This is a genomic window from Streptomyces sp. NPDC097595, assembly GCF_044761525.1.
Lineage (GTDB): Bacteria > Actinomycetota > Actinomycetes > Streptomycetales > Streptomycetaceae > Streptomyces > Streptomyces drozdowiczii_A.
Genome location: NZ_JBIWCN010000029.1, coordinates 1 through 57,671 on the forward strand (window position 1 = coordinate 1; position 57,671 = coordinate 57,671).

Consider the following 57,671-nt stretch of genomic DNA (forward strand, 5'->3'; position numbering starts at 1 on the left):
AACGCATCCCCTTCGCCTGGAACAACATCACCCTCCACGCCACCCACGCCACCACCCTCCACGCCCACCTCACCCCCACCACCCCCGACACCGTCCGCATCAGCGCGACCGATGAGACCGGGCAGCCGGTGGCGACCATCGGTGAGCTGGTGCTCCGGCCGATCGGCACCGAGCCGCAGGCCGCCGACGAGGGAATCCTGCTGGGCGTCGACTGGACCCCGGTCCGGGCCGACGAGACCGGGACCCCGGACGCGCCGGTCGCGGCCGTGATCGGCACGCCCGGTCCGGAGCTCGCCGCCGGACTCGGCGGGGAGACCGTGCGCCACCCGGACCTGGCGGCCCTGTTCGCCGCCGAAGGCCCGGTGCCGCAGACGGTTTTCCTGCCGGTTCCGGCCGGCCAGGAGACCCGTGGCGCTCTCGCGTACGTCCTGGAGGCCGCGCAGCAGTGGCTGGCCGATGGCCGGGCCGGGGGTTCGCGGCTCGTCGTCGTCACCACCGGTGCCGTCGCCACCCATCGCGGCGACCTGCTGCACGATCTGGCCGGCGCCGCCGTGTGGGGATTCGTGCGGGCCACGCAGACGGAGAACCCGGACGCGTTCGTCCTGCTGGACCTCGCTCCGGCCGAGCCGGCCGACGCCGCCGCACTGGCCGTCGCCGTGTCCGCCACCGACGACGAAACCCAACTCGCCCTCCGCCAGGGCACGGTGTACGTCAACCGGCTCACCCGAGGGGCCGCTGCCGATGGCGTACTGACCCCGCCCGTCGACACCGGCGCATGGCGCCTGGGCAGCACCGGCAAGGGCACCCTGGAGAACATCGCCCTGGTCCCGTCACCGGACGCCACCGGGCCGCTCGCCGCAGGCCAGGTCCGGGTCGCCGTACGGGCCGTGGGCGCCAACTTCCGCGACGTCCTCATCGCCCTCGGCAGCTACCCCGGTGAGGCGCCGATGGGCAGCGAGGGCGCGGGCGTCGTCCTGGAGACCGGTCCCGGAGTCACCTCCCTCGCCGTGGGCGACCGGGTGATGGGCCTGTTCTCCGACGGCGCCGGACCCGTCGCCGTCACCGACCACCGCACGCTCGGCCACGTACCGTCCGGCTGGACGTTCACCGAGGCGGCGGCGACCCCGATCGTCTTCCTGACGGCGTATTACGGTCTGACGGATCTGGCGGGGCTGCGGGCGGGTGAGCGGCTGCTGGTGCATTCCGCGGCGGGTGGGGTCGGTATGGCCGCCACCCAGATCGCCCGGCACCTGGGTGCCGAGGTGTTCGGCACGGCCAGCACCGGCAAGTGGGACACCCTGCGCGGTCTCGGCTTCGACGACGCGCACCTGGCCAGCTCCCGCACCCTCGACTTCGAGCAGCAGTTCACCGCCGCCACCGAAGGCCACGGCTTCGACGTCGTACTCGACTCCCTCGCCAAGGAGTTCGTCGACGCCACCCTGCGCCTCCAGCCTCACGGCGGCCGCTTCCTGGAGATGGGCAAGGCCGACGTCCGCGACCCGGAGCAGGTGGCCCAGGAGCACCCGGGCGTCGCCTACCGGGCCTTCGACCTCATGGAAGCCGGCCCGGAGCGCATCCAGGAGATGCTGGGCGAGCTGAAGAGCCTGTTCGAGGCGGGCGCCCTGCACCCCCTGCCGGTCCGGTCGTGGGACATCCGCTACGCACGTGACGCCTTCCGCTTCCTGGGCCAGGCCCGGCATGTCGGCAAGGTCGCCCTCTCGCTGCCGCGTGAGCTGGATCCGGCGGGAACGGTCCTGATCACCGGGGCCACCGGCACCCTGGGCACTCTCCTCGCCCGCCACCTCGTCACCCACCACGACGTCCGCCACCTCCTCCTGACCAGCCGCCGGGGTGCCGACGCCCCCGGGGCCGACGCCCTGCGGGCCGAACTCGAAGCCCTCGGCGCGACCGTCACCCTGACCGCCTGCGACACGGCCGACCGCGACGCCCTCGCCGCCGTCCTGAACACCGTCCCGACCGACCACCCCCTCACCGCGGTCGTCCACACCGCGGGCGTCCTCGACGACGGCACCATCGACACCCTCACCCCCGAACGTCTCGACACCGTCCTGCGCCCCAAGGCCGACACCGCCTGGCACCTGCACGAACTCACCCGCGACACCGACCTCGCCGCGTTCGTCCTCTACTCCTCCGCCGCCGGCGTCCTCGGCAACGCCGGACAAGCCAACTACGCCGCCGCCAACACCTTCCTCGACGCCCTCGCCGCACACCGCCACACCCAAGGACTCCCCGCCACCTCCCTCGCCTGGGGACTCTGGGACCAGGCCGGCGGCATGGGTGGCACCCTCGCCCAGGCCGACCTGGACCGGCTCGCCGACACCGGCACCGCCGCCATCACCGCCCAGCAGGGCCTGGCCGCCTTCGACGCCGCGCTCGGCCACCACCGGCCCGCGCTCCTCGCCGTACCGATGAACACCACCGCCCTCCGGGCCCGCGCCAAGAGCGGCTCACTCGCTCCGCTCCTGCGCGGCCTGGTCCGTACACCGGTACGCCGAGCCGCGGCCGCCCGGGCCGGGGCGGCCGGTGCCACCTCGCTCGCCCAGCGGCTCGCCGCGCTGCCGGCCCCCGAGCAGGACCGGCTGCTGCTGGACCTGGTCCGGGAGGAGGTGGCCGCCGTGCTCGGCCGGTCCGACGCCGCCGTGCTGGACCCGAGCAGGACCTTCACCACCCTCGGCTTCGACTCGCTGTCCGCCGTCGAGCTGCGCAACCGGCTCGGCGCCGCCACCGGCCGGCGCCTCACCCCGACCCTGATCTTCGACCACCCCACCCCCGCCGCGCTCGCCACCCACCTGCGCGACACGCTGCTCGGCACACAGGCCGCGGCCCCGGCCCCCGCCGCCACGGCCGCAGCGGGTGCCGGTGCCGACGACGCCATCGCCATCGTCTCCATGGGCTGCCGCTTCCCCGGCGGGATCACCACACCGGAAGACCTCTGGCAGCTCGTGAAGAGCGGCGTGGACACCGTCGGCGGCTTCCCGGAGAACCGCGGCTGGGACCTCGACGGCCTCTACGACCCCGACCCGGAGGCCACCGGCACCTCGTACACCCGGCAGGGCGCCTTCCTGCGCGACGCCGACACCTTCGACGCCGACTTCTTCGGCATCAACCCGCGTGAGGCGCTCGCCATGGACCCGCAGCAGCGCCTGCTGCTTGAGACGGCCTGGGAGACGCTCGAACGCGCCGGGATCGACCCGGACCGGCTGCGTGGCAGCGACACCGGAGTCTTCGCGGGCGTCATCACGGGTGACTACGTGACCCGGCTGGACCGGCTCCCCGAGGGCCTGGAGGGTTACGTCTCCACCGGCACCACCACCAGCGTCGCCTCCGGCCGGGTCTCCTACACCCTCGGCCTGGAAGGGCCGGCGCTGACCGTGGACACGGCCTGTTCCTCCTCCCTGGTCGCCCTTCACCTCGCGGCGCAGGCGCTGCGACGGGGCGAGTGCTCGCTCGCCCTGGCGGGCGGTGCGACGGTGATGGCGGGACCCATCAACTTCGTGGAGTTCTCGCGGCAACGCGCCCTGTCGCCTGACGGCCGCTGCAAGGCGTTCTCCTCCACGGCCGACGGCACCGGATGGGGCGAGGGCGTGGGCCTGGTCCTGCTGGAGCGGCTTTCCGACGCACAGGCCAACGGGCATCAGGTGCTGGCCGTCCTCCGGGGTTCGGCGACGAACCAGGACGGTGCCAGCAACGGTCTGACCGCGCCGAGCGGCCCCTCGCAGCAGCGGGTGATCCGGCAGGCCCTCGCCGACGCGGGCCTGACCGGCGCGGACGTCGACGTCGTGGACGCGCACGGTACGGGGACCAAGCTCGGCGACCCGATCGAGGCGCAGGCCCTGATCGCCACGTACGGGCAGGAGCGCACCCCCGAACAGCCCCTGTGGCTCGGCTCGTTGAAGTCCAACATCGGGCACACCCTGGCCGCCGCCGGTGTCGCCGGCGTCATCAAGATGGTGCAGGCCATGCGGCACGGGGTGCTGCCCCGCACCCTGCACGTGGACGAGCCGACCCCGCACGTCGACTGGGAGGCCGGCGCGGTCGCGCTGCTGACCCGGGAACAGCCGTGGCCCGAGCTGGACCGCCCTCGCCGCGCGGCCGTCTCGTCCTTCGGCTTCAGCGGTACGAACGCCCACCTGATCCTGGAACAGGCTCCCGAGGTTCCGGCGGCGGACGAGCCCGCTGTGCCCATGGCCGAAGGGGTCGCGCCGTGGGTGATCGCGGCGAAGAGCCCGGCCGCTCTGCGGGAGCAGGCCGCGCGGCTCGCGGCGTTCGCCGACAGTCACCCGGAGGCGGCGGCGTCCGAGGTGGGCTCCGCACTGGTGGCCACGCGTACGCCCTTCGCGCACCGGGCGGTCGCCATCGGCAAGGACCGCGAGGAACTGCTCCGGTCGGTACGCGAACTGGCCGCCGGCGACCAGTCCGCCGGCGCCGTGACCGGTGAGGTCGCAGGGGGCAAGACCGTGTTCGTCTTCCCCGGTCAGGGTTCGCAGTGGATCGGCATGGCGGCGGGTCTGTTTGAGGCGTCGCCGGCGTTCCGGGAGCGTCTTGAGGACTGTGCGCGTGCGCTGTCCGTGCACACGGAATGGGATCTGCTGCCGGTCCTCCTGGAAGGCGATCCTGAAGGTCTGCTGGAGCGGGTGGACGTGATCCAGCCCGCGCTGTGGGCGGTCATGGTTTCCCTCGCCGAGGTATGGCGCTCCTATGGAGTCGTGCCGGACGCGGTGGTCGGGCACTCGCAGGGCGAGATCGCGGCGGCTGTGGTGTCCGGTGCGCTGTCCTTGGAGGACGGCGCCTTGGTGGTGGCGCTGAGGAGCCGGGCGATCAAGGCCCTGGCGGGCCGGGGCGGGATGCTCTCGGTCGCGCTGCCCGCTGATGCGGTGCGCCCGTATCTGACGCGGTGGGCGGACGATCTGGGTGTGGCCACGGTCAACGGCCCGTCGTCCACGGTCGTGTCGGGCACGGGCAGTGCCCTGGACGAGCTGGTCGCGGTGCTTCGCGCGGACGGGGTGCGCTCGCGCCGTATCGCGGTGGATTACGCCTCGCACTCCCCGCACGTGGAGTCCATCCAGGCCGAGCTGGCGCAGCTCCTGGCCCCGGTTGCTCCTCGGGTGCCCGAGATCCCGTTCTACTCCACCGTCACGAACGAGGTGGTCGACAGCGCGGCCCTGGACGCGGAGTACTGGTACCAGAACCTGCGCCGGACGGTCGAGTTCGAGAAGACGACTCGGGCTCTGCTCGCGGACGGTTTCACGACGTTCATCGAGTCGAGCGCCCACCCGGTCCTGACGATCGGTCTCCAGGAGACCTTCGAGGCCGCCGAAGCGGTCGCGGCGCTCGCGGTGCCGTCGCTCCGCCGGGACGAAGGCGGCCTGGACCGGTTCCTCCTGTCCGCCGGTCAGGCGTGGGCCCACGGCGTCCCCGTCGACTGGACGACAGCCCTCCCCGAACCCCGGAACTCGCTCGACCTGCCCACGTACCCCTTCCAGCGCACCCGCTACTGGCTGGAGTCCACCCCCGCCAACGGCCACGTGTCCACCGCCGGTCTCGCCGCCACCACACACCCCCTTCTCGGAGCGGCCGTGGCCGTGGCCGGGTCGGAGACGGTGCTGTTCACCGGCCGGCTGTCCCTGGCCACCCACCCGTGGCTCGCCGACCACACGGTCGCTGGCACGGTCCTGCTGCCCGGCGCGGCCTATGCCGACCTCGCCCTGTTCGCCGCGGCCCAGTTCGACGCGGGCGTCGTCAACGACCTGGTGCTGCACGCCCCGCTCGCCCTCCCGGCGACCGGAGCCGCGCAGATCCAGCTCACCGTCCACGGCCCGGACTCCTCCGGCCGCCGCGAACTCTCCGTCCACGCCCGCCCGGAGACCGACGCCGACGCCGCCGAATGGACCCTGCACGCCCAAGGCCTCCTCGTCGCCGAGGCGCCCGACCGCCCGGCACCGGCAGGCTCCGACTGGCCTCCGGCCGGCGCCACTCCGGTGGACCTCGCCGACGCCTACGGGCACCTCGCCGACCAGGGATACGAGTACGGTCCCGCCTTCCAGGGCCTGACCGCTCTCTGGCAGAGCGGCGGAACGCTGTACGCCGAGGTCGAACTCGCCCCCGGCACCGCCACCGCCGGGCACGCCCTGCACCCGGCGCTCCTCGACTCGGCCCTGCACCCGCTGGTCGTGACCGCCCTGGCCGAGGCCGGCGACGACGGCCTGCGGCTGCGCGTCCCGTACTCCTGGACCGGGCTGACGGCACCCGCCACGGCGCCGTCGGCGCTGCGGGTGACGCTCGACCCGACCGGCGACGACACCGTCCGGCTGCTCTTCACCGACACCTCGGGCGCTCCTCTCGGCGGTGTCGACACGCTCACCGTGCGGGCCACCGACCAGGCCGCCATCGCCGCGCTGCGCACCGACCGGCTGCCGCTGCACCACGTGCGCTGGGAGCCCGTCGAGCTGCCCGTCGCCGAGAGCGCCCCCGACCGGGCCGTGTGGCTCGGCGCCGACCCGGCGGGGCTTCGCGGCGCGCTCGGCATCGCCCAGGAACCGTACGACGACATACGGGTCCTCGCGGCGGCCGTAGCCGGGGGTGGGACCGCACCCCAACACATCCTGATGGCCCCGCCCGCCGACGCCGATCCGGGCACGGCCGTGCACCGGCTGCTGGAACTCGTCCAGTACTGGCTCGCCGAGGACGGCCTGGGCGGGAGCACACTCGTCCTCCTCAGCCGCGGGGCCACCGACGGAACGGACCCGGTGGCGGCGGCCATGTGGGGCCTGCTCAGGGTCGTCGGCTCCGAGAACCCGGGCCGCGTCGTCCTGATCGACCCGGGCACCGGCACCGAAACGGCCACCGACACCGCACGCGGCACGCTGTCCGCCCTGGCCGCGGGGGAGCCCGAACTGCTCCTGAGCGGCGGTGCGGCGGCCCGCCCGCGGATCGCCCCGGCCCGTCCGGAGCAGGCTGACGCGGCCATCCGGTTCACCCCGGAGGGCACGGTCCTGATCACCGGCGGCACCGGTGCCCTTGGCGCGCTCTTCGCCCGCCACCTGGTCACCGCGTACGGAGTCCGCCACCTGCTGCTCGCCGGCCGACGCGGAGCACAGGCCCCCGGCGCCGACACGCTGCGCGCCGAACTCGAAGCCCTCGGCGCGACCGTCACCCTGGCCGCCTGCGACACCGCCGACCGGGACGCGCTCGCCGCACTCCTGGCCGCCGTACCCACCGACCACCCCCTCACCGCGGTGGTGCACAGCGCGGGCGTCCTCGACGACGGCATCGTGCAGGGGCTGACCCGCGAACGCTTCGCGGCGGTGTGGCGGCCCAAGGCCGACGCCGCGCGCCACTTGCACGAGCTGACCGCCGGCCTGGAACTGGACGCCTTCGTCCTCTTCTCCTCGCTCGCCGGCCAGGCGGGCAACGCCGGTCAGGCCAACTACGCGGCCGCCAACGCCTACCTCGACGCCCTCGCCGAACAGCGCCGCACCCAGGGGCTGCCCGCGGTCTCCCTGGTGTGGGGCCTCTGGGGCGAGACCTCGGGCGAAGGCACCGGGCTGGCCACCCGCCTCGACGCGGCCGGCCTCGCCCGGGCCGGACGCGGCGGCCTGCTGCCGCTGTCGGCCGCCGAAGGGCTCGGACTGTTCGACGCGGCACTCGCCGCCCCGGCCCCGGTGCCGGTCGTGGCCCGCTTCGACGCGGCGGCACTCCGCGCCCAGGCCGAGGCGGACACCCTGCCGGACCGGCTGCGCGGCCTGGTCCGTACACCCGTCCGCCGCACCGGCGGTGCGCCGACCTCGGCCGAGACCAGGCTCACCGACCGGCTGGCCGGCCTGGCCCGCCCCGCACAGGAGGACATCGTCCGGGAGCTGGTCCGTACGACCATCGCAGTCGTGCTCGGCCACGCCGACACGGCCCGGATCGAGGACGACCTGCCCTTCAAGTCCCTCGGCTTCGACTCACTCACCGCCGTCGAACTGCGCAACCGGCTCGGCGCGGCCACCGGCCTCGCCCTGCCCTCCACCCTCGTCTTCGACCACCCGAACCCCCGCGAACTCACCGAGTACATCCACAAGCTGGCCGAACCCGCCGTCGACCGGCAGCCCGTACTCGCCGACCTCGACCGGCTCGAAGCCTCACTCGTGGGCCTGGCCGCCGATGCCGGTGGCGACGAGCTGCGCCGCACCGTCGCGGCCCGGATGGAAGAGCTGCTCGCCGGCTGGGCGGCGGCGGACGGCGCGGCGGCCCGGGACGGCGCCGCCGACATCGAGTCCGCCTCCGCGACCGAGCTCCTCGACCTCATCGACCAGGAGTTCGGCGGGAGCTTCTAGCCCCCGAGATCCCGAGCCCCGTGTCCGGCCGCAGCACCCGAACCGACCGCCCCTTCACCACAGAACGGAACCGGAACCCCATGACCAGCCTCAGCACCTGGAAAGAGCTCATCGCCGGCGACACCGACGAGGTCGTCCTCGCCGTCGACTTCGACGCGACCGGCCGCGGCGAGGCCCGTTTCAGCGACTTCGTCCCGCTCCTCGGAACCGGCTTCACCGTCTGGGAGACCCTTCCCGCGGCCGTGGCCTCCCGCCCCGACCTGCCCGCCGACGCGTACGTCAAGCAGTGGGTCGACGAGGTCCGCACCAGCGGCAAGCGGGTCAAGGCCGTCCTGGCGTTCTGCGCGGGCAGCGTCTACGCGGCCGCCATCGCCGAAGAGGTCGAGAAGTGGCAGGGCTCCTTCCCGCAGACGATCCTCTTCGACCCGGAGCGGGCCGCGGCCGCCAGCATGTACTGGCAGTTCCACAAGGCCGTCGGCCAGATGGAACCCGCCGTCGGCGCCGCCGAGGTCGGCCGCGTCCAGGACTCGGCACAGCGCGCCCAGGAGACCTGCGTGAGCCTCGGCGACCTCGCCCGCCGGCTCCTCCTGCTCTACCACGGCCTCGCCCAGACGGCCTGCGACAAGCTCGGCCTGGACGACCGGCGCCGCGCGGAGATGACGGAGACCGCGGGCGCGTTCCTCACCTACCTCTCGACCGCCGAGCAGATCGAACCGGCGGCCGCCTGGCTGCGCTCCACGGCCATCACCTCCGCCACCGCGACCAGCGGACTCAACGGGTTCCGCCTGCTCAACCCGGACCACGACGCCGCCCTCGTCGCGGACGAGCTCCGCTTCGACACCCCGCACGTGGAACTGCTCAGCAGCCCCGTGGTCGCCCAGGCCGTCACCGAGCTCCTGCTCGCTTCCTGACCCCGCGCGCACGGCCGGCCGTACTCCCTCTCCCAGGTCACAGACAGGAATCCGGAATGCTCACCTCAGCCCAGACCCCGGGGAACGGCCCGGCCCACGCCGTGCTCACGGCGGCCAGCCGCAAGGAGCAGGCGCTGTGGCTGCTCGAAAAGCTCGTCCCCTCCGGTGCCGTCAACAACCTCTCGGTCGTCTTCACCACCGAGGAGCCGCTCGGGGAGTGGGAGCTGCAGCAGACCCTGGACGCCCTCGTACGGAGGCACCCGGCGCTGCGCACGGTCTTCCACGGCACGGACGGCGGACTCGTCAAGCAGACCGTCCCGGCCGACCGGTTCGCCGCCACCGTCAGCACCATGACGGTCGCGGCCGGCGGCACCGACGCGGCGGTGGCCGCGCTCGTCGCCCGGCCCTTCACGTTCGACGGGCAGCCGCTGCTGCGCGCCGGGCACCTCCAGGGCCCGGAGGGGGACGTCTTCTGCCTGGTCGTCCACCACATCGTCTTCGACACCGTCTCCGCCGCGATCCTGCTCGACGAGTTCACCCGCGTCTACGAGGCCGTCGCCGCCGGCCTCGACGTGCCCGAGGACCTCGCCGCCCCCCAGCCGGCCCTCGCCACCGCCGCCCCCACCGACGAGAGCCTCGCCTACTGGCGCGAGCACCTGAGGGGCTTCGACCCGTCCGCCCTCGGACTGGACTGCGGCACCGAGGACCGGCCCGACCCCACGCTGACCGGCGACTCGGTCCTGCACACCCTGTCCGCCGAGGCCCACGAGGCCGTCCGCCGCCTCCAGCGGGAGGTACGGGCCCCCGAAGCCGTCGTCCTCCTCGCCGCCTACTACCTGCTGCTCGCACGGCACGGCGCCGGACCCGACCTCGTGGTCGGCTCGCCCGCCAACGTCCGCCCCGCCGACGCCGCCGGAACCGTCGGCTACCACGTCAACACCCTCCCCCTGCGCGCCCGGGTCGACATGGGCGCCGGCTTCCGCACCCTCGCCGCCGAGTCCCGGGAAGCCTTCTTCGGCGCCATCACCCACGCCGACGTGCCGGTGGACATCCTGCTCCCGGAGATCGAGCACACCGGCGCGACCTGGCGCAACACCGTCTTCCGGCACCTGTTCAACTACGTGCCCAACGCCGGCCAGACCAGCTTCGACATCGACGGCGTCCCCGCCAGGCGACTGCTCGTCGAGAACGGCTACAGCAAGTTCGACCTGGAGTTCTTCTTCCTCGCCTCGCCCGAGGAGATCCGCATCCGCGGCGTCTTCTACACCGAGGTCCTCTCCCGCGACGACACCGAATTCCTGCTGGAACGCTACGACGCCCTGCTCATCGCCCTGGGACAGGATCCCGACCGCCCCCTCGGCGAACTGCCCCTGCACGGCCCCCGGGACCGGGCCGCCATCGAGGCCGCCAACGCCACCGGCACCGAGGTCACCCCCGCCACCCTGCTGGAGGCCGTCGCCGCCACGGTCGCCGCCAGTCCCGGCGCCGTCGCCGTCGAGGACGGCGAACACACCACGACCTACCAGCAGCTGTGGGACACCGCGCTCGCCGACCGGGACCTCCTGCGCGCCGCCGGAGCCCGCCCCGGCGACATCGTCGCGCTCGCCGCCCGGCGCGGCCCGCAACTCGCCGCCGCCGTCCTCGGAGCCTGGCTGGCGGGCACCGCCTACCTCGCCCTGGACCCCGACCACCCGGCCCAGCGCACCGCCTACCTGCTGGAGGACTCCGGCGCCGCCGTGGTCCTCGCCGCGCCCGGCATCGACGTGGCCGCCGGGCCCGCCGTGAGCGTGCGCCCCATGGCGGCCGTGGCCTCCGCCACGCCACCGCAGGGCACGGACCCGACCGTTGAGGAACCGGTGGACCTCCCCGGCCCCGACGCCACCGCCTTCCTCATCTACACCTCGGGCTCCACCGGCAAGCCCAAGGGCACCGTCATCACCCACCGGGGCGCCGCCAACGTCATCCACCACTTCCGCCACGAACTGGGCGCCGGTGCCGCCGACGTGACGCTGTGGCTGACCACCTTCACCTTCGACATCTCCGCCCTGGAACTCTTCCTCCCCCTCGTCACCGGCGGCCGGATCGCCGTCGCCCCCGAAGCGGCCCGCAGCGACGGCCAGGCCCTCCTGGAGGTCCTCGAACGCCACGACGTCGGCATCATCCAGGCCACCCCCACCACCTGGCGGCTCATCGCGGACAAGGCCGGCCACCGGCTGGCCGGCCGGCGCGGCGTCACCGGCGGCGAACCGATGCCGCCCGCGCTCGCCCGCCGTATCACCGCCGCCGGCTGCACCCTGCGCAACGCCTACGCCCCCTCCGAGACCACCATCTACTCCACCTGCGGCACCGTCCCCGAAGGCGCCACCGCCATCGACATCGGCCGCCCCATGAACAACACCCGGGCCTTCATCACCGACCCGGACGGGCGCGAACTGCCCATCGGAGTCCGCGGCGAACTGTGCATCGCCGGCACCGGGGTCGCCCTCGGCTACCACGGCCGCCCCGACCTGACCGCCGAACGCTTCGCCACCCACCCCGAACACGGCCGCTACTACCGCACCGGCGACCTCGCCTGCTGGCTCCTAGACGGGCGCCTCGCCCTGCACGGCCGGGCCGACCGCCAGGTCAAGCTGCGCGGCAACCGCATCGAACTCGGCGAGGTGGAAGCCGTACTCCTGGAGCACCCGCAGGTGCGCGGAGCGGCCGTCGTCGTCGACGAGGACGCCCCCGGCGGTCCGCTGCTCGTCGCCTTCGTGGAGCCCGCCCAGGACACCGGCCCGGCGCCCCTCGCCGACCTGCTGTGGGAACACGCCCGGGCCGGCCTGCCCGGCGCCGCCGTCCCCCAGGAATTCCTGGCCGTCGACACGTTCCCGACCACCGTCAGTCAGAAGACCGACTACCTGGCCCTCAAGAGCCTCGCCGGCCGGCTCCGCGGCGAACGCGGCACGGACACCGGCGGCACCACCCACCAGGGCGACGAGCTCACCGTCGCGCTCATCGCCCTCTGGCAGCAGCTCCTGGAACGCACCGACGTCGACGCCGACGCCAACTTCTTCGCGCACGGCGGCCACTCGCTGCTCGGCGCCCAGCTCGTCCAACGGGTCGAGGACACCACCGGAACGACCCTCGCCATGGCCGACCTGTACGCCGACCCGACACCCGCCCGGCTCGCGGCCCGCATCCGCAAGACGAACAACCAGTGACGCACCACCCACAAGGGAAGGGGGAGACATGACGACCGCGACCGGCGAAGACGCCAGGCTGCTCGACTACCTCAAGCGGATGACGATCGATCTGCGCGAGGCCCGGCAGCACATCAGGGACCTGGAGGACCGGCATCACGAGCCGATCGCCGTCGTCGGCATGGCCTGCGCCTACCCGGGAGGCGTCGCCGGGCCCGACGACCTGTGGGAGCTGGTCGCCTCCGGCACCGACGCCGTCGGAGACTTCCCGGCCGACCGGGGCTGGGACCTCGACGCCCTCTACGACCCCGACCCCGAGGCCCCCGGCACCTGCTACACGCGCCACGGCGGCTTCCTGCCCGAAGCCGCCTCCTTCGACGCCGGGCTCTTCGGGATCACCCCCAAAGAAGCCCTCACCATCGACCCCCAGCAGCGACTGCTGCTCGAACACGCCTGGGCGGCCGTCGAACAGGCCGGCATCGACCCCCGGACCCTGCGCGGCAGCCGCACCGGGGTCTTCGTCGGCGTCATGTACAACGACTACGGCGCACGCCTGAACCCCGCCCCCGAGGGCTTCGAGGGCTACATCGGCAGCGGCAGCGCCGCCAGCGTCGCCTCCGGCCGCATCTCGTACACCCTCGGCCTGCACGGTCCCGCCCTCACCGTGGACACGGCCTGCTCCTCCTCCCTGGTCTCCCTGCACCTCGCCGTCCAGTCGCTGCGCCGCGGCGAATGCGCCTTCGCCCTCGCGGGCGGCGTCACGGTCATGGCCACCCCCACCGTCTTCACCGAGTTCGCCCGCCAGCGCGGGCTGAGCACGGACGGCCGCTGCCGGTCCTTCGCCGCCGAGGCCGACGGCACCGGCTGGGCCGAGGGCGTCGGCGTCCTCTACCTCGAACGCCTCTCCGACGCCCGGAAGGCCGGGCACCCCGTCCTCGCCGTCATCCGGGGCAGCGCCGTCAACCAGGACGGCGCCAGCAACGGCCTGACCGCCCCCAACGGCCCCGCCCAGGAGCGGGTCATCCAGGAGGCCCTGGCCGACGCCCGGCTCACCCCGGGCGAGGTCGACGCCGTCGAGGCCCACGGCACCGCCACCACCCTCGGCGACCCCGTCGAGGGCCAGGCCATCCAGGCCGCCTACGGCCCCGGACGCGAGCCGGGCCGCCCGCTGCGCCTGGGCTCCCTCAAGTCCAACATCGGGCACAGTCAGGCCGCCGCGGGCGTCGGCGGCGTCATCAAGACCGTCATGGCCCTGCGCAACCAGCTCCTGCCGCGCACGCTGCACGCCGAGAACCCGACCCCCCACATCGACTGGAGCTCCGGCAGCGTCGCCCTGCTCCAGGAACCCGTCGCCTGGCCGCGCGACCCGGCGCGTCCGCGCCGCGCCGGAGTCTCCTCCTTCGGCATCAGCGGCACCAACGCCCACGTGATCGTGGAGGAGGCCCCGCAGGAAGACGTACGCCCCGCCGTGAGCGGCACCGCCGTCGCCTGGCCGCTCGCCGCCCGGACCCCCAAGGCCCTGCGCGACCAGGCCGCCCGCCTCGCCGCGCACCTGCACCGCACCCCCACCGCCCCCGTCGACGTCGCCCACACCCTGGCCACCGGCCGCACCCCCTTCTCCCACCGAGCCGTCCTCGTCGGCAGCGAGCCCGCCCAGCTGATCCAGGGCCTGGAGAAGCTCGCCCGAGGCGCCGGTGCGCCCGGCCTCACCAAGGGCGCCCCCGACCCGGCCGCGAAGGCACCGCTGGCCGTGGTGTTCTCCGGGCAGGGCTCCCAACGGCCCGGCATGGGAAGCGAGTTGTACGCCCGCTTCCCCGCGTTCGCCCAGGCCTTCGACAAGGTCTGCGCGGAGCTCGACCGCCACCTCGACATCCCCCTGCGTACGGTGCTCCTCGGCGAGGACCCGGCGGTCGACGGCGACCTCGTCCACCAGACCGCGTACACCCAGGCGGGCATCTTCGCCGTCGAGGTGGCCCTGTACCGCCTGCTCGAACACTTCGGCGTCACCCCGGACTTCGTCTCCGGCCACTCCGTCGGCGAGCTCGCGGCCGCCCATGTCGCAGGTGTCTGGTCGCTGTCTGACGCGGCGGCCCTCGTCGCCGCCCGCGGCCGCCTCATGCAGGCCCAGCCCGGCGGCGGCGCCATGCTGGCCGTCGAGGCGACCGCCGCCGAGGCGGAACCGCTCCTCGCAGGCCGGGAGCACGAGGTCTCCCTCGCCGCCGAGAACGGCCCCTCCTCCGTGGTGCTCTCCGGTGACCCCGAAGCCGTACGGGAGATCGGCGCCGTCTTCACCGCGCAGGGCCGCCGCACCAAGCTGCTCAAGGTCAGCCACGCCTTCCACTCCCCGCACATGGAGGGGATGCTCGCCGAGTTCGAGACCGTGGCCCAGCAGCTCATCTACCAGCGGCCCAGCATTCCCGTCGTCTCCAACCTCACCGGGGACGTCGCCGGGGACGAACTCCTCACCCCCGGCTACTGGGCCGACCACGTCCGCCGCCCCGTCCGCTTCGCCTCCGGCATCCGCCGGCAGGCCGAACTGGGCGTCGCCACCTTCCTGGAGGCCGGCCCGGACAGCGTCCTGACCTCGATGATCACCGAGATCCTCGCGGACACCCCCGACGGCACCCGGGCCGGTGTCATCGCGCTGGCCCGCCGCGACCAGGAGGAGCCCCTCGCCTTCCTGGCCGCCCTGGCCCGCCTGCACGTCGGCGGCCGCTCCGTGCACTGGCCGGCCGCGACGGCCGGCTCCGCCCCCCGTACGGTCGCCCTCCCCCCGTACGCCTTCCAGCACCGCCGGTACTGGCTCGACGAGGTCGCTCCCCGGGCCACCGCCGACCCCGGGCGCGCCCGCACCGACACCGCAGTGCGGGTGCCTGCGGACGAGGCCCCCGAGGACAGCGCACCGTCCACCGCGGCCCGCCTGGCGGCGGCCCCGGCGGCGGACCGCCCCGCGCTCATCCTGGCCGCCGTGCTGGAGGTCGCGGCCGAGGTGATGGGCCTCGACTCACCGTCCGAGGTGAACGTCGAAACCCCGCTGCTGGAACTGGGCTTCACCTCCCTGATGGCGGTCGACCTGCGGAACAAGGTCATGGAGTCGACCGGCGTCGCGCTGCCCGCCACGGTCGTCTACGACCACCCCACTTTCGAAGCGCTGGCGAGCTATGTGGACTCGCTCATGAACACGGATCGAGGCTGAACCAGATGAACGAGTCCATGGCCATTGCCGTTGTCGGAATGTCGTGCCGTTTCCCGGGTGCTGAGGGTGGGCCGGGGGAGTTTTGGGAGGGGCTGGTCGGTGGGCTCGATGCGGTGGGCGAGGTGCCTTCGGATCGTTGGGACGGTGAGGGGTTTTATGATCCGGATCCGTCGGTGGCGGGGAAGTCGGTTGCTCGGCGTGCGGGGTTTTTGAGTCGGGTTGATGGTTTTGACGCGCGGTTTTTTGGTATTTCGCCGCGTGAGGCTGTGGCGATGGATCCGCAGCAGCGGTTGGTTTTGGAGTTGGCGTGGGAGGCGTTCGAGGACGCCGGTGTGGTGGCGGGTTCGGTGCGGGGGTCTGCCGCTGGTGTGTTCGTGGGGTCGATGGCGGATGATTACGCGGTTCTGGCGCGGCGGGGTGGTGTGGAGGGGATTGGTGCCTTCACGTCGACGGGTCTCGCGCGGAGTGTGATCGCGAATCGGGTGTCGTTTCTGTTGGGTTTGACGGGTCCGTCGTTGGTGGTGGATTCGGGTCAGTCGTCGGCGTTGGTGGCGGTGTATCAGGCGTGTGAGGCGTTGCGTCGTGGTGAGGTGTCGTTGGCGTTGGCGGGTGGGGTGAATTTGATGCTGGCGCCGGAGTCTTCGGTGGCGGTGTCGAAGTTCGGTGGGTTGTCGCCGGATGGGCGTGCGTTTGTTTTCGATGGTCGGGCGAATGGTTATGTGCGGGGTGAGGGTGGGGGTCTTGTTGTTCTGAAGCGGCTGGAGGATGCGGTCGCTGAGGGTGATGATGTGGTGTGTGTGATCGCGGGGGGTGCGGTCAACAATGATGGCGGCGGTGATGGTCTGACGGCTCCGCGCGTGGAGGGTCAGGCCGGGGTGTTGCGGCTTGCGTGTGAGCGTGCGGGTGTGGCGCCGGGCGAGGTCGGTTACGTGGAACTGCACGGGACCGGAACGGCGTTGGGTGACCCGGTCGAGGCCACGGCTTTGGGGATGGTGCTGGGGAATGCGCCGGGGCGTTCCGAGCCGTTGGTGGTGGGCTCGGCGAAGACGAATGTCGGGCATTTGGAGGGTGCGGCGGGGATCGTCGGTCTGATCAAGGCCGCGATGTCGGTGCGGTATGGGGTGGTGCCGGCGAGTCTGAACTTTGAGTCGGCTAATCCTGCGATTGATCTCGATGCGTTGAATCTGCGGGTGCAGACCCAGACAGGGGTGTGGGAGGGGTCCTCCCGTGTTGCGGGTGTGTCGTCGTTCGGGATGGGCGGGACGAACTGCCATCTGATTCTGCGGCCGGCACCCGAGCGGGCTCCTGTGGTGCAGGGTGCGGAGCCGGTCCTGGTGCCGTGGGTGCTCTCGGGGCGCAGCGCTGAGGCGTTGCGTGCGCAGGCGGACAAGCTCGCTGAGTTCGTAAGTGGATCCGAGTCTTCGCTGCTCGATATCGGATACTCACTCGCCTCCTCGCGGACGGTTTTCGAACACCGTGCCGTGGTGGTGGGCACGGACCGCGAAGAGCTTATTGCCGGCCTGGAGAAGGTTCGTACTGCGGGCGCTGTCGGTGCTGCGGGGACGGCGTTCTTGTTCACCGGGCAGGGGTGCCAGCGGGCGGGAATGGGCCGGGAGCTGTACGAGGCATTCCCGGTGTTCGCCGAAGCGTTCGACGCGGCATGTGCGCATCTGGACGGGCATCTCGGCCGGTCGCTGAAGGACGTGGTGTTCGACGGCGATCCGGTACTGGACCAGACCCGGTTCACGCAGGCCGCGCTGTTCGCGCTGGAGTCGTCCCTGTTCACGCTGGTGTCCTCGTTCGGGGCGCGTCCTGACGCGCTGATCGGTCACTCGATCGGCGAGGTGAGTGCCGCATACGCAGCCGGAGTGTTCTCCCTTGAGGACGCGTGTGCTCTGGTCGCGGTACGGGGCCGGCTGATGCAAGCCGCCCGCGCGGGCGGGGCCATGCTCGCGATCGCCGCCCCCGAGGCGGAGGTGGTCCCGGAGCTGGTTGACGGCGTGTCCCTCGCGGCGGTGAACGGCCCCGCAGCGGTCGTCGTCTCCGGCGACGCGGACGCGGTCGGGGGCCTGGAAGACCTGTTCCGAGGGCGTGGAGTCAAGGTCAAGCGGCTTACCGTGTCCCACGCGTTCCACTCCGCGCACATGGACACGGCCCTGACGGAGTTCGAGGAGACGATCGGCTCCCTGACCTTCCACGAGCCGCAGATCACCGTCATATCGAATATCACCGGCCAGGTCGCCGACGAGCTGACCAGCCCCGCCTACTGGACCCGTCAGATCCGTGCGGCGGTCCGCTTCCACGACGGCATCCGCACCCTGGACGCCCAGGGCATCACCACGTACCTCGAACTCGGGCCGGACCCGGTCCTGACGTCTCTCGTCCAGAACACCCTCGACACCCCCACCGCCGCCTCCGCGCTCAAGAGCGAGCGTGACGAGGCCAAAACACTGCTGCGAGCCCTGGGCACCGCGTACTCCAGCGGGACCGATGTCGACTGGACCGCTTTCCTGCCCGGCGGGAACCGGGTCAAGCTCCCCACCTACGCCTTCCAGCGCAAGCGCTACTGGATCGACGCCCCCGACGCGCCCCAGGCGTTCTCCACCTCCGCCTCCGCTCCCGCCCCGCAGCAGGAGGCCGACGAGGCCGAGGCGGTCGGGACGACCTGGGCCGGCAGGCTGCGCGGGCTGAACGAGAAGCAGCGGGAGTCGCTGATCGCCGACCTCATCTGCCGCCACACCGCAGAGGTGCTGGAGTACGACGCGACCGACGTGCTCGACCCCGCCCTGCCCTTCAAGGAACTGGGCCACAACTCCCTGTCGTCCGTCGAGCTGCGCAGCCGGCTGGCCGCCGACCTCGGCATCGCTCTGCCGTCCTCGCTCGTCTACGACTACCCGACACCCGCCGTTCTCGCCCGCCACATCGTGACGGCGCTGCTCGGCACCACCGATGCGCTCGACCTCCCCGACGCCGCTTCCGTCTCCGGTTCCGACGAGCCGCTGGCGATTGTGGGCATGGCGTGCCGGTATCCGGGTGGGGTGGTCTCGCCGGAGGGGCTGTGGGGCCTGGTCGCTGAAGGCCGGGATGCGATCGGGGACTGGCCGGAGGATCGCGGCTGGGACGCCGAGGGGCTGTACGACGCCGAGCGTGGAGTGTCGGGGAAGTCGTACCTGCGTTATGGCGGGTTCCTTCAGGGGGCGGACGGGTTCGACGCGGAGTTCTTCGGGATCTCGCCGCGTGAGGCGCTCGCGATGGACCCGCAGCAGCGCTTGCTGCTGGAGACGGCGTGGGAGGCGTTGGAGCGGTCGGGGATTGTTCCGCAGTCGCTCAAGGGCAGTCGGACGGGTGTGTTCGTCGGTGCGATGACCGGGGAGTACGGTCCGCGCCTGGCGGAGCCGGTTGCGGGGACGGAGGGGTACCTCCTGACAGGCAACACGGCGAGTGTTGCTTCGGGCCGTATTTCCTACACCCTCGGCCTGGAAGGCCCGGCCGTCACCGTGGATACGGCGTGCTCGGCTTCCCTGGTGGCTTTGCACCTGGCGGCCCAGTCGTTGCGTAGTGGCGAGTGCTCGCTCGCCCTGGCCGGTGGTGCGACGGTGATGTCGTCGCCGGGGATGTTCGTGGAGTTCTCGCGGCAGCAGGGGTTGTCGCAGGACGGCCGCTGCAAGGCGTTCTCCGCGAGCGCGGACGGCACGGCGTGGGGCGAAGGGACAGGCGTTCTCCTCTTGGAGCGGCTGTCCGATGCCCAGGCCAACGGCCACCCGGTCCTCGCTCTCATCAAGGGTTCGGCGGTCAACCAGGACGGCGCGAGCAACGGGCTCAGCGCACCCAACGGCCCCTCTCAGCAGCGGGTGATTCGCCAGGCGCTGGCCAACGCCGGCCTGACGGGTACGGACGTCGATGCCGTGGAGGCGCACGGCACCGGAACCAAGCTCGGCGACCCGATCGAGGCGCAGGCCCTGATCGCCACGTACGGGCAGGAGCGCTCCCCCGAACAGCCCCTGTGGCTCGGCTCGTTGAAGTCGAACATCGGTCACACCATGGCCGCCGCTGGCGTGGGCGGTGTCATCAAGATGGTCATGGCGATGCGTCAGGGAATCCTCCCGCAGACGCTGAATGTCACCGACCCGACGTCCCACGTGGACTGGTCCCAGGGCTCGGTGGAGCTGCTGACCGAGCAGCGGCCGTGGCCGGAGGTCGGCCGCCCGCGCCGCGCGGCAGTCTCGTCCTTCGGGATCTCGGGTACGAACGCGCACATGATTTTGGAGCAGGCCCCGGAGGCGTCGCTGCCGGAGGTTTCCGCCAGTGGTGTGGTGCCGTGGCTCCTGTCCGGTCGGACCGAAGAGGCCCTGCGCGACCAGGTGGCTCGTCTGACGGAGTTTGTGGAGAGCGCCCCGGAGCTCACACCGAGTGCTGTGGCGACCGCACTGGCCTCCCATCGCACGGTGTTCGGGCAGCGCAAGGCCATGGTCGGCAGCACCCGTCAGGAACTGCTGGACGCTCTGCGTGCGGACGCCAGCGCGTCGGGCGAGGCGGTCACGGGCCGCACGGTGTTCGTCTTCCCGGGTCAGGGCTCGCAGTGGATCGGCATGGCGGCCGGTCTCTACGAGGCATCGCCGGCGTTCCGGGTACGGCTTGAAGACTGTGCGCGGGCTCTGTCCGTGCACACGGACTGGAATCTGCTGCCGGTCCTGCTGGAAGGCGACCCGGAAGGCCTGCTGGAACGGGTCGACGTGATCCAGCCCGCGTTGTGGGCGGTCATGGTCTCCCTCGCCGAGGCGTGGCGCTCATACGGAGTCGTCCCGGACGCGGTCGTCGGGCATTCGCAGGGCGAGATCGCGGCCGCTGTCGTCTCCGGTGCGCTGTCCTTGGAGGACGGCGCCTTGGTGGTGGCGCTGCGGAGCCGGGCCATCATCGCTCTGGCCGGCCGAGGCGGCATGCTCTCGGTCGCACTGCCCGCCGACGCGGTTCGCTCGTACCTGACGCGGTGGCCGGACGACCTGAGTGTGGCCACGGTCAACGGCCCGTCCTCGACCGTCGTGTCGGGTACGGACAGTGCCCTGGACGAGCTGGTCGCGGTGCTCGACAAGGACGGGGTGCGCTCGCGGCGTATCGCGGTGGATTACGCCTCGCACTCCCCGCACGTGGAGTCGATCCGGGACGAGCTGGCGCAGCTCCTGGCCCCGGTTGCTCCTCGGGTGCCCGAGATCCCGTTCTACTCGACCGTCACGAACGAGGTGGTCGACAGCGCGGTCCTGGACGCGGGGTACTGGTACCGGAATCTGCGTCAGACGGTGGAGTTCGAGAAGACGACCCGGGCCCTGCTCGCGGACGGCTTCACGACGTTCATCGAGTCCAGCGCTCACCCGGTCCTGACGATCGGTCTTCAGGAGACGTTCGAGGCCGCTGAGGCGTCAACGGCGCTCGCGGTGCCGTCATTGCGTCGTGACGAGGGCGGGCTTGAGCGGTTCCTGCTCTCCCTGGGCCAGGCATGGACCCACGGCGTCCCCGTCGACTGGACCACCGCCCTCCCCGAGCCCCAGCGCCCCCTCGACCTCCCCACGTACCCCTTCCAGCGCACCCGCTACTGGCTCGACCCCGTCAAGACGACCGGCGACGTGTCCACCGCCGGGCTCACCACCGCCGCGCACCCGCTCCTCGGCGCTGTAGTCGACCTGGCCGGCTCCGACGGCACCGTCCTCACCGGGCGGCTCTCGCTGAAGTCGCACCCGTGGCTCGCCGATCACGCCGTCTCCGGCACGGTCCTGCTGCCCGGCACTGCCTTCGTCGACCTCGCGCTGCACGCGGCCGACGAGACCGGCTGCGACACCGTCGAGGAACTCACCCTCCAAGCCCCCCTCGTCCTCACCGGCACCACCGCCGTCCTCCTGCGCGTCGAGGTCGGCGAGCCCGACGAGCACGGCCGCCGCAGCATCGGCATCCACTCCCGCCCCGACACCGAGGGCACCCTCTGGACCCGGCACGCCACTGGCGAGCTCGGCCACGGCGGCGCCGCCGGCGCACCGGCCGACGAGGTGTGGCCCCCGACCGGCGCGGTCCGCCTGGACACGAGCACGCTGTACGAGGAGCTGGCGGCCGCCGGTTACGAGTACGGGCCCGTCTTCCAGGGCGTCCAGGCCGCATGGCGCAACGGTGACGCGGTCTTCGCCGAGGTCACGCTCGCCGAGGACCAGCACAGCGACGCCGACACCTTCGGCATCCACCCCGCCCTGCTCGACGCCACCCTTCACACCGCACTCCTCACCCCCGGCACCGAACTGCCCGCACCCCGCCTCCCCTTCGCCTGGTCCGGCATCCACCTCCACGCCACCGGCGCCACCACCGTCCGCGTCCACATCACCCCGGCCCACACCGACAGCATCACCCTCCACATCACCGACACCACCGGACAACCCGTCGCCACCATCACCTCCCTCGCACTCCGAGAGGTGGCCCCCGCCCAGCTGGGTCAGGGCGCAGGTGGCGCCGACGACGCGCTGTACCACCTGGACTGGACCCCGGTGCAGGCCGCCCAGGACACCGACGCCCGGCCGTTCGTCGTGGTCGGGGCCGGGCCCGCTTCCGTACGGGCCACCCGGCACGCGGACCTCACCGCTCTCCGCGACGCGTGGACGGACGGGGACTCCACCGACGCCCTGCTGTTCATGACCGAGGGCGAGACGGACGACCGGTGCACGCCGGACGCCGCCCGGGCCGCCGTCCACCGGGTGCTCACCGCGGTCCAGGAGTGGCTCGCGGAGGACCGGTTCGCCGACGCCCGCCTGGTCGTCGTGACGCGCGGGGCCGTCGCGACGGACTCCGCGACCGCGCCCGAGGCGCCGGCGTACGCACCCGTCTGGGGCCTGCTGCGCACCGCCCAGACGGAGAACCCCGGGCGCTTCGTCCTCGTGGACACCGACGAGGACCCGGCCTCCGCCACGGCCCTCACGGCCGCACTCGCCGGTGGCGAGCCGCAGTTCGCCCTGCGCGCGGGCAAGGTGCTCGTCCCGCGCCTCGCCCGTGCGGCGGGGCGCGCCGACATCCTGCTCCCGCCGGCCGGGGACGAGCCCTGGCACCTGGACGTCACCGCGCGCGGCACCCTGGAGGCCCTCACCCTGGTGACCGGTTCCGAGGCGGCCGCCCCGCTCGGGCCGCTGGAGGTACGGGTCGCGGTCCGGGCCGCCGGACTCAACTTCCGCGACGTGCTGATCGCGCTCGGCGTCTACCCGGGCGAGGCGTCCATGGGCACCGAGGGCGCCGGTGTGATCACCGAGACCGGCGCGGACGTCACCGGCCTCGCCGTCGGCGACCGGGTCACCGGCATGCTGCCCGGCTCCTTCGGACCCGTATCGGTCGTGGATCACCGGCTCGTCGTACGTATCCCCGACCAGTGGTCGTACGAGGACGCGGCCGCCATGCCCATCGTCTTCGGCACCGCCTACTACAGCCTGGTCGAACTCGCGGGACTGCGGTCCGGCGAGACCCTCCTCGTACACGCCGCCGCCGGTGGAGTCGGCATGGCGGCCGTGCAGCTCGCCCGCCACCTGGGCGCCGAGGTCTACGGCACCGCCGGCCCCACCAAGTGGGACGCGCTGCGGGCCTCCGGCCTGGACGACGCCCACATCGCCTCCTCACGCACCCTCGACTTCGAGGAGCGGTTCCGGGAGGCGACGGACGGCCGCGGCGTGGACGTCGTACTGGACTGCCTGGCGCGGGAGTTCGTGGACGCCTCGCTGCGGCTGCTGCCGCGCGGCGGCCGCTTCGTGGAGATGGGCAAGACCGACATCCGCGACGCGGACGAGGTCGCCGCCGCCCATCCCGGGGTGGCCTACCAGGCGTTCGACCTGATCGAGGTCGCGCACCGGGACCCCGAGAAGTTCCGGCGCATGCTGACCGAGATCGTCGCCCTCTTCGAGTCGGGCGCACTGCACCACTCGCCGGTCCGTGCCTGGGACATCCGCCGGGCCCCGGAGGCGTTCCGGTTCCTGAGCCAGGCGCAGAACGTCGGCAAGATCGTGCTGACCGTGCCGCCCGCGCTCGACCCCGAGGGAACGGTCCTGATCACCGGCGGCACCGGCACCCTCGGCGCGCTCTTCGCCCGCCACCTGGTCACCGCGTACGGGGCCCGCCACCTCCTCCTGACCAGCCGCCGGGGTGCCGACGCCCCCGGGGCCGACACGCTGCGCGCCGAACTCGAAGCCCTCGGCGCGACCGTCACCCTGGCCGCCTGCGACACCGCCGACCGGGACGCGCTCGCCGCACTCCTGGCCACCGTCCCGACCGACCACCCCCTCACCGCAGTCATCCACACCGCGGGCGTCCTGGACGACGGCACGGTCACCGCGCTCACCCCCGAGCGTCTCGACACCGTCCTGCGCCCCAAGGCCGACGCCGCCTGGCACCTGCACGAACTCACCCGCGACACCGACCTCGCCGCCTTCGTCCTCTTCTCCTCCGTCATGGGGGCCATCGGAGGCGCCGGCCAGGCCAACTACGCGTCCGCCAACACCTACCTCGACGCACTCGCCGCGCACCGCCGGGCCGCCGGTCTCCCCGCCACCTCGCTGGCCTGGGGCTTCTGGGACCAGCGCAGCGAACTCACCGGCGACCTGGACGAGGCCGACCTCGCCCGCATGACGCGGGCCGGCCTGGTGCCCCTCGGCTCGTCCGAGGGACTGGCCCTCTTCGACCGGGCGCTCGCCGACCCCGGCGCCGCCCTGGTCCCGGCCCGTCTCGACCTCGCCCGGCTGCGCACCCAGGCCGACAGCGGCTCGCTGGCGCCCGTGCTCTCCGGACTCGTCCGCGCCCGTACGGCGCGCAGGGCCGCCGCGTCGGCCGCCGCCGCAGCCGCGGGCGACCGCTTCGCCGGACTCACCGGCAGCGACCTGGACCGGGCCCTGCTCGACCTCGTACGGACCAACGCGGCGACCGTGCTGGGGCACTCCTCCCCGGCGTCGATCCGCCCCGACAGCAAGTTCAAGACGCTCGGCTTCGACTCCCTCTCCTCCGTCGAACTGCGCAACCGCCTCGGTGAGGCGACCAAGCTGCGCCTGTCGGCCACCGCCGTCTTCGACCATCCGACCCCGGACGCGATGGTCGCCCACCTGCGCGGCCTGCTCGGCGTCGAGGACACGACCGCGGCCCCGGTGGCCGTCCGTCAGGGCCCGGCGACCGCCGGCACCGGGACCGCCGACGACCCCATAGCCATCATCGGACTCGGCTGCCGGCTGCCCGGCGGGGTGTCCTCTCCCGAGGAACTGTGGGAACTGCTCGCCGCAGGCGCCGGCACCGCCGCCGACCTGCCCGACGACCGGGGCTGGGACCTGGAGGCCCTGTACGACGCCGACCCCGACCGCTCCCGCAAGAGCTATGTCCGCAAGGGCTCCTTCCTCTACGAGGCGGCCGAGTTCGACGCCGACTTCTTCGGGATCTCGCCGCGTGAGGCGCTCGCCATGGACCCGCAGCAGCGCCTGCTGCTTGAGACGGCCTGGGAAGCCTTCGAACGAGCGGGCATCCCGCCGGAGTCGGTCCAGGGCAGCCAGGCCGGGGTGTTCGTCGGCGCGCTCTTCCAGGAGTACGGCTCCCTCATGCACGAGGCCACGGAAGGCGTCGACGGCCTGCTGCTCACCGGCAAGACCACCAGTGTCATATCCGGCCGCCTCGCCTACTTCCTCGGCCTCGAAGGCCCCGCCATCACCGTGGACACGGCCTGTTCCTCCTCGCTCGTCGCCCTGCACCAGGCCGCGCAGTCCCTGCGCGGCGGAGAGTGCTCGCTCGCCGTCGCGGGCGGCGTCTCGGTGATGGCCACGCCCGGCATGTTCACCGAGTTCAGCCGCCAGCGCGGCCTGGCCACCGACGGCCGCATCAAGGCGTTCGCGGACGCGGCCGACGGGACGGCGTGGGGCGAGGGCGCGGGCGTCCTGCTGCTGGAGCGGCTGTCCGATGCCCAGGCCAACGGCCACCCGGTGCTGGCGGTGATCCGGGGTTCGGCGGTCAACCAGGACGGCGCGAGCAACGGGCTCAGCGCACCGAACGGCCCCTCCCAGCAGCGTGTCATCCGCCAGGCGCTGGCCAACGCCGGCCTGACGGGTACGGACGTCGACGTCGTGGACGCGCACGGTACGGGGACCAAGCTCGGCGACCCGATCGAGGCGCAGGCCCTGATCGCCACGTACGGGCAGGAGCACTCGGCCGACCAGCCGCTGTGGCTCGGCTCGTTGAAGTCCAACATCGGCCACACCATGGCCGCCTCCGGCGCCGCCGGCGTCATCAAGATGGTGCTGGCCCTGCGGGAGGGAATCCTTCCGCAGACCCTGGGGGTGGACACGCCGACGTCGCACGTGGACTGGTCCCAGGGATCGGTGGAGCTGCTCACCGAGCAGCGGCCGTGGCCCGAGGTCGACCGCCCGCGCCGCGCGGCCGTCTCGTCCTTCGGTATCTCGGGAACGAACGCGCACATGATCCTGGAACAGGCCCCGGAGCTGGAGTCCCGGGTCGAGACGGAGGCACCGGCGGATGTGCCGTGGGTGGTCTCCGCGAAGAGTCCGGGGACTCTGCGTGAGCAGGCCGTGCGGCTCGCGGGCTTCGTCGAGCGCAATCCGAAGGAGTCGGTGGGGGCGGTGGCTGCCGCCCTGGTCGATTCACGGGAGCGTTTCGATTACCGGGCCGTGGTGCTCGGCCGTGGGCGCGAAGAGCTCCTTGCGGGCCTTGGCGCACTGGCCGGGAGCGATGCGGCCGGCTCGGTGGTGACGGGTGAGGCGGTCACGGGCCGCACGGTGTTCGTGTTCCCGGGTCAGGGTTCGCAGTGGATCGGCATGGCGGCGGGTCTGTTCGAGGCGTCGCCGGCGTTCCGGGAGCGTCTTGAGGACTGTGCGCGGGCCCTGTCGGCTCACACGGACTGGGATCTGCTGCCGGTCCTCCTGGAAGGCGATCCGGAGGGCCTGCTGGAGCGGGTGGACGTGATCCAGCCCGCGCTGTGGGCGGTGATGATCTCCCTCGCCGAGGTATGGCGCTCTTACGGGGTCGTGCCGGATGCGGTCGTGGGGCACTCGCAGGGTGAGATCGCGGCGGCTGTCGTCTCGGGTGCGCTGTCCTTGGAGGACGGCGCCCTGGTGGTGGCGCTGAGGAGCCGGGCGATCAAGGCTCTGGCCGGTCGGGGCGGGATGCTGTCGGTCGCGCTGCCCGCTGATGCGGTGCGCCCGTATCTGACGCGGTGGGCGGACGATCTGGGTGTGGCCACGGTCAACGGCCCGTCCTCGACCGTCGTGTCGGGTACGGACAGTGCCCTGGACGAGCTGGTCGCGGTGCTCGACAAGGACGGGGTGCGCTCGCGCCGTATCGCGGTGGATTACGCCTCGCACTCCCCGCACGTGGAGTCCATCCAGGCCGAACTGGCGCAGCTCCTGGCGCCGGTTGCTCCTCGGGTCCCGGAGATCCCGTTTTATTCGACCGTCACGAACGAGGTGGTCGACAGCGCGGCCCTGGACGCGGGGTACTGGTATCGGAATCTGCGTCAGACGGTCGAGTTCGAGAAGACGACGTGGAAGTTGCTCGCGGACGGTTTCACCACGTTCATCGAGTCGAGTGCGCATCCGGTTCTGACGATCGGTCTCCAGGAGACCTTCGAGGCCGCCGGTGCCGTCGCGGCGCTCGCGGTGCCGTCACTGCGCCGGGACGAAGGCGGGCTTGAGCGGTTCCTGCTGTCCCTCGGCCAGGCGTGGGCCCACGGCGTCCCCGTCGACTGGACCCCGCAGCTTCCCGAGGTCACCCACCCGGTCGACCTGCCCACCTACCCCTTCCAGCGTCAGCACTACTGGCTCTCCGCCTCCCACGCCGCCACCCCCACCGTCTCCGACCTGGGCCCCGGTGCGGCCCCGCACCCGCTCCTCGGCGCGGCGGTCGAACTGCCGGGCTCCGGATCACTGCTCTACACGGGGCGCCTCTCCCTCACCGCCCAGCCCTGGCTCGGCGACGCGGAGACCCTGCCCGGTGCCACGTTCCTGGAGCTCGCCCTGCGGGCCGGCGAGGAGGCGGGTACCGGCCGGGTGGACGAACTCACGCTCCACGAACCCCTCGTCGTGCCCCGCAGGGGCGGCGTGCAGTTGCGGGTCGAGGTCGGAGAGCCGGAGGACGACGGGCTGCGCAGGCTGTCCGTGCACTCCCGCCGCGAGGGCAGGGCTCCCGGCACCGCCTGGACCCGGCACGCCACGGCCGTCCTGACCGCCGACGAGCCGGCCCCGGAGTGGGACCTCGAAGTCTGGCCGCCGCTCGACGCCGAACCGCTCGACGCGGGTTCGCTGCCCGGCATACGGGCGGCCTGGCGGCGCGACGGAGAGCTGTACGCCGAGATCGTCTCCGGTGAGGGGCACGACCCGGCGGGGTACGCCCTGCATCCCGCCCTGCTGGAGGCGGCGCTCGGCTCCGCCGTCCTGACCGGTCTCCCGGCCGGGGCCACCCCGGTGCGGTGGCGCGACGTCACGCTGCACGCCGTCGGCGCCACCACCCTGCGCGTGCGCGTCGTGCCCACCGCCGACGAACCCCTCGGCGTCACCGTCGAGATCGCGGACGGCGGCGGGGCGCCCGTCGCCACCATCGGCGCGATGCTGCTGGAGGACGGGGCCGACGAGCGGATCCGGCAGGCGGCGTCCGCCCAGCGCGGCGGGCAGTACACCGTCGAGTGGACCGACGAGAAGCCCGCCCCGGTGACCGAAGCGGCCCCGCTCAACTGGGCGGTGGTCGGCGAGGACGTCTTCCGGGCCCGCTCCGGACTCATGGCCGCGGGCACCTATGCCGAGGCCCACCCCGGCCTGGACGCCCTGGCGGCCCGGATCGAGGCGGAGGGCGCACCCGCGCCCGATGTCGTCCTGGTGTCCGTGGCGGCCACCGCGGACGGAGACATCGCGACATCCGTACGACGGGGCGTGGAGGAGGCGGCACAGCGCGTCCGCACCTGGCTCGCGGACACCCGGTTCGCCGGCTCCCGGCTGGTGTTCCTTACCAAGGACGCCACCGCGGCCTCGGCACCGCAGGGCGGCGACCCCGCCGCCGCGGCGGTGTGGGGCCTGATCCGCGCCGCCCAGGAGACGGACCCGGACCGCTTCGTCCTGGCCGACACCGACGGGAGCAAGGCGTCGTGGCGCTCCCTGGTCAAGGCCATCGCCGCGGGCCACGACCAGCTGGCCCTGCGCCGCAGCACGCTCAAGGTGCCTCGGCTCGCCCCGGCGGTCGCCGGCACCTGGCCCGCGTACGACCCCGAGGGCACGGTCCTCGTCGTCGGCCGACAGGCCGAGCCGTACGCCCTCCGGCTGGCGGAGCGGCACGGCGTGCGCAACCTGCTGCTGGCCGGCGCGCGGGACACGGCGGAGCTCGAAGCCGGGCTCACCGCCGCCGGAGCCCGGGTGACCGCGGCCCCGGTCGACCCGGCCGACCCGACGGCCCTGGCGGACGTCCTCGCGGCGGTCCCCCCGGCCCACCCGGTCATCGCCGTCGTCCACGCCGTGGACCCGCACGCGGACGCGTCGGCGGAGGCGGCCCACGCGGCCCGTACCGCGCAAGCACTGCGCGAGGCGGCCGGGCCCGACGCCGCGTACGTCATGCTCTCCGAGGAGGAAGGGGCCACCGGGGCGTTCCTGGAGGCCTGGGCGCGGGTGCTGCGCAGCGGCGGGACCACGGCCGTGGCCCTGTCCGGCCGCCCCGGGACGGCCGGGCCCGTCGACGGGGAGCTGCTGGACGCCGCGACGGCGGTCGGCGCGGCCGGAGTCGTCGTGGCCGAGCCGGACTTCGAGGCGCTCGCCGCGCTCGCCGCGGCCGGCCGGCTGCCCGCCCTGTGGCGCGGCCTGGTCCGCGGACCGGCCCGACGCACCGTCAAGGAGGGCCCGGCCGGGGCCGGCGGCTTCAAGCAGCGGCTGCTCGCCCTCGACGCCGCCGGGTGCGACGCCCTCCTCCTGGACCTCGTCCGGGCACACGCGGCGAGCGTGCTCGGCCACGGATCGGGCGAAGCCGTCGACGCCGACCGCAAGTTCCGGGACATGGGCTTCGACTCGCTCTCGGCACTCGCCCTGCGCAACGCCCTCAACGACGCCACCGCGCTGCGCATGCCGCCCGGTGTCGTCTTCGACCAGCCCACCTCGGCCGAGCTGGCCCAGCACATCAAGCAGCAGATCTTCGGCCGATAGATAGCCGAGTCATCAAGGAGACATGGCGTGAGAGTGGAAGGCGTGTACATCAGCTCGGTCGGGGTGTTCCTGCCCCGCCGGATGAGTGCCGAGGACGCGGTCGCGGACGGCCTCTACGACGAGGAGGTGTACAAGGCGAGCGGTCTGACCGGCACCCATGTGTCGGACGGGATACCGGCGCTCGACATGGCGGTCACCGCCGCCCGGCAGGCGCTGGAACGGTCCGGCCTGGACGCCGAGGACGTCGAGTCGCACGTGCACAGCGGCGTCTACTACCAGGGGCCCGACGGGTCCTATCCGCCCGCGTACGTCCTGCGTGAACTCGGGGTCGGGCAGGTGCCGTCGCTGCACATCCGGCAGGGCTGCAACGGCATGCTCGCCGCGATGGAGGTCGCGGTCGGGCAGATGACCGGCGCCGCCGAGGTGGAGACGGCGCTGCTGACCACCGCGCAGAACTTCGCCACCCCGCTGATCGACCGCTGGCGCGGCTTCGGCGACTCCTACATCCTCGCCGACGGGGCGGCCGCGGCCGTACTCAGCAGCGAGGACGGCTTCGCCGAGGTGCGCTCGGTCAACTCCGGTACGCTGCCCGAGCTGGAGGCGTGGCACCGCGGCGACGAGTCGCTGCTGCCGCCGCAGGACGGGGCGGGCGAGCGGCTGGCCGTGGCCGAGCGGGCCGCCCTGTTCAACGAGCGGGAGATGTCGCTCGCCGAGACCGTCGAACGGATCGGCACGTTCGACCTCGACATCGTGCACCGCTCGCTGGTCGACGCCGGGCTGAACGCCTCCGACATCGCCCGCGTCATCCCCATCAACCAGGACGGGCGCATGATCGAGTTCTCGGTCATGGCCCCCCTCGGCCTGCCGATGTCCCGCTCCAGCTGGGACTTCGGCCGCTCCATCGGCCACGTCGGCGCCGCCGACCTGGTCATCTCCCTCGACCACCTGGTGCGCACCGGAGAGCTCGCGCCCGGTGACCACGTCCTGCTGCTCTCCCAGGGACCCGGCTGGATCAGCTCCGCCGGCGTCGTGACGATCAAGGAAGTTCCCGCATGGTGACCACGACCGCCCACGTGTCCGTACCGGGCACCGAGCTCTACTACGAGAAGACCGGGACCGGTCCGCTGCTGTTCCTGATGGACGGCGGCGGTGGCGACGCGCGCCGCACCGCGGCCCTTGTCGAGCGGCTCGCGGACCGGTACACCGTCGTCACCTACGACCGGCGCGGCATGTCCCGCTCCGCCGTGGGCGACCCCGCCCCGGAACTGGGCCCGCAGGTGCACACCGAGGACCTGGCGCTGCTGATGGAGGCCCTTGCGGACGGACCCTCGCTGCTGTTCGGCCACAGCGTCGGCGGAGTCATCGGACTGCACCTGACCGCGCGCCGGCCCGACCTGGTGTCGGTGTACGCGGCGCACGAGCCGTCCGAACTGGCCCTGCTCACGGGCGCCGACCGGGAGGCGGCCGCCGGTCTGATCGCCGCTGCCGAGAGCGACTACCGCACCTCCGGCTGGGGCCCCGCACTGGCCCACATGGCCCGGTTCAACGACATCGACGTGACCGCCCAGGACGCCGAACCGGACGTCGTACCGGCGCCCATGACCCCCGAACAGCTCGCCAACATCGAGTTCTTCCTCGCCCACGAGATCGGCTCCTACCGCCACCACCTGATGTCCGACGCCGACCTCGACGCCCTCAAGTCCGGACCGGCCCGCATCGTCCCCCTGGCCGGCCGCCCCTCCGAGCGCAGCTGGTCCTACCGCTGCGCCCGGAATCTGGCGGACCGGCTGGGTACCCCGCTGGAAGCCGTCCCCGGCGGCCACAACGGCCTCAAGACCCACCCCACGGCCTTCGCGGCCCGCCTCCACGAGGTCCTGACCGCGTCCTGACGCCCTCCGGAAAGCGACTGCCGCTCGTGGTCACCGTCCAGGTGACCACGAGCGGCAGTCGTCGTGTGGGGAGCAGCCGGGCGACGGGGGAAACGCGGCCCGCTACAGCTCGTGGCCGAGTTCGGTCGCGAGCCGCGTCACCAGGTCGTGGGCCGCGTCGGGGATGACGGTCCCGGGCGGGAAGACGGCGGTGGCGCCCATGCCGAGGAGCGTGGGGATGTCGGCGGGGGGAATGACCCCACCGACGACGACCATCATGTCCTCGCGCCCCTCGTCCGCGAGCGCCTCACGCAGCGCGGGGACGAGCGTGAGGTGGCCGGCGGCCAGGGACGAGACGCCCACGATGTGCACGTCCGCCTCGACCGCCTGCCGGGCGACCTCGCCCGGGGTCTGGAAGAGCGGGCCGACGTCCACGTCGAAGCCCAGGTCGGCGAAGGCGGTGGCGATCACCTTCTGGCCCCGGTCGTGCCCGTCCTGGCCCATCTTGGCGACCAGGACGCGGGGACGGCGCCCCTCGGCCTCTTCGAACCGGCCGACGAGGGCCCGGGTGCGTTCGACGCGAGGAGATCCGCCTGCCTCGTGGCGGTACACACCGGAGATCGTACGGATCTGGCCCGCGTGCCGGCCGTACACCTTCTCCAGCGCGTCGGAGATCTCCCCGACGGTGGCCTTGGCGCGGGCGGCGTCCACGGCCAGGGCGAGGAGGTTGCCGTCGCCCCGGTCGGCGGCGGCGGTCAGCGCGCGCAGTGTGCCCTGGCACGCCTGCTCGTCGCGCTCCTCGCGCAGTCGGCGCAGTTTCTCGATCTGCTGGGTGCGTACCGAGGAGTTGTCGACTTTGAGTACGTCGATCTGCTCGTCGGTCTCGACCCGGTACTTGTTGACGCCGATCACCGGTTGTCGGCCGGAGTCGATGCGGGCCTGGGTGCGGGCGGCGGCCTCCTCGATGCGGAGCTTCGGGATGCCGGCGTCGATGGCCTTGGCCATACCGCCTGCGGCTTCGACCTCTTCGATGTGCTGCCAGGCCCGGCGCGCGAGGTCGTACGTCAGCTTCTCGACGTAGGCGCTGCCGCCCCAGGGGTCGATGACCCGGGTAGTGCCGGACTCCTGCTGGAGGAGGAGTTGCGTGTTGCGGGCGATGCGCGCGGAGAAGTCCGTGGGCAGGGCCAGCGCCTCGTCGAGGGCGTTGGTGTGCAGCGACTGGGTGTGGCCCTGGGTGGCGGCCATCGCCTCCACGCAGGTGCGGGTGACGTTGTTGAACACGTCCTGCGCGGTCAGGGACCAGCCCGAGGTCTGCGAGTGGGTGCGCAGGGAGAGCGATTTGGCGTTCTTCGGGTCGAACTGCTGCACGAGTTTGGCCCAGAGGAGGCGGGCTGCGCGCAGTTTCGCGATCTCCATGAAGAAGTTCATGCCGATCGCCCAGAAGAAGGACAGCCGGGGTGCGAACGCGTCGACGTCGAGACCGGCGCCGCGTCCGGCGCGCAGGTACTCGACCCCGTCCGCGAGGGTGTACGCCAGTTCCAGGTCGGCCGTCGCCCCGGCCTCCTGGATGTGGTAGCCGGAGATGGAGATCGAGTTGTAGCGCGGCATCTTCTGCGAGGTGTACGAGAAGATGTCGGAGATGATCCGCATCGACGGCTTCGGCGGATAGATGTACGTGTTGCGGACCATGAACTCCTTCAGAATGTCGTTCTGAATGGTCCCGGCCAGCTTCTCCGGCGGCACACCCTGTTCCTCGGCGGCCACGATGTACAGGGCGAGGACGGGCAGGACCGCGCCGTTCATGGTCATCGACACCGACATCCGGTCCAGCGGGATGCCGTCGAAGAGCTGGCGCATGTCGTAGATCGAGTCGATCGCCACCCCGGCCATACCGACATCGCCCGTCACCCGGGGGTGGTCGCTGTCGTAGCCGCGGTGTGTGGGCAGGTCGAAGGCGACCGACAGGCCCTTCTGACCGGCCGCCAGGTTGCGCCGGTAGAACGCGTTGGACTCCTCGGCCGTCGAGAAACCCGCGTACTGCCTGATCGTCCACGGCTGGTTCACGTACATCGTCGGATACGGGCCCCGCAGATACGGCGCGATCCCCGGATACGTACCGAGGAAGTCCAGGCCCTCCAGGTCCTGCCCGGTGTACAGCGGCTTGACGCCGATGCCTTCGGGGGTCTCCCACACCAGGTCGGCCGGGGCGGACCCCGTGGTCTCCTTCACCGCCGCCTCCCACAGGTCCTCCGAGCCGGCGGGAGCGGGGGAGCCCAGGCCCAGGGTGGAGAAGTCGGGGATGATGTTCCTACTGCTCATGGGTCACGTCCATACGGTCGAGGGCAAGGGCCAGCACGGCGACCGCGTCGCATCCCGCGAAGACGTACGAGTCCACACCGCGATACGCCCGTGGGCGGCCGGCCAGGAACACCAGCGGCGCACGCGCCCCGACGAGCGCCTCGACGACCGCCTCGGCCTGCTCCTCGTACAGCGCGTCGCTGGAACACACGCAGACCGCGTCCGCGCCGCTCGCGAGGTAGGCCTCGGCGACGGTCGAAGGGTCGACGGACACCGGTTCGTGGACGGGTTCGATACCACCCGCCCGGAAGAGGTTCGACGCGAAGGAGACCCGTGCGGTGTGCACCGCCGCCGGGCCCAGCGCGGCGATGAACACGCGCGGCCTGCTCCCGGTCGCCGCCAGATGGGCGTCGCTCCGGGCGCGCAGCGCTTCGTAGTCCTCGTCGCACCGGACGCGGGGCAGGCCGCCGGCCGGAGCCGCGGGTGCGGGCTCACGGATCACCGGCTTCTCGGCCAGGTGGGGGAACTCGCTGACTCCGGTGAGCGGTTCGCGGCGCTCGGCCAGGCCCTTCCTGCGTTCGGTCCAGGTGGCGGCGAGGTGCTCGGCGACCAGGCCCGAGCGCAGCGCGGCCGCCTGGCCGCCCGCCTTCTCCACGGTCCGGAAGAACGCCCAGGCGGCGTGCGCGAGTTCGTCGGTGAGACGCTCGACGTAGTACGAGCCGCCCGCCGGATCGATCACGCGGGCGAGGTGGGACTCCTCCAGCAGGATGGAGGAGGTGTTACGGGCGACGCGCCGGGCGAACGCGTCGGGCAGGCCCAGCGCGTGATCGAACGGCAGCACGGACACCGCGTCCGCGCCGCCCACTCCTGCGGCCAGACCGGCCACGGTGGTGCGCAGCATGTTCACCCACGGGTCACGCCGGGTCATCATCACCGGCGAGGTCACCGCGTGCTGGAGCTGGGCGCCGGCTTCCGGGGCGCCCGATGCCTCGGCGACCCGCGCCCACAGCCGGCGCGCGGCGCGCAGCTTGGCGATGGTCAGGAACTGGTCGGCGGTGGCCGCGTACCGGAACTCCAGCTGGCCCAGGGCGGCTTCCGCGCTCAGACCGTGCTCGGTGAGAGCGCGCAGGTAGGCGACCCCGGTGGCCAGGGACAGGCCCAGCTCCTGCGCGGCGCTGCCGCCCGCCTCGTGGTACGGCAGGACGTCCACGGTCAGCGTACGGACCAGGGGGTATCCGGAGGCGACGGTCCTGGCCTGCTCGGCGGCGGCGGCGATGTCGAGCTGCTCGCCGGTCCGGGCCTCGTGGCCCAGCGGATCGGCCCCGAGGTTCGCGCGGACGGACGCGGGGGGCATCCGGCGCTCGGCGCACAGGTCCAGGAACGCGCGTGCCGCCTCCGCGTGGCCGGCGCCGGCGTCCAGCACCACGGGCGCGAGGTCCAGGTGGACCCCGGCCAGGGCCGGGGCGAGGCCCCCGAGGGGAATGCCGCCGGTGCCGACGGGGAGCCAGAGCGAGGTGCCGCCGTTCTCCAGATCGGCGAGCACGGCCTCGTTCACGCGCGCGGGGTCGGTGCCCGTGAGGCGCTGGCGCACGTCCCAGCCGCTCTCGGCGTTGCCCGGGGCCCTGCCTCCGCGTACGAAGGGGGCGAAGCCGGGAAGGCCCACGGCGCCCGGTTCGGGCGGGCTGTCGCGCGCGGTGTACAGCGGACGGGCGGTGAGCCCGTCCTGGAGCTGGGTGGACAATGCTTCTTCCGCGCCGTCGCCGGAGGCGTCCCTGCCCGATTTGCGCAGTACGCCCTCTACCAGGCGCTGCCACTGCTCATGTGTCGGGTCGGGGAACTCGGCGGCCAGGGAGAGCCCGTCGTCAGGCAGGACCGTCATGGCCCGGATGCTAGGGGCCTCCGCTAAACCGGGGCCGTAGCCGATGATGGACCCGGCCCGGCCGGTCCCGCCCCGCCCGCCTACGCCGCCGAGCGCAGACGCCAGACCCCCGGGCGGACCTCCGAGCAGTCCGGGGCCGGGGCGCGCAGCGCCGCCAGCCGGCGCCGGGCATAGGACTCCAGGCGGGCGTCCCCCAGGACCACCGCCTCGGACAGGCACTGGCCGAAGTGCTCCTCGGCGGTGGCCGGGCGCCCGCACTCGACCGCGAGCAACCCCATCACCCGCAGCGCCTCGAACCGGGCGCGAGGGTCCTGCGCGGCCGCGTCCAGAGCGGGGGAGAGGAGGGCCGCGGCGCCGTCGACCGCACCCGCGTCCAGCCGCAGATCGGCCAGGCCCGTCAGGGCGCGGCTCCGTTCGAGCAGGTCGGAGGCGATGTCGGCGGCCAGCAGGGCCCGTTCGTACAGTTCGGCGGCGGCCGGCAGCTCGCGGCGCTGCCAGGCCCGGTCGCCCAGCGAGCGCAGCAACCGAGCCTGGGCCGGCAGATCGCCCAGCTGATGGGCGGCGTCCAGGGCCAGCCGGTGGCAGCTCTCCCAGTCGTCCCAGGCGGCGAGGGTCTCCAGCAGACCGGTCAGCGCGTCGGCCAGGCGTACGGTCTGCTCCCACAGCCCGGCCCGGGCCGCCTGCCGGACCATCGTGACGAACGCGGGCCGTTGCCGGGCGGGCCACTCCAGGGAGTGCGCCCCGTCCACCTGCGCGGAGGCCTCGCGCAGCGCCTTCTCGTACGCGGCGCACAGCCGGCCGGTGGCCGTCCGTACCGAGTCCGCCGACTCGTGCGCGGCGAGCCGGTCCGCCGCCAGCAGCCGCAGGGGTTCGGACAGCCGGTAGCACGCCGGGCGGCCGGCGCCCGGCAGTTCCTCCCGGACCAGCCCGGCCGCCACCAGCTCCGCCACCGCGGCCCGTGCGCCGGCCGCGTCCGTGCCCAGGACCGCGGCGGCCGACTCCGTCCCGAAGGGCCCCTCGGGCAGCAGTCCCAGCAGCCGGAACTCCCGCTGCCGCGCGCTGTCGACGTCCTCGTACGCCGTGGCCAGCCGGTCCAGGAAGCCGGGCGCCACCGCGTCCAGTTCCGCGAGGCGCCCCGGCGCGCCACGGAACCGGGCAGCCTCGCACGGTTCGGCGCGGGCGGCGGCCCGCAGCGCCAGCGGGAGCTGCCCGCACAGGTCGGCGATCTCCGCGGCCTCCGCCTCGTCCGGCGCGTCGGACCCTCGGCGGGCGGCCACCAACAGCCGCCGCGCCTCCTTGGGCGCCGGCACGTCGAGGAGGAGCACCCGCCCGTCCAGCCCGGGCGGCACCCGCCGGCAGGTGACCAGGAACCTGGCCTCGGGGAGGGCCGCCGCCAAGGGCTCGACCTGGTCCGCGCGGTCCACCGAGTCCAGGACCACCAGCATGCGCCGGCCGCCGGTCAGCCCCCGCAGCAGCTCCCGCAGTTCGCCGGCGTCCCCGGGCAGCGCGTCCCCGGGCAGGGCGCCCTCGGCGCCGTACAGCCGGGCGATCCGTGCGGCGGCCGCCGCACCGTCCATGCCCTCGCGGCCCCCGTACGCGTCGGGCCGCATGCGGATGAGGACCCGGCCGCCGGGGAAGCGCTCGCCCGCCCGGTGCGCCGCCTCCGTGGCCAGGGCGGTCTTGCCGACGCCCACCTGGCCGCTGAGGACCACGATCCGGCCTCCGGGCGCGGCCAGCAGCGCGGCCAGCGCACCCAGCTCCTCCTCGCGTCCGGTGAACAGCCGGTCGGACGCGGGCAGCTCCACCACGGACCGGTGCGCGGCCGGGGCCTCGGGGCCGTCCGCCGTCCCCGGTCCCGGCACGGCGCCCGAGACCGGGACCCGGGCACGGTCCGCCCCCGGGCCCTCGGCGGCGCCGCCGTCCCCCGTCGGCCGCAGCAGCTCGGGGTCGCCGCCCAGGATCTGCCGGTGCAGCGTCTGGAGTTCAAGACCGGGATCGATGCCGAGCTCCTCCACCAGTCCGCGCCGCAGCCGGGAGAAGACCTGGAGGGCGTCCGCCTGCCGTCCCGACCGGTACAGGGCGACCATCAGGTGGGCGAAGAACTCCTCCCGCAGCGGGAACTCCGCGACCACCGACTGCAGTTCGCCGATGAGGGCCTGCTGCCTTCCCAGGTGGAGGTCGGCCCGGATCCGCTGTTCCAGCGCCGCCGTCCGCACCTCCGTCATCCGTACCGCCGTGCCGTCCAGCAGCGGACCGTGCGGGGTGTCCGAGAGCAGCGGGCCGCGCCACAGCGCCAGGGCCTGGCGCTGAAGCCGCGCGGCGGCGTCGTACTCGCGCTGCTCCATCCGCTCCTGCCCGCGCTCGTACAGCTCCTGGAAGACGGTGAGGTCCAGCTGTGCGGGGTCCAGCCGCAGTTCGTAGCCGGGCGCCCGGGTCACCAGCGCGTCCCTGCCGTACTCGGCGTCCGCCTCGTCCAGCAGCTTGCGCAACTGGGACACGTACACCTGCAACGTGGTGGTGGCCGTACGGGGCGGCTCCTCGCCCCACAGCTCGTCGATCAGGGTGTCCACGGAGACGATCTCGTTCGCCCGTACCAGCAGCGCGGCCAGGACCACCCGGATCTTCGCGGCGCGCGGTGTCAGATTTCTGGAGCCCCCGGAGTCCGGCCCCGGCCCCCCGGCCCCGCCGACCTCCAGCGGCCCCAGTATTCGAAAACGCATACGCCCTCCCCCGGCTGATTTTCGATGGCCAGGCTAGGCACGCCACCCACCCCGGCTCCGGACAGGTGCCCCCCTGAACCGGGCGCCGCAACCCCCGCACACGCACGCTGCAAGCCCCGCTTTAGCCACGGAACGGACGATGCGGACGCCCAGGTGGGAGCGGACGAGGGGCGTACCGCTGCTGCCCCGAGCGCACCATGAGGGGGCCTACGTTGACCGAGTACCGAACGTTTACCGAGCTGATCATGGATCGGGCGCGGACCCTGGGCGAGGCGGACGCGCACATCTTCCTGCGCGACACGGCCGCGGGCCCGGTCGAGGAACGGCTCTCGTACGCGGGCCTCGACGCCGCCGCGCGCAGCCTGGCCGTCCGGCTGCGCTCCCACGGTGCCCAGGGCCAGCCGGTGCTGCTGCTCCACCCGCAGGGCCCCGAATTCCTCAAGGCCTTCGTCGGCTGCCTCTACGCGGGCGCCATCGCGGTGCCCGCCCCGCTCCCCGGCGACCGGGGCGAGCGCCTGCACCGGGTCTCCGGGATCATCAAGGACACCGGCGCGCGGCTCGTCCTCACCGACGCGGCGAGCGCCGCCGAAGTGTCCCTGTGGCTCGCCATGGAGACCCGCGCCGAAGCCGTCGTCCTGGCCTCCGACGTCGTCGGCGCGGTCCCGGCCGCACAGGACTGGGAACCGCCCGCGACCGGCCCCGACGACCTGGCCTTCCTCCAGTACACCTCCGGCTCCACCTCCCGGCCGCGCGGTGTCATGGTCAGCCACCGCAACCTCCTCGCCAACGAGGCGGCCATCGGACGGGCGCTCGGCACCTCACCCGCCGACCGGTTCGGCAGCTGGCTGCCGCACTACCACGACATGGGCCTGATCGCGCACCTGCTGCACCCCCTGTGGCTGGGTTCCGCGTCCGTCCAGATGTCCGCCACCGCCTTCCTCAAACGGCCCGTCAACTGGCTCCGCATGATCTCCGAACACGGGGTGACCATCGGCGGCGGACCGAACTTCTGCTACGACCTGTGCCTGCGGCGCGTCACCGACGCCCAGCTCGCCGGACTCGACCTCTCCGGCTGGCGGCTCGCCCTCAACGGTGCCGAACCCGTCCGCGCCGACACCCTCGACGCCTTCGCCGCCCGGTTCGCCGCCGCGGGCCTGCGCGCCGGAAGCATGTACCCGGCCTACGGCCTCGCCGAAGCCACCCTCGTCGTCTCCGGAACCACCCCGGGCGCCCCGTACCGCCACCGCACCGTCGACCCGGCCGCCCTCGAACGCGACGAACTGCGCACCCCCGGGCCCGGCGAAGCCTCCCGCACCCTGGTCTCCAGCGGCCCGGTCGACCAGGACTTCGACCTGCGCGTCGTGGACCCCGTCAGCGGCAGCCCGCTGCCCGCCGGCCGGGTGGGCGAGATCTGGCTGCGCGGCGACAGCGTCGCCCAGGGCTACTGGCGGCGCCCCTCCGAGACCGCGCACACCTTCCACGCGGTCCTGGCGGGCGGCGACTCCGGCTTCCTGCGCACCGGGGACCTGGGCGTCGTCGAGGACGGCGAGCTGTACGTCACCGGGCGGCTGAAGGACGTCATCATCCTCAACGGCCGCAACATCTACCCCCAGGACGTCGAATGGGCCGTCCGCGAGATCGACCCGGCGCTCGGAGCCGGGCACGGCGCGGTCTTCACCGTCGACACCGGCCGCGAACAACTCGTCATCGTGCACGAGGTGCGCGTCCCCCACACCGACACGGCACGGCTCCAGGACCTGACCTGCCGCATCCAGACCCTGACCGGGCGGGACTTCGACGTGCCCGTCGGCAACGTCGTCCTGGTCCGGCCCGGCACCCTGCGCCGCACCACGAGCGGCAAGATCCAGCGCGCCCTGATGCGGAAACTCTTCCTGAGAGGCGGCCTCTCCAGCCTCCACGAAGTCCTCGACCCCGCCGTGCGCGCCCTGGTGGACGCCCCCCGACCGCAGGCCGACGACGTCGTCGTCCCCGCGTCGGCGGCCCGCCGGGCCCAGGACCTGCCGTGGTGAGCACCCTCGTGCTCGAACCCCGGCCCCCCGCCCCCGGAGCGCCGGCGGGGGACCGGGCCGCCGAGCTGGAACTCCTGCTGGGAGACCCCACCGACGCCCGCAACCCCACCGGCTACGCGAAGCTGCTGGTCGCCGACCGGCGCGGCACGCTGTCCGCCGACGCGGAGGACCTCCTCGACGAGTTCGGCCTGAACGCCGAGTACGTGCCGCGCGAACTCGGCGGCCGCTTCGACTCCGCCGAGACCCTGCTGCGCGTGATGCGCCCGGTCTTCCGGCGCGACGCGGCCCTCGGCGCCGGCTACGGCATGAGCACCTTCATGGCCGCGTCGGACGTGTGGATGAGCGGCAGCGGGGCCCAGCGCGGCTGGCTCGCCGAGCTGCTGCTGTCCGGCTCCAAAGCGGCCATCGCCCAGCACGAGACCGCCCACACCAACGACTTCGTCCGCAGCCAGGTGGCCGCCACCCGCACCCCGGCCGGCCTGTCCGTGAGCGGCGCCAAGTCCGTCGTCAACAACCTGCACCGGTCCGACGCCCTCGTGCTGTTCTGCCGGACGGACGACCGCCCCGGCAGCGGCAGCCACTCCGCCCTCCTGCTGGACCCGCGGACCCTGCCGGCCGACCGCTACCGGGTCACCCGCCGCCGCCCCCGTACCGGCATGCGCGGCTGCCACTTCGACTCCGTCGCGTTCGAGGACTGCCCGGTACCCGAGCAGACCCTGCTCGGCCCGCTCGGCAGCGGCGTGCCCACCTCCCTGCGGTCCTTCCAGATGAGCCGCACCCTCATGGCCTCCCTGGTCGCCGCCGCCGTGGACACGTGTCTGCGCACGGCCGTCCTCGTCGACCGCACCCAGAAACCCGGGCACGGCGCCCCCGTCGACCCCGAACACACGGCGACCACGCTGGCGAACGCCTTCGTGAACCTGCTGTTCTACGACTGCCTGGCCGTCGTCGCCACCCGCGCCCTGCACCTGCACCCGGCCGAGACCAGCGTCTACTCGGCCGCCGTCAAGTCGCTGCTGCCGCGCGTGCTCAGCGACACGATGTACGACCTGTCCACCGTCCTCGGCTCGCAGATCTACACCCGGGGCGGCACCGTCGGCGTCTTCCAGAAGCACCTGCGGGACGTGCCCGTGGTCAGCCTCGGACACGCGGGGACCGTCGCCTGCCAGGCCACGATCATCCCGCAGCTCCCGGCCCTGGCCGCCCGGTCCTGGTTCCGTGAACAGCCCGCCGCCGGCGCCCTGTTCGAGCCGGGCGCCCCGCTGCCCCCGTTCGGCTACGACCAGCTGGCGCTGGCCTGCGGCCGCGACAGCCTCAGCGCCTCCCTCGTGGAGACCGCGGGGACACTGACCGGCCGGAGCCCCGTCGAGCGCGCCCTGCGCGAACTCGCCGGGCAGATGGTCGACGAACTCCGGGACCTGCGCACCCGGGTGCTGGCCCTGCCCCCGCCCGGCGGCGGAGCCCCCGTCAGCCCGGTCTGGTTCACGCTCACCGACCGGTACGTCCTGGTGCTCGCCGCCGCGGCCGTCCTCGGGGTGTGGCGGCACAGCGACGCGGGCCGCGACCCCTTCCTCGCCGACCCCGCCTGGGCGGCCCTGGCCCTGCACCACATCGCCCGGCGCCTGGGCGCCCCCGACGTCGAAGTGCCCGCCGAGTGCACGGCCCGGGTCCACCAGGAGGTCCTCGCCCGCTTCGGCGACCAGCGCAGCTACGACCTGTACAACGTCCCCCTTCCCGGCTGACCGGCCGGCATGGCCCTGCACCGAAGGAGTCCGGTATGACCCTGCCCGCGCCGCCGCGCAGCGCGGCCGCCCCGCTGTACGGGTGGCTGACCGACCGGCTCGCCGTCTACCTGGACCGGGAGCCCGAAAGCATCGACCCCACCGTCCCGCTCGCGGTGTACGGCATGGACTCGGTCTGCGCGCTGAGCCTCTGCGGCGACGTGGAGGACGAGTTCGGCATCCCGGTCGACCCGTCCATGGCCTGGGACCACTCCACGGTGGCCGCACTGGCCCGGCACCTGGCCTCGCGCGGCGTCCGGGTACCGGCCGGCGGAACGCGCCCGTGACGGGCGCCGGCGCGGTGGCCGTCGTCGGGATCGACTGCGTCTTCCCCGGCGCGGTCGGTGCCGAGAGCTTCTGGGAGCTGCTCGTCCGCGGCGGCGACAGCATCGGCGAACTGCCCGCCGGGCGGCGCGAGGGGACCGGCTTCGACGCCTCCGTGCGCGGAGGGTTCATCGAGGACATCGCCACCTTCGACAACGACTTCTTCACCGTCTCACCCCGCGAGGCCGCGGCCATGGACCCGCAGCACCGGCTGCTCCTCCAGTGCGCGTGGCGGGCGCTGGAGGACTCCGGCCAGTCCCCGGCCGCCCTCGCCGGCAGCGACACGGGGGTCTTCGTCGGGGCGATGGGCAGCGAGTGGGCCCAGCTCCACATGGCCGACCACTCCCGGGTCACCCCTCAGCTCGGCGCCGGCACCAGCTCCTGCATGGCCGCCAACCGGATCTCGTACCACCTCGACCTCAAGGGGCCCAGCCTCGCCGTCGACACCGCCTGCTCCTCCTCCCTCGTCGCCGTCCATCTCGCCGTCAACTCCCTGCTGGCGGGGGAGTGCGGCACCGCGCTCGCCGGAGGCGTCAACCTCGTGCTGACCCCGGCCATCGGCCGCGTCTACGCGCAGATGGGCCTGGCCGCCCCCGACGGCCGCTGCAAGCCGTTCAGCGCGGACGCGGACGGCATCGGGCGCAGCGACGGAGCGGGCACCGTCGTGCTGCGGAGGCTGGAGGACGCGCTCGCCGACGGGCAGCGCGTGTACGCCGTCATCCGGGGCTCCGCCGTCAACCAGGACGGCCGCAGCAACGGGGTCACCGCACCCAACCGGTGGTCGCAGCGCGAGGTCGTCGCCGCCGCTTACCGGCGCGCCGGAGTCACGCCCGACCGGATCCGCTTCATCGAGGCCCACGGCACCGGCACCGCGCTCGGCGACATCATCGAGTGCGCCGCCCTCGGCGAACTCCACGCCGTGCAGCGCCCCGAGCCCTGCGCCATCGGCTCCGTCAAGGGCAACCTGGGGCACACGGAGGGCGCCGCCGGCATCGCCGGCCTCATCAAGGTCGCACTCGCCCTGCACCACCGCCTGGTGCCCGCCAGCCGCCACGCCGTCCGCGAGAACCCCCAGCTACGGCTCGCCGAGCGCGGCCTGAGCCTGCTCAAGGCGCCCCTGCGGCTCCCGGCCGGAGAAGTCCTCGCCGGAGTCAGCAGCTTCGGGATGGGCGGCACCAACGCCCACGCCGTCCTCGCCGGAGCCCCGCGGGTGCGCCGCACACCCGCTCGCCGTACCCGCACCGCCGCCCCCGTCGGCGTGTTCACCGTCTCCGGGAACACCCCCGAGGCGCTGCGCCGCAACCTCGCCGGCCAGGCCGAGGCCGTCGCCCGCCGCCCGCGCGGCGACGCCGCCGCCCTGTGCTGGACCAGCAACCAGGTCAAGACCGGCCTGGGCTACCGGGCCGCGATCACCGCCCGCGACACCACGGAACTGGCGACCGCCCTGAGAGCCGCCGCCGACGACGCCCAGCTGCGGGCCGGCATCGCCGACCGGGCCTGGCACCCCCCGGCCGTCGGCTTCCTCTTCAGCGGCCAGGGTGTCCAGGAACCGGGCATGACCGCCGGCCTCTACCGCGACAGCGCCGCCTACCGCCGCCACCTCGACGAGGCCGACGCCGCACTCGCCCCCCACCTCGGCGGTTCGGTCCGCGACCTGATCCTCGGCGAGGACCCGGCCGTCCACCGCACCGGCTGGGCCCAGCCCGCCCTGTTCGCCGTCGGCTACGCGCTGTGGCGCACCCTGGGCGACCTCGGTGTCCACCCCGACGCCGTGCTCGGCCACAGCGTCGGCGAGTTCGCCGCGGCCGTCGCCGCCGGGGCGCTCACCCTGGAGGACGCCGTCCGGCTGGTCGCCGTACGGGCGCGGCTGATGGAGGAACTCCCCGAAGGCGGCGGCATGCTCTCCGTGCGCGCGCACGCGGACGAGGCGCGGGACGTGCTGAGGACCCTCCCGCACGCCACCCGGCGCGCGGTGGCCGTGGCCGCCGTCAACGGGCCCGGCAACACGGTCCTGTCCGGTGCCCTGGAGGCACTCGACACCGTCGCCGCCGCACTGCGCGCGTCCGGTGTCCACAGCAGCCGGCTGCGCGTCTCGCACGCCTTCCACTCGCCGCTGACCGAACCGGCACTCGACCGGTTCGCCGAGTCCGCGGCCGGGGTCGCCTGCACCGCCCCCCGCATCCCCTTCGCCTCCACCCGCTACGGGCGCATGCTCGGCGACGAACCGCTGGACGCGGCGTACTGGCGCGAGCAGGCCCGCGAACCGGTGCTGTTCGAGGCGGCCCTGGACGCCCTGATGGCCGACCTGATGCCCGGGGTGCTGATCGAGATCGGCCCCGCCCCCCAGCTCGTCCAGCTCGCCGGCCGGACCGGACTGCCCGGGGGAGTACGGCTGCTGCATCCCGCGCCCGGTCTCCGCGCGGGCGGCGCCGACCTCGCCGAGACCGTCGCCGCCCTCTACCGCTGCGGACTCGACCCGCACTGGCAGGAGCTGTACGAACCCGCGCACCGCGCCGTGGAGCGGCTGGCGCCGTACGCGTTCTCCACCGAGAACCGGTACTGGCAGACTCCGGTGCCCCGCGCCGCCACCATGACCGCGGCCCCGGCCCCCGCTGCCCCCGGCGGGTCCGGGGCCGCATCCCCCGCCGACGCCGGTACCGGAGTCCCCGCCGGTCCGGCCGCCCCCGCGCCGGGCGGGTCCGAGGACCCCGTGCTCGGAGCCGTGATCGCCGCCGTCGTCGAGGTCGGCGGGTACGACCCGGCCCAGGTCGGCCACGGGACCCGGTTCTACGCCGACCTCGGCTTCGACTCCGTGATGATCATGCAGCTCAAGGACCGCGTCGAATCGAGACTGCCGCAGACCGGCAGTGTCACCGTCCAGCAAATCCTCCCGGCCCTGCGGACGGTGGGCTCACTCGCCGCGTTCCTCGGCGAGTGGATCAGCGTAGGAGCCACCCCATGAACCGCCCCACGGGCATGCCCGCACCCGCCTTCCACATCGCCGGCACCGCCGCCGCCCTGCCCGGGCCGGCCGTCACCAACACCGGCCTCGGCAAGGTCTTCGGGATCAGCGAGGAGTGGATCGACCTCTTCGTGGGCACCCGCACCCGCCACTTCGGCTGGGACCTGGCCACCGGCGAGGTCCTGCACTCCCTCACCGACCTGTGCGCCGAGGCCGCCGGCCGGGCGCTGGACGCGTCCGGATTCACCGCCTCCGAACTCGACTTCCTGGTCCTCACCACCACCACCCCCGACACCCTGCTCCCGACCACCGCCACCCAGGTCGCGGACCGGCTCGGACTCAACTACCTGCCCGTGTACCAGATCCAGGCGGGCTGCGCGGGCGCCGTCCAGGCCCTCGACCTCGGCCGCGCACTGATCGCCTCCGGCCACCGGGCCGGGCTCGTCGTCGGCGGGGACGTCACCGCCCGCTTCCTCGACCCCTCGCGCGGCGCCGCCACCCTGCCCACCCAGGAGCTCGTCAACTACGTGCTGTTCGGCGACGGCGCGGGCGCGGCCGTCGTCAGCGCGGACCCCGAGGGCGAGGCCATCGGCGTGCGGGCGCTGCTCAACTGCTTCACCGGACAGGGCCGCGCCCCGGGCCAGACCATCGACTGGGAGGGGCCCGCCCGCCGGGACCCGGACCGCCGCATGCTCCACGAGGACTACAAGGCCATCGAGGAGGGCGTGCCCACCATGGCGGGGGAGATCCTCTGGCAGCTGCTGGACACCACCGGCTGGCGCCCGGACGAGATCGACTTCCTGCTGCCGCCCCAGCTCTCCGGCCGGATGACCCGGCGCATCGTCGAGGATCTGGCGCTGCCCGGCCCCCGGGAGATCTCCTGCGTCGCCGACACCGGCAACACCGGAAACGCCCTGCCGTTCGTACAGCTCGACCGCCTCGTGCCGGAGCTCCGCCCCGGAGACCGGGCCCTGGCCCTCGTCGTCGAGTCCAGCAAGTGGATCAAGGCAGGTCTCGCCCTGGAGAAGGAGGACACACGGTGACCACCCCACTGGAGGAACTCCGCGCCCTGCACACCACCGGGAGACTCGCCGCGTGCTACCCACGGGTGCGCTCCCTGCTGGCCGAGATCACCGACGACCCCTCCCGGACCGAGGCCGACCTGCTGTCCGAACTGCGCCGCTGCGGCCGCGTCCTGGCCTCCCTGCGCACCGAGGACGTCCTCGCCGGCCACCCGGCGACGCCCGTCGTCACCGTCGCCGTCACCGGCCACTCCACCCTGGCCCAGCTCACCGACCCGCTGACCGCCGAGCTGGCCCGGCACGGCCTGCTCGCCCACCAGGTCCACGGCACCCACGGTGCCTACCTGCGCGACCTCACCGACCCCGACGGGGAACTGCGCACCGCCCACCCCGACCTCACTCTGTGCGTCCTGGACGCCGACGCCGTCCTCGGCCGGCTCCCGCTGCCCTGGGGCCCCGACGACGTCGAGACCGCCTGCGCGGAACTCGCCGCCCACCTCACCCTCGTCGCCGAGGCGCACACCGCCCACGGCACCGGCACCCTGGTCCTCAACACCCTGCCGCTGCCCCGCCACTGCGCCCAGCAGCTCGTGGACCAATGCGGGCGTGCCCGGCTGGGCGCGGTGTGGCGCGAGTTCAACGCCCGCCTGCTACGCCTGACCGAGAGCCACCCCGCCGTCGTGGTCCTCGACCTCGACCCGGTCATCGCGTCCACCGGCCCGGCCGGCGACCCCCGTCTGGCCCTCTACACCCGCTCGCCCTTCAGCGACGAACTGTTCTCCGCCTACGCCCGCGACGCCGCCCACGTGCTGCGCTCCCGGACCGGCCTGACCAAGAAGTGCCTCGTCCTCGACCTCGACAACACCCTGTGGGGCGGAGTCCTCGGCGAGGACGGGCCCGACGGCATCGCGCCGGGCGGCAGCCTGATCGGCGAGCCGTACGCGGCCGTCCAGCGGGTGGCGAAACAGCTCGCGGCCCAGGGGGTCCTGCTCGCCGTCAGCAGCAAGAACGACCCGGACCCGGTCCACGACGTGCTCGCCGGCCACCCCGACATGACCCTGCGCCCCGCGGACTTCGTCGCCGTCCACGCCGGCTGGGAGCCCAAGGACGGCAGCCTCCACGCCATCGCCCGGCGGCTGGGCATCTCCGCCGACGCCCTCGTCTTCCTCGACGACTCGCCTGCGGAGCGGGCCCTGATCCGCCGCCATCTGCCGGGCACCGCCGTCGTCCCGCTCGGCGCCGAACCGGCCCTGCACCTGCACGCCCTGCTGCGCGACGGCTGGTTCGACACGCCGCAGACCACCGACGACGACACCCGTCGCACCGTCCGCTATCAGGAGGCCGCCGCACGCGAGGAGTTCCGCGGCAGCACCGGCTCCTACGAGGACTACCTGGCGGAGCTGCGTACCGAGGTCACCCTCTCCGCACCCGAGCCGCACGAGATCCGCCGGCTCTCCCAGCTGTCGCTGCGCACCAACCAGTTCAACCTCACCGGCGAACGGGTCCAGGCCGACCGCGTCACCGCCCTTCACCGCACCGACGGCCACCAGGTGCTCGCCGTCCGCGTCAGCGACCGCTTCGGCGACAGCGGGCTGGTCGGCGCACTCTTCCTCCGCCGCGAGGGTGACACCCTGGCCGTGGACAACGTGTTCCTCAGCTGCCGGGCACTGGCCCGGGGCATCGAGGACGCCTGCCTGGCCGCCGTACTGGCCCATGCCCGCGATCAGCACCTGACCGCCGTACGGGCCCGCTACCGCCCGACCCGCAGCAACACGAGGGTGCGCGGCTTCTACCCCTCCCTCGGCTTCGCGCAGGAGGAGGGAACGGGCGGGGACGGCATCTGGTTCCGCCACACGCTGGACTCCCTGCCACCCGTACCGGGTCATCTGACCCTCGACGCCCGACTCGGAGGGACGGTCCATGGACACCACCTGCAACATCACTGACCTGCCCCGCTTCCTCACCCACGTCTGCGAGGAACTCGGCCTCGACCTGACCCCGCAGGAAGCCGCCGCGGATTTCGACACCCTGCTGGACTGGGACTCGGTCCACCTGCTGCGCCTGGTCATGCTCGCCGAACGGGCCACCGGACGGCCCGTCCCGGTCGCCCGGGTGCTCCAGGCCCGCAACCTCGCCGAGGTCCACCGTCTGGTGGTCGCCCCGTGACCATGGCCATCGGGGACCCCCTCGCCGTCACCGTGGCGGGTACCAACTGGACCGCCGTGCGCACCGAACTGGCGGCACACGGCACCGCGCTGGTGCACGGCCGCCTCGACGACTGGCGCCCCGCCGACCCGGGCGGGGCCGCGCTGCGCGCCACCCTCGGCCGGGACTGGGCCCGCTACCGGGACATCACGCACGAGGAGATACGCGACCAGTTCGCCGCCTCCCGCCTGCTGCTCAAACACGCAGCGGCCGCCGCGCTGCACGCCGAGCCGCAGGACCTGGAGCTGATGTACGGACCCACCGGCCGGCCGTACCTGCGCGGCTGCGACCAGATCGACATCAGCCTCAGCCACACCGACGACCTGCTGCTGGTCGGCCTGACCACGCGCGGCCTGGTCGGGGTGGACGCCGAGCGGTCCGACCGGCGCATCTACAGCCGCGGGCTCGACCGGCACATCTGCACCCCGCACGAGCGGCTGCTCGTCTCCGAACTGCCGGAGGAGGAGCGCAACCCGAGCCTGCTGCGGCTGTGGACGCTCAAGGAGGCGTACAGCAAGGCCATCGGGCAGGGGATGCGGTTCAGGTTCACCGAGTTCGGCTTCGGCCCCGACGGCCGGCCCACCCAGGTGCACCGCCCGGACGGGACACCGGGAGCGGGCGACGAATGGTCCTTCCGGACATGCCTCCTCGTCAGCGACGGCCTGGAGTTCTGCGTCAGCGCCGCCGTCTACGACGCCGGGCTCGGCCGGACCGCGGACGCCCAGATCACCACCATGCTCGACACCGACGCGGTGGCCGCGCTCACCGAGGCGCTGGAAGGGGAGTGGTCGCATGACTACTGGTCACAGGTCCTCGACCACTGAGGTGGTCGTCTCCAGGACGGCCCTGTCGGCCTGGATGAGGCTGAGCGAGACCGGCGCCAGCCGCCGGCCCCTCCCGTCCTTGCCCAGCGGCTCCCACACCGCCGCGCAGCGCAGCGGCAGGTCCGGTTCCGCGTAGCCCCGGAAGTGCGCCCGCAGCGAGGCCAGCGTGATCCGCCCGGCCGCCAGCCCGTGCGCCCGCACGGCGGCGTACAGCGACACCTGCCGCACGGCCTCCAGCAGGACCCGGGCCGGGATCTCCCCGTCGACGGGCGGCGGCAGCACCACGTCGACGGCGAGCCGCCCGTCGGCCGTACCGGGGTTGCGCAGCAGTACGTCGCGGGGGTCCTCGTACCCGATGTCGGCCGGGTCGACGGGGGAACCCGCCGGGGCGGCAGCGCCACCCCCGCCGGCCGTGCCGCAGGCGGCCAGCAGCGCCGCGCGGCTGTGGCGGCGGTGGTTGGTGTGCACGCCGGGCGCCAGGAACACCAGGCTGGCGTCCCCGGCACCACAGGGGCTGCCGTCGATCCGGATCGCCATGCGGAACTCCAGGACCCGGGGTACGCCGTCCACGACCTTGTCCGGGCGCACGCTCAACCGGACGTCGAGCCGTCCGTCCGGCACCCGGCTGCGCAGGGCCGCGACGTCGTCCGCCCACAGCCCGAAGCGATAGAAGACCGCCACGCGGTCCGGCTTCACGGCGAAATGGCAGCGCCCGATGAACTCAGCGGCCTCCTGGACCGCACCGACCACGTCCAGCAGCTCATGGAAGCGCCGCCCCTGTGCGTTCCCGGTTGGGAACTCGCAGACGAGGACGAACTCCTCCTCGATGTCAGGTACGGCCGGTACCGGATGCTGCCACGACCTCGGCCGGTGGATCAGATGACGGACTGCGGGACTCCGCATACGCCACACCCCCTAAGAACCGGACCGGATACGGTCTCGGCCCGATTCAGGGTGCCTTGAGGGCGGGTGCCGGAACCAGCCATCCGTGATGGCAGCAAGTGGCCCGGCACGTAGTGCCTTACGCCATCCCGTTGGGGTCGTCGAGCATCCCGTTCGCGGCCGCGCTCACGCCCGCCTGGAACCGGCTGGTGGACTCCAGTTCCTCCATGATCTGGGAGATGTAGCGCCGGCAGGTCCGTACCGACATGCCCAGTCGTCGCGCCACGACCTCGTCCTTGTGCCCCTGGGCCATCAGCCTGACGATCGATCGTTTCAGGTCATCGGTCACGGCCGTGGGCTCCTCGGCCCCCGGTGAGAAGGACGTGGCGGCCGCCCACAGGTGCTCGTACACCTTGTAGAGGAAGGCCACGAGCGCCGGCTCGCGGACCACGACCGCCCCTGGGGCGCGGCCGTCCACGTTCTGCTCGGGGAGGAAGACGATCTCCCGGTCGTAGATGACGATCCGGTCGATCAGCTCGTCCGTCGTACGGACCTCGGCGCCGGCGGCTGTCACGACCCGCACATACGCGGTGGTCGCCAGATCGCTGCGCACGGTGTGCTGGTAGAGGTGGCGCACCGTCACCCCGCGCGCCAGGCGCGTCAGTGTGAGCGGCCGCGCGTTGTCGAGGAAGTGACTGGGTCTGGGGCCGCCGGGCTGTGCGGTGAGCACCTCCGTACGGCACCGGGCGCCCCAGTCGTTGAGCATCGACTGCAGGACGCCGATGTCGCTGATGATGTCGAAGGCTTCCGCCTGGTTGCGACGCTGGCGGCTCTCGAAGTACGTGGGTTCCAGAGCCCGCATCCGGGTGCGTACGTCGGTGACGGCCTGCTGGAGCTCACGGATCTGCGTCTCGGTGGGTCCGACGAGGTCGGCGGCGGCCGCGTCGGGGCTGACCGGGACGAAGGTGCCAGGCTCCCCGGGCGTGGGGTGGAGCAGGCTCAGGGTCTGCAGCTTCTTCTCGATCTGGGCGGCCTCTTCGAGGCTGATCCCGAGAGCCTCGGCCACTCCCTGCCGCGTGTACCGCCCATGAGTGACGGCGTGCTGATAAGCAATCGCACAGTCGTCGTCGAAGGCATCGGAGTGCGGCAAGTAAAGCGGTTCCCCGGCCATCCCTTTGGTCACTCCCCCGTACGGCATGGAACTAGTTGCCAGGCCACTTTACGTCATCGAGTTTCGCTTGGAACTGACTTGAGCCGTTGGCAGTGTGTACCTCGCACCGCACGGATGTCTACAGGGGGTAACGATGAACAAGGCAGCGGCGAAGCGCATATTCTCGGGATTGCTCGTCACGTTCGGAATTTGGGGAAGTCTTGGAATGGGCTTGGCGGAAGCATCAACTCCGGATCTTCAGGCAAAGGTTGATATTTCCGGTTCGTCCCTCGCCGGTGACGTGCGGTTCCATGTCCTCGACGACCAGTGGGGTGTTGCCCACCCCTGACTCGAACCCCGGGTCGGAGGCGCGCGTCCGCTCCCCGGCCGGCCGACATGGCCGGTTGCGGGAGCTTTGCCGTTCCTGGGGCAATCCGTGACCGATGAGGGCTTGCTCCGAACCACTCCGCCCGTTTCTAAAATTCTCGAAGCATATGTCTCGCGCACGTGCACTCTCAGACAATAAGCCGTTCATTTGGCGGCCATCCTTTTGATTCTGTCGGCTTCTCCTGTGGTGTTCTCGGTATTGTCCGGATTCCCGTCCGGATTGCGGCGGCGCCACGGCATTCGCGAATTCGGATGCCCCGCGACCGAGGCGCCGCCCCCGGCCGCGCGCGAGCCCGGGCCGTCAGGGGAGGGGGCGTCGCATGCTCGGACCCGCAGGGCCGCCACGTACATCAGTGCGACTCGGGGCGGCTCGGCTTTCGCCGCGCCGCAGTTCCGGAGAATCGCGGGCCCGTCGCTCAGCGCTAATTGGGGGGCACCCAGTGCGAGGGGGAAAACAGGACCGCCGTCCGGTTTTCCGTCCGACGCGAGCAGTGGAGAAACTGATCACGCAGCCCTCTTCATAAGGTCATCAACAGACGCATGCGATAACCACACATGCACCCGCACCAGGTGCGGGTGCCGCGGCGGCCGTGCCCACGTCCCGGCCGCCAGGACCCTCCGCCGTCCCGCACGCAAGCCCGGCTTTAGGGGGTCCACCGAACCTCTGTGGCGCGCCAGCCGGCCCACTGGCACATCCGCGTCGAAAGGTGATCTTGAATGAGCATCGTCGAGGACAGGCCCGTCCGCCCCGCGGAGCGCCCGCCGACGCCCCAGCCCGTTCCGAACACCACCCTGCGCGAACGCACGGCCGAACTGAACGCCCTCCAGGAGCAGGTGCTCCGTGGCCCGAGCGACCGCGCCACCGACGCCCAGCACGCCAAGGGCAAGCTGACGGCCCGTGAACGCGTCGCCCTCCTCTTCGACGAGGACACGTTCGTCGAGATCGAGGGCCTGCGCCGCCACCGGGCCACCGGCTTCGGCCTGGAGGACAAGAAGCCGCACAGCGACGGCGTCGTCATCGGCTGGGGCACCGTCCACGGCCGCACCGTCTTCACGTACGCCCATGACTTCCGGATCTTCGGCGGCGCCCTCGGCGAGGCCCACGCGGAGAAGATCCACAAGGTCATGGACCTCGCCGAGGCCGCCGGCGCCCCCGTCGTCGGCCTGTGCGACGGCGCCGGCGCCCGTATCCAGGAAGGCGTCTCGGCGCTGGCCGGCTACGGCGGCATCTTCCAGCGCAACGTCCGCAACTCCGGCGTCATCCCGCAGATCTCGGTGATGCTCGGGCCCTGCGCGGGCGGCGCGGCGTACTCCCCGGCGCTCACGGACTTCGTCTTCATGGTGCGCGGCACCTCGCAGATGTTCATCACCGGCCCCGATGTCGTCCGGTCGGTGACCGGCGAGGAGATCTCCCAGAACGGCCTCGGCGGTGCCGATGTGCACGCCGCGGTCTCGGGAGTGGCCGCCTTCGCCTACGACACCGAGGAGAGCTGCCTGGAGGACGTCCGCCACCTCCTGTCGATGCTCCCCTCGAACAACCGCGAGCTTCCGCCGGTCGCCCCGGCCGACGACCCCGCCGACCGCCGGTGCGAACGCCTGCTGGACCTCGTCCCCTCCCAGCCCAACCAGTCCTACGACATGCGCCGGGTGATCGAGGAGATCGTCGACCACGGTGACTTCTTCGAGGTCCACGGGCAGTGGGCGCAGAACGTCGTCTGCGGCCTCGCCCGGTTCGACGGCCGGGTCACCGGCATCGTCGCGAACCAGCCCGCCGTCCTCGCCGGCGTCCTCGACATCGAGTCCAGCGAGAAGGCCGCCCGCTTCGTCCAGTTCTGCGACGCCTTCAGCATCCCGCTGGTCACCCTGGTCGACGTACCCGGTTTCCTCCCGGGCGTGGACCAGGAACACGGCGGAGTGATCCGGCACGGAGCCAAGCTGCTCTACGCGTACTGCAACGCCACCGTCCCACGGATCTCGCTCGTCCTGCGCAAGGCGTACGGCGGCGCCTACATCGTCATGGACTCCCGCTCCATCGGCGCCGACGTCGCACTGGCCTGGCCCAGCAACGAGATCGCCGTCATGGGCGCCGAGGGCGCGGCCAACGTCATCTTCCGCCGCGAGATCGCCGCCGCCGACGACCCCGCCGCGATGCGCACACAGAAGATCAAGGAGTACACGACCGAGCTCATGCACCCCTACTACGCTGCCGAACGCGGCCTCGTCGACGATGTGATCGACCCCGCCGACACCCGCAGCCGGCTGATCAGCGCTCTCGCCATGCTGCGGACGAAGCACGTGCCGCTCCCGGGCCGCAAGCACGGAAACCTCCCGCTGTGACGGCCGGGAAGCCCCGGGCCGGGGCGGAACTCTCGCTGGCCTCGCTGCGGATCACCGGAGGCAATCCGAGTGCCGAGGACGTCGCCGCGCTGGCCGCGGTGCTCGCCGCCCGCTTCGCACCCGATGCCGATCCCGGTGCCGCCGTCGACGGCGGGCGGGGCGACGAGCCGCGCGCACCCGGGCGGGACCGCATCCGCTGGGAGCAGCCCGCGGGCTTCTACCGTGCACCCGGAGCGTGGGTGTCGTGACGACCGGCGGTATCCGCAAGGTGCTCATCGCCAATCGTGGCGAAATCGCTGTCCGTGTTGCCCGGGCCTGTCGGGACGCGGGTATCGGCAGCGTGGCCGTCTACGCCGATCCGGATCGTGACGCTCTGCACGTCCGTGCGGCCGACGAGGCGTTCGCTCTGGGCGGTGACACCCCGGCGGCCAGTTATCTGGACATCGCCAAGGTGCTCCAGGCTGCCGAGGATTCCGGGGCGGACGCGATCCACCCGGGTTACGGCTTCCTCTCGGAGAACGCCGAGTTCGCCCAGGCGGTGCTGGACGCGGGTCTGACGTGGATCGGCCCGCCGCCGCAGGCGATCCGGGACCTGGGTGACAAGGTCGCCGCCCGTCATATCGCGCAGCGTGCCGGTGCCCCGCTGGTCGCGGGGACCCCGGACCCGGTCTCCGGTTCCGAGGAGGTCGTCGCGTTCGCTCAGGAGCACGGGCTGCCGATCGCGATCAAGGCCGCCTTCGGCGGTGGCGGACGCGGTCTGAAGGTCGCGCGGACGCTGGAGGAGATCCCGGAGCTCTACGACTCCGCGGTCCGTGAGGCGGTTGCGGCGTTCGGGCGCGGGGAGTGCTTCGTGGAGCGCTACCTCGACAAGCCGCGGCACGTGGAGACCCAGTGCCTGGCCGACACACACGGCAACGTGGTCGTCGTCTCGACGCGTGACTGCTCGCTCCAGCGCCGCCACCAGAAGCTCGTGGAGGAGGCCCCGGCTCCGTTCCTGTCGGACGCGCAGAACGCCGAGCTGTACGCGGCGTCGAAGGCGATCCTGAAGGAGGCCGGCTACGTCGGCGCCGGCACGGTCGAGTTCCTGGTCGGCATGGACGGCACGATCTCCTTCCTGGAGGTCAACACGCGCCTCCAGGTGGAGCACCCGGTGACCGAGGAGGTCTCCGGCATCGACCTGGTCCGCGAGATGTTCCGGATCGCCGACGGCGAGGCCCTGGGGTACGACGACCCTGCCTCGCGGGGTCACTCCTTCGAGTTCCGGATCAACGGCGAGGACCCGGGCCGCGGCTTCCTGCCCGCCCCCGGCACCGTCACCCGGTTCGAGGCGCCGACGGGCCCGGGCGTGCGCCTGGACGCGGGCGTGGAGTCCGGCTCGGTCATCGGCCCCGCCTGGGACTCCCTCCTCGCGAAGCTCATCGTCACCGGGGCGACCCGCGAGCAGGCACTCCAGCGTGCGGCCCGGGCCCTGGCGGAGTTCCACGTCGAGGGCATGGCGACCGCGATCCCGTTCCACCGCGCGGTCGTGGTGGACCCGGCGTTCACCGCGGACCCGTTCCGCGTCCACACCCGCTGGATCGAGACGGAGTTCGTCAACGAGATCAAGCCGTTCGCCGCCCCGGCGGAAGCGGACGCCGACGACGAGGCCGGCCGCGAGACGGTGGTCGTCGAGGTCGGCGGCAAGCGCCTGGAGGTCTCGCTGCCCTCCTCGCTCGGCATGAGCCTGGCCCGTACCGGCCTCGCGGCGGGCGCCAAGCCCAAGCGCCGCGCGGCCAAGAAGTCCGGCTCCGCCGTCTCCGGCGACACCCTCGCCTCCCCCATGCAGGGCACGATCGTCAAGATCGCCGTCGAAGAAGGCCAGGAAGTCAAGGAAGGCGACCTCATCGTCGTCCTCGAAGCCATGAAGATGGAGCAACCGCTCAACGCGCACCGCTCCGGCACGATCGTCGGCCTCACGGCCACAGTCGGCGCCTCTGTCACCTCAGGCGCCATCATCTGCGAGATCAAGGAGTCGTGAGAACCCCTCATGTCCGTTGTCAACGACGTCGCGCCCGTGGATCTGCGGCTCGCGCCGAAAGAGGTCAGGTCGGTCGACCGTGTGGTCATCCGTTTCGCGGGTGACTCGGGTGATGGGATGCAGCTGACGGGTGACCGGTTCACCTCGGAGACGGCGTCCTTCGGGAACGATCTGTCCACGCTGCCGAACTTTCCGGCCGAGATCCGCGCCCCCGCAGGCACTCTGCCGGGGGTTTCGTCGTTCCAGCTGCATTTCGCCGATCACGACATCCTGACCCCGGGGGATGCGCCGAACGTGCTGGTCGCGATGAACCCGGCCGCGCTGAAGGCGAACATCGCGGACGTGCCGCGCGGGGCCGAGATCATCGTGAACACCGATGAGTTCACGAAGCGGCCGATGGCGAAGGTCGGCTACGGGACCAACCCGCTGGAGGACGGCTCGCTGGAGGCCTACAACGTCCATCCGGTGCCGCTGACCACGCTGACGATCGAGGCGCTGAAGGAGTTCGGGCTCTCCCGCAAGGAGGCCGAGCGCTCGAAGAACATGTTCGCGCTCGGGCTGCTGTCCTGGATGTACCACCGCCCGACGGAGGGGACCGAGGCGTTCCTGCGGGCGAAGTTCGCGAAGAAGCCGCAGATCGCCGAGGCGAACGTGGCGGCCTTCCGGGCCGGGTGGAACTTCGGCGAGACGACGGAGGACTTCGCCGTCAGCTACGAGGTCGCCCCCGCCTCACAGGCCTTCCCCACCGGCACCTACCGCAACATCTCCGGGAACCTGGCCCTGTCCTACGGCCTGATCGCCGCCTCCCAGCAGGCGGACCTGCCGCTCTACCTCGGCTCGTACCCGATCACCCCGGCATCCGACATCCTGCACGAGCTGAGCCGGCACAAGAACTTCGGCGTGCGCACCTTCCAGGCCGAGGACGAGATCGCGGGCATCGGCGCCGCACTGGGCGCCGCCTTCGGCGGCTCCCTCGCCGTGACCACGACGTCCGGACCCGGTGTGGCGCTGAAGTCGGAGGCCATCGGCCTGGCGGTGTCGTTGGAACTGCCGTTGCTGATCGTGGACATCCAGCGCGGCGGGCCGTCGACGGGGCTGCCGACGAAGACGGAGCAGGCGGATCTGCTTCAGGCGATGTACGGGCGCAACGGCGAGGCGCCGGTGCCGATCGTGGCTCCGCGCA

At 72.8% G+C, this 57,671-nt stretch carries 25 protein-coding genes (1 of these 25 running past the window's edge); 20 read left to right on the plus strand and 5 right to left on the minus strand.

Translation table 11 applies throughout. From position 1 onward, the window contains the following. Window positions 1–128: 128 nt before the first annotated feature. From ACIQZN_RS32750 to ACIQZN_RS32780, 7 genes are all read left to right on the plus strand, one after another. Entirely contained in the window at window positions 129–8,339 is an 8,211-nt protein-coding gene (locus tag ACIQZN_RS32750; protein WP_404001853.1) for an SDR family NAD(P)-dependent oxidoreductase, read from the plus strand. An 80-nt stretch (window positions 8,340–8,419) separates the two neighbouring features. Next, window positions 8,420–9,250, plus strand: coding sequence for a hypothetical protein (locus ACIQZN_RS32755; RefSeq protein WP_404001856.1), 831 nt, complete (start codon window positions 8,420–8,422; stop codon window positions 9,248–9,250). A gap of 56 nt (window positions 9,251–9,306) precedes the next feature. Next, window positions 9,307–12,453: an amino acid adenylation domain-containing protein gene (locus ACIQZN_RS32760; protein ID WP_404001860.1), complete on the plus strand. Its 3,147-nt coding sequence runs from the start codon at window positions 9,307–9,309 to the stop codon at window positions 12,451–12,453. A gap of 28 nt (window positions 12,454–12,481) precedes the next feature. Then, on the plus strand, window positions 12,482–15,628 hold the full coding sequence (locus tag ACIQZN_RS32765) for a type I polyketide synthase (RefSeq protein WP_404001863.1): 3,147 nt from the start codon (window positions 12,482–12,484) through the stop codon (window positions 15,626–15,628). Window positions 15,629–15,633: 5 nt separating this feature from the next. Beyond that, a complete protein-coding gene (locus ACIQZN_RS32770) occupies window positions 15,634–29,802 on the plus strand; it encodes an SDR family NAD(P)-dependent oxidoreductase (RefSeq protein ID WP_404001866.1) in 14,169 nt (4,722 codons plus the stop codon). Window positions 29,803–29,829: 27 nt separating this feature from the next. Continuing rightward, a complete protein-coding gene (locus tag ACIQZN_RS32775; RefSeq protein WP_404001869.1) occupies window positions 29,830–30,861 on the plus strand; it encodes a ketoacyl-ACP synthase III family protein in 1,032 nt (343 codons plus the stop codon). Next, on the plus strand, window positions 30,855–31,691 hold the full coding sequence (locus tag ACIQZN_RS32780; protein ID WP_404001872.1) for an alpha/beta fold hydrolase: 837 nt from the start codon (window positions 30,855–30,857) through the stop codon (window positions 31,689–31,691). The genes ACIQZN_RS32775 and ACIQZN_RS32780 overlap by 7 nt, the downstream gene beginning before the upstream one ends. A 102-nt stretch (window positions 31,692–31,793) precedes the next feature. Here the strand turns inward: ACIQZN_RS32780 and scpA are convergent, their stop codons facing one another. From scpA to ACIQZN_RS32795, 3 genes are all read right to left on the minus strand, one after another. Beyond that, complete coding sequence (gene scpA / locus ACIQZN_RS32785) at window positions 31,794–33,989, minus strand: methylmalonyl-CoA mutase (protein ID WP_404001874.1); 2,196 nt, start codon at window positions 33,987–33,989, stop codon at window positions 31,794–31,796. Next, window positions 33,979–35,847, minus strand: a complete 1,869-nt coding sequence (locus ACIQZN_RS32790) for a methylmalonyl-CoA mutase family protein (protein WP_404001877.1) — start codon at window positions 35,845–35,847, stop codon at window positions 33,979–33,981. The genes scpA and ACIQZN_RS32790 overlap by 11 nt, the downstream gene beginning before the upstream one ends. A gap of 80 nt (window positions 35,848–35,927) precedes the next feature. Further along, the gene (locus ACIQZN_RS32795; RefSeq protein ID WP_404001880.1) at window positions 35,928–38,567 is read right to left on the minus strand and encodes a BTAD domain-containing putative transcriptional regulator; all 2,640 of its coding nucleotides are present in this window, start codon (window positions 38,565–38,567) and stop codon (window positions 35,928–35,930) included. A gap of 212 nt (window positions 38,568–38,779) precedes the next feature. Here ACIQZN_RS32795 and ACIQZN_RS32800 point away from each other — a divergent pair, with 212 nt between their 5' ends. Genes ACIQZN_RS32800 through ACIQZN_RS32835 form a run of 8 tightly spaced genes read left to right on the plus strand, consistent with a single transcriptional unit; the run spans window position 38,780 to window position 49,715 of the window. Next, complete coding sequence (locus ACIQZN_RS32800) at window positions 38,780–40,597, plus strand: fatty acyl-AMP ligase (protein WP_404001883.1); 1,818 nt, start codon at window positions 38,780–38,782, stop codon at window positions 40,595–40,597. Then, complete coding sequence (locus ACIQZN_RS32805) at window positions 40,591–42,339, plus strand: acyl-CoA dehydrogenase (protein ID WP_404001886.1); 1,749 nt, start codon at window positions 40,591–40,593, stop codon at window positions 42,337–42,339. Before ACIQZN_RS32800 ends, ACIQZN_RS32805 begins: the two co-directional genes overlap by 7 nt. Before the next feature lie 35 nt (window positions 42,340–42,374). Next, window positions 42,375–42,665 (plus strand): acyl carrier protein, encoded by a 291-nt coding sequence (locus ACIQZN_RS32810; RefSeq protein ID WP_018554972.1) that lies wholly within the window; start codon window positions 42,375–42,377, stop codon window positions 42,663–42,665. Beyond that, a complete protein-coding gene (locus ACIQZN_RS32815; RefSeq protein WP_404001889.1) occupies window positions 42,662–45,664 on the plus strand; it encodes a type I polyketide synthase in 3,003 nt (1,000 codons plus the stop codon). The genes ACIQZN_RS32810 and ACIQZN_RS32815 overlap by 4 nt, the downstream gene beginning before the upstream one ends. Then, on the plus strand, window positions 45,661–46,707 hold the full coding sequence (locus ACIQZN_RS32820; protein WP_404001892.1) for a 3-oxoacyl-ACP synthase III family protein: 1,047 nt from the start codon (window positions 45,661–45,663) through the stop codon (window positions 46,705–46,707). Before ACIQZN_RS32815 ends, ACIQZN_RS32820 begins: the two co-directional genes overlap by 4 nt. After that, window positions 46,704–48,632 carry an HAD-IIIC family phosphatase gene (locus ACIQZN_RS32825; RefSeq protein ID WP_404001895.1) on the plus strand — a complete coding sequence of 643 codons (1,929 nt, stop codon included), beginning with the start codon at window positions 46,704–46,706 and terminating at the stop codon, window positions 48,630–48,632. The genes ACIQZN_RS32820 and ACIQZN_RS32825 overlap by 4 nt, the downstream gene beginning before the upstream one ends. After that, window positions 48,607–48,852, plus strand: a complete 246-nt coding sequence (locus ACIQZN_RS32830) for an acyl carrier protein (RefSeq protein WP_161206849.1) — start codon at window positions 48,607–48,609, stop codon at window positions 48,850–48,852. Before ACIQZN_RS32825 ends, ACIQZN_RS32830 begins: the two co-directional genes overlap by 26 nt. Window positions 48,853–48,854: 2 nt before the next feature. Next, the gene (locus tag ACIQZN_RS32835; protein ID WP_404002017.1) at window positions 48,855–49,715 is read left to right on the plus strand and encodes a 4'-phosphopantetheinyl transferase family protein; all 861 of its coding nucleotides are present in this window, start codon (window positions 48,855–48,857) and stop codon (window positions 49,713–49,715) included. Here ACIQZN_RS32835 and ACIQZN_RS32840 read toward each other — a convergent pair. Then, window positions 49,695–50,618, minus strand: a complete 924-nt coding sequence (locus tag ACIQZN_RS32840) for an AfsA-related hotdog domain-containing protein (RefSeq protein ID WP_404001898.1) — start codon at window positions 50,616–50,618, stop codon at window positions 49,695–49,697. The two genes, ACIQZN_RS32835 and ACIQZN_RS32840, sit on opposite strands and share 21 nt — an antisense overlap. A gap of 118 nt (window positions 50,619–50,736) precedes the next feature. Then, window positions 50,737–51,663 (minus strand): helix-turn-helix domain-containing protein, encoded by a 927-nt coding sequence (locus tag ACIQZN_RS32845; protein WP_404001901.1) that lies wholly within the window; start codon window positions 51,661–51,663, stop codon window positions 50,737–50,739. A gap of 238 nt (window positions 51,664–51,901) precedes the next feature. Here ACIQZN_RS32845 and ACIQZN_RS32850 point away from each other — a divergent pair, with 238 nt between their 5' ends. The 5 genes from ACIQZN_RS32850 to ACIQZN_RS32870 form a co-directional block, all read left to right on the plus strand. After that, window positions 51,902–52,096: a hypothetical protein gene (locus ACIQZN_RS32850; RefSeq protein ID WP_404001904.1), complete on the plus strand. Its 195-nt coding sequence runs from the start codon at window positions 51,902–51,904 to the stop codon at window positions 52,094–52,096. Window positions 52,097–52,851: 755 nt separating this feature from the next. Then, window positions 52,852–54,471, plus strand: a complete 1,620-nt coding sequence (locus tag ACIQZN_RS32855; protein WP_404001906.1) for an acyl-CoA carboxylase subunit beta — start codon at window positions 52,852–52,854, stop codon at window positions 54,469–54,471. Beyond that, a complete protein-coding gene (locus ACIQZN_RS32860; RefSeq protein WP_404001909.1) occupies window positions 54,468–54,719 on the plus strand; it encodes an acyl-CoA carboxylase epsilon subunit in 252 nt (83 codons plus the stop codon). Before ACIQZN_RS32855 ends, ACIQZN_RS32860 begins: the two co-directional genes overlap by 4 nt. Window positions 54,720–54,730: 11 nt before the next feature. Further along, entirely contained in the window at window positions 54,731–56,488 is a 1,758-nt protein-coding gene (locus ACIQZN_RS32865; protein ID WP_404002020.1) for an acetyl/propionyl/methylcrotonyl-CoA carboxylase subunit alpha, read from the plus strand. A gap of 9 nt (window positions 56,489–56,497) precedes the next feature. Beyond that, window positions 56,498–57,671, plus strand: the 5' portion of a protein-coding gene (locus tag ACIQZN_RS32870; RefSeq protein WP_404001912.1) for a 2-oxoacid:acceptor oxidoreductase subunit alpha. The gene runs 725 nt beyond the window's last position; 1,174 of the gene's 1,899 nt are visible here — the first part of the coding sequence; the start codon lies at window positions 56,498–56,500; its stop codon lies off the right edge, out of view.

Coding starts and splice junctions, on each gene's coding strand:
- ACIQZN_RS32755 (WP_404001856.1), top strand. CDS start 8,420: ATGACCAGCCTCAGCACCTGGAAAGAGCTCATCGCCGGCGACACCGAC.
- ACIQZN_RS32760 (WP_404001860.1), top strand. CDS start 9,307: ATGCTCACCTCAGCCCAGACCCCGGGGAACGGCCCGGCCCACGCCGTG.
- ACIQZN_RS32765 (WP_404001863.1), top strand. CDS start 12,482: ATGACGACCGCGACCGGCGAAGACGCCAGGCTGCTCGACTACCTCAAG.
- ACIQZN_RS32770 (WP_404001866.1), top strand. CDS start 15,634: ATGAACGAGTCCATGGCCATTGCCGTTGTCGGAATGTCGTGCCGTTTC.
- ACIQZN_RS32780 (WP_404001872.1), top strand. CDS start 30,855: ATGGTGACCACGACCGCCCACGTGTCCGTACCGGGCACCGAGCTCTAC.
- scpA (WP_404001874.1), bottom strand. CDS start 33,989: ATGAGCAGTAGGAACATCATCCCCGACTTCTCCACCCTGGGCCTGGGC.
- ACIQZN_RS32790 (WP_404001877.1), bottom strand. CDS start 35,847: ATGACGGTCCTGCCTGACGACGGGCTCTCCCTGGCCGCCGAGTTCCCC.
- ACIQZN_RS32795 (WP_404001880.1), bottom strand. CDS start 38,567: ATGCGTTTTCGAATACTGGGGCCGCTGGAGGTCGGCGGGGCCGGGGGG.
- ACIQZN_RS32810 (WP_018554972.1), top strand. CDS start 42,375: ATGACCCTGCCCGCGCCGCCGCGCAGCGCGGCCGCCCCGCTGTACGGG.
- ACIQZN_RS32820 (WP_404001892.1), top strand. CDS start 45,661: ATGAACCGCCCCACGGGCATGCCCGCACCCGCCTTCCACATCGCCGGC.
- ACIQZN_RS32830 (WP_161206849.1), top strand. CDS start 48,607: ATGGACACCACCTGCAACATCACTGACCTGCCCCGCTTCCTCACCCAC.
- ACIQZN_RS32835 (WP_404002017.1), top strand. CDS start 48,855: ATGGCCATCGGGGACCCCCTCGCCGTCACCGTGGCGGGTACCAACTGG.
- ACIQZN_RS32840 (WP_404001898.1), bottom strand. CDS start 50,618: ATGCGGAGTCCCGCAGTCCGTCATCTGATCCACCGGCCGAGGTCGTGG.
- ACIQZN_RS32850 (WP_404001904.1), top strand. CDS start 51,902: ATGAACAAGGCAGCGGCGAAGCGCATATTCTCGGGATTGCTCGTCACG.
- ACIQZN_RS32855 (WP_404001906.1), top strand. CDS start 52,852: ATGAGCATCGTCGAGGACAGGCCCGTCCGCCCCGCGGAGCGCCCGCCG.